Source organism: Cupriavidus sp. GW821-FHT02F09 (assembly GCF_059421605.1).
Genome location: NZ_JBWKVH010000023.1, coordinates 57,672 through 114,744, shown reverse-complemented (window position 1 = coordinate 114,744; position 57,073 = coordinate 57,672). Strand labels below are relative to the sequence as shown.

At 65.9% G+C, this 57,073-nt stretch carries 50 protein-coding genes (2 of these 50 only partly in view); 21 read left to right on the top strand and 29 right to left on the bottom strand.

The window, feature by feature from the left end:
• The 4 genes from AC07XB_RS23750 to gabT form a co-directional block, all read right to left on the bottom strand.
• Positions 1–1,101, bottom strand: partial view of an aldehyde dehydrogenase gene (locus AC07XB_RS23750; protein ID WP_492372274.1) — the 5' portion only. Its footprint begins 399 nt before the window's first position; only the first 1,101 of its 1,500 coding nucleotides appear in the window; it begins with the start codon at positions 1,099–1,101; the stop codon falls past the left edge of the window.
• A gap of 36 nt (positions 1,102–1,137) precedes the next feature.
• Positions 1,138–2,385 (bottom strand): Zn-dependent hydrolase, encoded by a 1,248-nt coding sequence (locus AC07XB_RS23745; RefSeq protein ID WP_492826846.1) that lies wholly within the window; start codon positions 2,383–2,385, stop codon positions 1,138–1,140.
• Between the two features lie 26 nt (positions 2,386–2,411).
• Positions 2,412–4,139, bottom strand: coding sequence for a thiamine pyrophosphate-binding protein (locus tag AC07XB_RS23740; protein WP_492826844.1), 1,728 nt, complete (start codon positions 4,137–4,139; stop codon positions 2,412–2,414).
• A 106-nt stretch (positions 4,140–4,245) separates the two neighbouring features.
• The gene (gene gabT / locus AC07XB_RS23735; RefSeq protein WP_174425308.1) at positions 4,246–5,508 is read right to left on the bottom strand and encodes a 4-aminobutyrate--2-oxoglutarate transaminase; all 1,263 of its coding nucleotides are present in this window, start codon (positions 5,506–5,508) and stop codon (positions 4,246–4,248) included.
• Between the two features lie 488 nt (positions 5,509–5,996).
• Between gabT and AC07XB_RS23730 the strand changes: the two genes are divergently transcribed.
• The 4 genes from AC07XB_RS23730 (at position 5,997) to AC07XB_RS23715 (ending at position 10,049) form a co-directional block, all read left to right on the top strand.
• On the top strand, positions 5,997–6,746 hold the full coding sequence (locus AC07XB_RS23730; protein WP_043354300.1) for a FadR/GntR family transcriptional regulator: 750 nt from the start codon (positions 5,997–5,999) through the stop codon (positions 6,744–6,746).
• A 376-nt stretch (positions 6,747–7,122) separates the two neighbouring features.
• Positions 7,123–8,475, top strand: coding sequence for an MFS transporter (locus tag AC07XB_RS23725; RefSeq protein ID WP_492387158.1), 1,353 nt, complete (start codon positions 7,123–7,125; stop codon positions 8,473–8,475).
• A gap of 9 nt (positions 8,476–8,484) precedes the next feature.
• Positions 8,485–9,141 (top strand): RraA family protein, encoded by a 657-nt coding sequence (locus tag AC07XB_RS23720; protein WP_492826841.1) that lies wholly within the window; start codon positions 8,485–8,487, stop codon positions 9,139–9,141.
• Positions 9,138–10,049, top strand: a complete 912-nt coding sequence (locus tag AC07XB_RS23715) for an HpcH/HpaI aldolase/citrate lyase family protein (RefSeq protein WP_492375144.1) — start codon at positions 9,138–9,140, stop codon at positions 10,047–10,049. The genes AC07XB_RS23720 and AC07XB_RS23715 overlap by 4 nt, the downstream gene beginning before the upstream one ends.
• Before the next feature lie 28 nt (positions 10,050–10,077).
• On the opposite strand, the gene AC07XB_RS23710 is transcribed toward AC07XB_RS23715, so the two are convergent.
• From AC07XB_RS23710 to AC07XB_RS23695, 4 genes are all read right to left on the bottom strand, one after another.
• A complete protein-coding gene (locus AC07XB_RS23710) occupies positions 10,078–11,109 on the bottom strand; it encodes a sensor domain-containing diguanylate cyclase (RefSeq protein WP_492375145.1) in 1,032 nt (343 codons plus the stop codon).
• Between the two features lie 72 nt (positions 11,110–11,181).
• The gene (locus tag AC07XB_RS23705; protein WP_492375146.1) at positions 11,182–11,559 is read right to left on the bottom strand and encodes a hypothetical protein; all 378 of its coding nucleotides are present in this window, start codon (positions 11,557–11,559) and stop codon (positions 11,182–11,184) included.
• A gap of 82 nt (positions 11,560–11,641) precedes the next feature.
• On the bottom strand, positions 11,642–12,010 hold the full coding sequence (locus AC07XB_RS23700; RefSeq protein WP_492826839.1) for a hypothetical protein: 369 nt from the start codon (positions 12,008–12,010) through the stop codon (positions 11,642–11,644).
• Complete coding sequence (locus AC07XB_RS23695) at positions 12,007–13,005, bottom strand: LysR family transcriptional regulator (protein WP_492826837.1); 999 nt, start codon at positions 13,003–13,005, stop codon at positions 12,007–12,009. The genes AC07XB_RS23700 and AC07XB_RS23695 overlap by 4 nt, the downstream gene beginning before the upstream one ends.
• Before the next feature lie 125 nt (positions 13,006–13,130).
• Between AC07XB_RS23695 and AC07XB_RS23690 the strand changes: the two genes are divergently transcribed.
• Both AC07XB_RS23690 and AC07XB_RS23685 read left to right on the top strand, forming a co-directional pair.
• On the top strand, positions 13,131–13,763 hold the full coding sequence (locus tag AC07XB_RS23690; protein ID WP_492813287.1) for an HAD family hydrolase: 633 nt from the start codon (positions 13,131–13,133) through the stop codon (positions 13,761–13,763).
• On the top strand, positions 13,760–15,067 hold the full coding sequence (locus tag AC07XB_RS23685) for an NAD(P)/FAD-dependent oxidoreductase (protein WP_492826835.1): 1,308 nt from the start codon (positions 13,760–13,762) through the stop codon (positions 15,065–15,067). Before AC07XB_RS23690 ends, AC07XB_RS23685 begins: the two co-directional genes overlap by 4 nt.
• Before the next feature lie 167 nt (positions 15,068–15,234).
• On the opposite strand, the gene AC07XB_RS23680 is transcribed toward AC07XB_RS23685, so the two are convergent.
• From AC07XB_RS23680 to AC07XB_RS23620, 13 genes are all read right to left on the bottom strand, one after another.
• Positions 15,235–16,290 (bottom strand): FAD-binding oxidoreductase, encoded by a 1,056-nt coding sequence (locus AC07XB_RS23680; RefSeq protein ID WP_492826833.1) that lies wholly within the window; start codon positions 16,288–16,290, stop codon positions 15,235–15,237.
• Positions 16,274–17,311 carry a 4-hydroxy-2-oxovalerate aldolase gene (dmpG, locus tag AC07XB_RS23675; protein WP_492826831.1) on the bottom strand — a complete coding sequence of 346 codons (1,038 nt, stop codon included), beginning with the start codon at positions 17,309–17,311 and terminating at the stop codon, positions 16,274–16,276. The genes AC07XB_RS23680 and dmpG overlap by 17 nt, the downstream gene beginning before the upstream one ends.
• Positions 17,312–17,346: 35 nt before the next feature.
• On the bottom strand, positions 17,347–18,303 hold the full coding sequence (locus tag AC07XB_RS23670) for an acetaldehyde dehydrogenase (acetylating) (RefSeq protein ID WP_492826829.1): 957 nt from the start codon (positions 18,301–18,303) through the stop codon (positions 17,347–17,349).
• 11 nt (positions 18,304–18,314) lie between these two features.
• Positions 18,315–20,195: a feruloyl-CoA synthase gene (locus tag AC07XB_RS23665; RefSeq protein WP_492826827.1), complete on the bottom strand. Its 1,881-nt coding sequence runs from the start codon at positions 20,193–20,195 to the stop codon at positions 18,315–18,317.
• Between the two features lie 136 nt (positions 20,196–20,331).
• A complete protein-coding gene (locus AC07XB_RS23660; RefSeq protein ID WP_492826825.1) occupies positions 20,332–21,114 on the bottom strand; it encodes a 2-keto-4-pentenoate hydratase in 783 nt (260 codons plus the stop codon).
• A 54-nt stretch (positions 21,115–21,168) separates the two neighbouring features.
• Positions 21,169–22,197, bottom strand: coding sequence for an NAD(P)H-dependent flavin oxidoreductase (locus tag AC07XB_RS23655; RefSeq protein ID WP_492375156.1), 1,029 nt, complete (start codon positions 22,195–22,197; stop codon positions 21,169–21,171).
• A gap of 30 nt (positions 22,198–22,227) precedes the next feature.
• Positions 22,228–23,031, bottom strand: a complete 804-nt coding sequence (gene hcaB, locus AC07XB_RS23650) for a 3-(cis-5,6-dihydroxycyclohexa-1,3-dien-1-yl)propanoate dehydrogenase (protein ID WP_492826823.1) — start codon at positions 23,029–23,031, stop codon at positions 22,228–22,230.
• Positions 23,032–23,033: 2 nt separating this feature from the next.
• A complete protein-coding gene (locus AC07XB_RS23645; protein WP_492375158.1) occupies positions 23,034–23,585 on the bottom strand; it encodes a 3-phenylpropionate/cinnamic acid dioxygenase subunit beta in 552 nt (183 codons plus the stop codon).
• Complete coding sequence (locus AC07XB_RS23640) at positions 23,582–24,982, bottom strand: aromatic ring-hydroxylating dioxygenase subunit alpha (RefSeq protein ID WP_492375159.1); 1,401 nt, start codon at positions 24,980–24,982, stop codon at positions 23,582–23,584. Before AC07XB_RS23640 ends, AC07XB_RS23645 begins: the two co-directional genes overlap by 4 nt.
• Before the next feature lie 19 nt (positions 24,983–25,001).
• Positions 25,002–25,346, bottom strand: coding sequence for a non-heme iron oxygenase ferredoxin subunit (locus tag AC07XB_RS23635; RefSeq protein ID WP_416051952.1), 345 nt, complete (start codon positions 25,344–25,346; stop codon positions 25,002–25,004).
• Between the two features lie 43 nt (positions 25,347–25,389).
• A complete protein-coding gene (locus tag AC07XB_RS23630; protein WP_492375160.1) occupies positions 25,390–26,229 on the bottom strand; it encodes a DODA-type extradiol aromatic ring-opening family dioxygenase in 840 nt (279 codons plus the stop codon).
• 20 nt (positions 26,230–26,249) lie between these two features.
• Positions 26,250–26,546 carry an extradiol ring-cleavage dioxygenase gene (locus tag AC07XB_RS23625; RefSeq protein ID WP_174425342.1) on the bottom strand — a complete coding sequence of 99 codons (297 nt, stop codon included), beginning with the start codon at positions 26,544–26,546 and terminating at the stop codon, positions 26,250–26,252.
• Between the two features lie 4 nt (positions 26,547–26,550).
• Entirely contained in the window at positions 26,551–27,372 is an 822-nt protein-coding gene (locus AC07XB_RS23620; protein ID WP_492813269.1) for an alpha/beta fold hydrolase, read from the bottom strand.
• A gap of 240 nt (positions 27,373–27,612) precedes the next feature.
• Between AC07XB_RS23620 and AC07XB_RS23615 the strand changes: the two genes are divergently transcribed.
• Positions 27,613–28,137, top strand: a complete 525-nt coding sequence (locus AC07XB_RS23615) for a TetR/AcrR family transcriptional regulator (RefSeq protein WP_492375162.1) — start codon at positions 27,613–27,615, stop codon at positions 28,135–28,137.
• A 94-nt stretch (positions 28,138–28,231) separates the two neighbouring features.
• Here the strand turns inward: AC07XB_RS23615 and AC07XB_RS23610 are convergent, their stop codons facing one another.
• Complete coding sequence (locus AC07XB_RS23610) at positions 28,232–28,873, bottom strand: 4-carboxy-4-hydroxy-2-oxoadipate aldolase/oxaloacetate decarboxylase (RefSeq protein WP_492826820.1); 642 nt, start codon at positions 28,871–28,873, stop codon at positions 28,232–28,234.
• Positions 28,874–29,293: 420 nt separating this feature from the next.
• On the opposite strand from AC07XB_RS23610, the gene AC07XB_RS23605 reads away from it, so the two are divergent.
• The 3 genes from AC07XB_RS23605 (at position 29,294) to AC07XB_RS23595 (ending at position 32,038) form a co-directional block, all read left to right on the top strand.
• Positions 29,294–30,007 carry a GntR family transcriptional regulator gene (locus AC07XB_RS23605; protein WP_174425346.1) on the top strand — a complete coding sequence of 238 codons (714 nt, stop codon included), beginning with the start codon at positions 29,294–29,296 and terminating at the stop codon, positions 30,005–30,007.
• A 138-nt stretch (positions 30,008–30,145) separates the two neighbouring features.
• Positions 30,146–31,006, top strand: a complete 861-nt coding sequence (locus tag AC07XB_RS23600) for an NAD(P)-dependent oxidoreductase (RefSeq protein ID WP_492826818.1) — start codon at positions 30,146–30,148, stop codon at positions 31,004–31,006.
• A gap of 51 nt (positions 31,007–31,057) precedes the next feature.
• Positions 31,058–32,038 carry a Bug family tripartite tricarboxylate transporter substrate binding protein gene (locus AC07XB_RS23595; RefSeq protein ID WP_492375166.1) on the top strand — a complete coding sequence of 327 codons (981 nt, stop codon included), beginning with the start codon at positions 31,058–31,060 and terminating at the stop codon, positions 32,036–32,038.
• Between the two features lie 21 nt (positions 32,039–32,059).
• Here AC07XB_RS23595 and AC07XB_RS23590 read toward each other — a convergent pair whose 3' ends face one another.
• Positions 32,060–32,974: a LysR family transcriptional regulator gene (locus AC07XB_RS23590; RefSeq protein WP_492813263.1), complete on the bottom strand. Its 915-nt coding sequence runs from the start codon at positions 32,972–32,974 to the stop codon at positions 32,060–32,062.
• A gap of 201 nt (positions 32,975–33,175) precedes the next feature.
• Here AC07XB_RS23590 and AC07XB_RS23585 point away from each other — a divergent pair, with 201 nt between their 5' ends.
• The gene (locus AC07XB_RS23585) at positions 33,176–34,138 is read left to right on the top strand and encodes a hydroxymethylglutaryl-CoA lyase (protein ID WP_492375168.1); all 963 of its coding nucleotides are present in this window, start codon (positions 33,176–33,178) and stop codon (positions 34,136–34,138) included.
• Positions 34,139–34,319: 181 nt separating this feature from the next.
• On the opposite strand, the gene AC07XB_RS23580 is transcribed toward AC07XB_RS23585, so the two are convergent.
• A complete protein-coding gene (locus AC07XB_RS23580) occupies positions 34,320–34,769 on the bottom strand; it encodes a heavy metal-responsive transcriptional regulator (protein ID WP_492375169.1) in 450 nt (149 codons plus the stop codon).
• A gap of 121 nt (positions 34,770–34,890) precedes the next feature.
• Here AC07XB_RS23580 and AC07XB_RS23575 point away from each other — a divergent pair, with 121 nt between their 5' ends.
• Positions 34,891–35,808 (top strand): MBL fold metallo-hydrolase, encoded by a 918-nt coding sequence (locus AC07XB_RS23575; RefSeq protein ID WP_492375170.1) that lies wholly within the window; start codon positions 34,891–34,893, stop codon positions 35,806–35,808.
• Positions 35,809–35,864: 56 nt separating this feature from the next.
• Here AC07XB_RS23575 and pdxR (AC07XB_RS23570) read toward each other — a convergent pair whose 3' ends face one another.
• Positions 35,865–37,367, bottom strand: coding sequence for a MocR-like pyridoxine biosynthesis transcription factor PdxR (gene pdxR, locus AC07XB_RS23570; RefSeq protein ID WP_492826816.1), 1,503 nt, complete (start codon positions 37,365–37,367; stop codon positions 35,865–35,867).
• Positions 37,368–37,650: 283 nt separating this feature from the next.
• Here pdxR (AC07XB_RS23570) and AC07XB_RS23565 point away from each other — a divergent pair, with 283 nt between their 5' ends.
• On the top strand, positions 37,651–38,523 hold the full coding sequence (locus tag AC07XB_RS23565; protein WP_492375175.1) for a MurR/RpiR family transcriptional regulator: 873 nt from the start codon (positions 37,651–37,653) through the stop codon (positions 38,521–38,523).
• A gap of 29 nt (positions 38,524–38,552) precedes the next feature.
• Positions 38,553–40,418 carry a gamma-glutamyltransferase gene (gene ggt, locus AC07XB_RS23560; protein WP_492826815.1) on the top strand — a complete coding sequence of 622 codons (1,866 nt, stop codon included), beginning with the start codon at positions 38,553–38,555 and terminating at the stop codon, positions 40,416–40,418.
• 319 nt (positions 40,419–40,737) lie between these two features.
• Here the strand turns inward: ggt and AC07XB_RS23555 are convergent, their stop codons facing one another.
• Positions 40,738–41,781, bottom strand: coding sequence for a rod shape-determining protein (locus AC07XB_RS23555; RefSeq protein ID WP_492374543.1), 1,044 nt, complete (start codon positions 41,779–41,781; stop codon positions 40,738–40,740).
• A 495-nt stretch (positions 41,782–42,276) separates the two neighbouring features.
• Positions 42,277–43,779, bottom strand: coding sequence for a MocR-like pyridoxine biosynthesis transcription factor PdxR (gene pdxR / locus AC07XB_RS23550; RefSeq protein WP_492826813.1), 1,503 nt, complete (start codon positions 43,777–43,779; stop codon positions 42,277–42,279).
• A gap of 177 nt (positions 43,780–43,956) precedes the next feature.
• Here pdxR (AC07XB_RS23550) and AC07XB_RS23545 point away from each other — a divergent pair, with 177 nt between their 5' ends.
• The 3 genes from AC07XB_RS23545 (at position 43,957) to AC07XB_RS23535 (ending at position 47,171) form a co-directional block, all read left to right on the top strand.
• On the top strand, positions 43,957–45,231 hold the full coding sequence (locus AC07XB_RS23545; RefSeq protein WP_492826811.1) for a 4-aminobutyrate--2-oxoglutarate transaminase: 1,275 nt from the start codon (positions 43,957–43,959) through the stop codon (positions 45,229–45,231).
• A gap of 11 nt (positions 45,232–45,242) precedes the next feature.
• Complete coding sequence (locus AC07XB_RS23540) at positions 45,243–46,706, top strand: NAD-dependent succinate-semialdehyde dehydrogenase (protein ID WP_492374540.1); 1,464 nt, start codon at positions 45,243–45,245, stop codon at positions 46,704–46,706.
• Between the two features lie 180 nt (positions 46,707–46,886).
• On the top strand, positions 46,887–47,171 hold the full coding sequence (locus AC07XB_RS23535; protein ID WP_492374539.1) for an ElaB/YgaM/YqjD family protein: 285 nt from the start codon (positions 46,887–46,889) through the stop codon (positions 47,169–47,171).
• A 64-nt stretch (positions 47,172–47,235) separates the two neighbouring features.
• Here the strand turns inward: AC07XB_RS23535 and AC07XB_RS23530 are convergent, their stop codons facing one another.
• Positions 47,236–48,201 carry a LysR substrate-binding domain-containing protein gene (locus tag AC07XB_RS23530; protein ID WP_492826809.1) on the bottom strand — a complete coding sequence of 322 codons (966 nt, stop codon included), beginning with the start codon at positions 48,199–48,201 and terminating at the stop codon, positions 47,236–47,238.
• Positions 48,202–48,404: 203 nt separating this feature from the next.
• On the bottom strand, positions 48,405–49,526 hold the full coding sequence (locus tag AC07XB_RS23525; protein WP_492374537.1) for an asparaginase: 1,122 nt from the start codon (positions 49,524–49,526) through the stop codon (positions 48,405–48,407).
• Between the two features lie 351 nt (positions 49,527–49,877).
• Here AC07XB_RS23525 and aspA point away from each other — a divergent pair, with 351 nt between their 5' ends.
• From aspA to aceF, 4 genes are all read left to right on the top strand, one after another.
• Positions 49,878–51,305: an aspartate ammonia-lyase gene (gene aspA / locus AC07XB_RS23520; protein ID WP_492826807.1), complete on the top strand. Its 1,428-nt coding sequence runs from the start codon at positions 49,878–49,880 to the stop codon at positions 51,303–51,305.
• 110 nt (positions 51,306–51,415) lie between these two features.
• On the top strand, positions 51,416–52,726 hold the full coding sequence (locus AC07XB_RS23515; RefSeq protein WP_492374535.1) for a dicarboxylate/amino acid:cation symporter: 1,311 nt from the start codon (positions 51,416–51,418) through the stop codon (positions 52,724–52,726).
• Positions 52,727–52,944: 218 nt separating this feature from the next.
• On the top strand, positions 52,945–55,638 hold the full coding sequence (aceE, locus tag AC07XB_RS23510) for a pyruvate dehydrogenase (acetyl-transferring), homodimeric type (protein WP_492826805.1): 2,694 nt from the start codon (positions 52,945–52,947) through the stop codon (positions 55,636–55,638).
• 20 nt (positions 55,639–55,658) lie between these two features.
• On the top strand, positions 55,659–57,073 hold the 5' portion of the coding sequence (gene aceF / locus AC07XB_RS23505; RefSeq protein WP_493688081.1) for a dihydrolipoyllysine-residue acetyltransferase. It continues 199 nt past the right edge of the window; only the first 1,415 of its 1,614 coding nucleotides appear in the window; its start codon is at positions 55,659–55,661; its stop codon lies off the right edge, out of view.

The following is a 57,073-nucleotide window of genomic DNA, read 5'->3' as shown; positions in this document are numbered from 1 at the left end:
GCGGGCGCCTTCGTCCTCGCCGCTCTTCACATAGGACATCACCCGCTGCAGTTGCGCGCCGTCGACGATGGCGCCCATGGCGGTGGCGGGATCGAGCGGGTCGCCCGGCTGCATGCGCGCCGCGTGTGCTTCCAGCTTCTCCATGAACGCGTCGTAGATGCCGCTTTGCACATAGAGGCGCGAGCCGGCGATGCAGATCTCGCCCTGGTTGCTGAAGATGCCGATGGCGGCGGCCTGCGCGGCGCGGTCCAGGTCGGGGCAGTCGTCAAAGACGATATGCGGAGACTTGCCGCCGCACTCGAGCCAGACGCGCTTGAGGTTGGACTGGCCGGAATACTCCATGAAACGCTTGCCGGTGGCGGTGGAGCCGGTAAAGGCAATGCAGTCCACGTCGGGATGGCGGCCAAGTGCCTGCCCGGCGGCGGCGCCAAGACCTGGCACCACATTGAAGACGCCCGCCGGGATGCCCGCTTCTTCGGCGAGTTCCGCCAGCCGCAGCGCGGTGAGCGGGGACTGTTCCGCGGGCTTGAGCACCACGCTGTTGCCGGCGGCCAGCGCGGGCGCCACCTTCCAGCTGGCCATCAGCAGCGGGTAGTTCCAGGGCACGACCGCCGCCACCACGCCTAGCGGCTCGCGCGTGATGGTGGCCAGCACGTCGGGGCCCGTCGGCGCGATCTCATCATAGATCTTGTCGATGGCTTCGGCGTACCAGGCATAAGTGCGGCCGGCTTCGGGGATGTCGTATTGCAGCGTCTCGGCAATGGGCTTGCCCATGTCGAGCGTTTCCAGCAACGCGAGCTCTTCGCGATGCGTGTCGATCAGGTGCGATAGCCTTAGCAGCGTGGCCTTCCTGGCGCTGCGCGGCATGTCCGACCAGACGCCGGACTGAAACGCCTTGCGCGCCGCGGCTACCGCGCGGTCGACGTCCTGCGCACCGCAGGCCGCGACGCTGGCCAGCGCCTTGCCGGTGGCGGGGTTGATGGTCTCGAAGGTGGCGCCGTCGGCGGCGTCGGCCCAGCGGCCATCGATATAGGCTTGCGAACGGATCGATACCGTTGCAGCCTGCTTGCGCCAATAGGCGAGATCTCTCAAGTCACTCATCGTGGATTCCTGGCATGCATTGGGGTTTCGGCCCGCTTAGGCGTTCGCGTTCGCCTGCGCCACCATGGCGCCGAGCAGCACATTGGCCCCGGCTTCCAGATGCTCCGGCTTGGCGTCTTCGATTTCGTTGTGGCTGATGCCGTCCTTGCACGGCACGAAGATCATCGCGGTGGGCGCCACGCCGGCGATGTAGACCGCGTCATGGCCTGCGCCAGTGACGATGTCCTGATGGCTGTAGCCCCGCGCGGCGGCTTCCTGGCGCACGTGGCGGATCAGCTCGGGCGCGAACGGCGTGGGCGCGAAATACTGCACGTCTTCCACAACCACATCCATGGCCGCGCCGGTGGTGGTGCCATCCGCGACGGCGGCGCAAGCCGCGCGAAAGCGCGCATCCATCCCGGCAAGCCGCACCGGGTCGAGGTGGCGCAGGTCGACCGTGAACGTCACCGCCCCGGGAATGACATTGCGCGACGACGGATGGACCTTGACCACGCCCACCGTGCCGCGCCCGTGCGGCGCGAAGTCGTTGGCGATGCGGATCACTTCCTGCATCAGGAACGTGGCGCCATAGAGCGCGTCCTTGCGCAGCGGCATCGGCGTGGGGCCGGCGTGCGCCTCCATGCCGGTCACGGTGACGTCGTACCAGCGCAGGCCCAGCGATCCGGTCACCACGCCGATCACGTTGTCCTCGGCCTCGAGCACCGGCCCCTGTTCGATATGGGCTTCGAAGTAGGCGCCAACCTTGCGGCCAACTTCCGCGTCGCCGGCATAGCCGATGGCCGCCAGTTCATCCGCCACCCGCTTGCCCGCGACATCGGTGGCCGACAGCGCGGTCTCCAGCGGAAAGACGCCGGCAAACACGCCGGAACCCATCATCACCGGGACAAAGCGCGAGCCTTCTTCATTGGTCCAGATGGCCACTTCGAGCGGAGCCTCGGTGGTGATGCCGTGGTCGTTCAGGGTGCGCATGACTTCCAGGCCGGCCAGCACGCCATAGCAGCCGTCGAACTTGCCGCCGGTGGGCTGCGTGTCGATATGGCTGCCGGTCATGACCGGGGCCAGCGCGTTGTTGCGCCCTGCCCGGCGGGCAAAGATATTGCCGACCTGGTCGACCGTCACGCTCAGTCCGGCTGCGCGCATCCAACCGGTCACCAGGTCGCGCCCCTGCCCATCCAGCGCCGTCAGCGCCAGGCGCGCATTGCCGCCCTTGGGCGTGGCGCCGATCGCGGCGAGGTCCATCAGCGACTGCCACAGGCGCTCGCCGTTGATTGCCAGCATGCTCATGTTCTCTCTCCTTGCCGTCGTGGCCATTACTTCGCGCCCGCTTGCCGGGCGAGTGCGTCCGAGCGGATCTGCGACAAGGTCATGCCCGGCGCGATGCCGTCCGCGTCATAGCGCAGCTCCAGCAAGGCAGGCAGCTGCTGGGTGTTGGCGAACGCAAGGGCACGCGCAAAAGCGGGACCGAACGCTTCATCACTGGCGACAATCTCGCCATACCCGCGATAGGCTCGGATCAGTTCACTGAACTCTGGATTGTCAAAGCCAAGCGCCACGGTGCGGCCCGGGAACTCGCGCTCCTGGTGCGCGCGGATGGTGCCCCAGATACCGTTGTTGAAGACCAGTACGACGATGCCGACCCGGTACTGCATGGCGACGCCGAGTTCCTGCAGGTTCATCTGGAAGCAACCATCGCCCGCATAGCAGATCACGGTGCGACCGGGGTTCTCGAGCTTGGCGGCAATGGCCGCCGGCAGGCCGTAGCCCATCGATCCCACGGTCGGCGCCAGGCTGGTGCCGACGCCCTTGAAGCGGTAGTAGGCATGCGGGTACAAGGCGTAGTTGCCCGCGCCAACGGTAATGCAGGTGTCCTCCGGCACGTTGTCGCGGACGTGGCAGGCGGCCACGTTGAGGTTGAGGGCGCCCGGCGCGGCCTTGGGTTCCTGCTCGGCCAGGTAGACCTGGTGGGCGTCGTGCCCGGCGTTGCGCGCCCCCAGGCAACGCGATGGGGAGAGTTCGCTCACCGCGGCGGCAAACGAAACCACGTCCGCGGCAATCGGCAGCGTGGGATGAAACACGCGGCCAAGCTCATTGGCGTCGGGGTACACATGGACCAGCCTCTGCTTCGGCAGCGGGCTCTCCACCACCGTATAGCCCTCGCTGGTAGCCTCGCCCATGCGCGTGCCCACGGCGATCAGCAGGTCGCTTTCCTGTACGCGCTTGCGCAGCGATTCGGGCATGGCCCAGCCCACGTGCCCGGCAAAGTTCGGATGATGGTTGTCGAAGCACTCCAGGCGGCGCCAGGCCACCCCGACCGGCAGCGCGAAGCGCTCGGCAAACCCTTCCATCTGCCGCGAGGCCTCCGGCGTCCAGCCCGATCCGCCTAGCAGCAGGAACGGGCGCTCCGCCTGCTCGATCAGTTCGGCCAGCGAGGCCATGGCGCCAGGCGTCGGCGCGCTGTGGGCACGCCGGTAGCGTGGCACGTCGGCCACCGTAGCCTTGCCCCACAATGTGTCTTCCGGCAACGCCAGCACGACCGGGCCGGGCCGCCCGCTGGTGGCCACCGCGAAGGCGCGCGCGATGAATTCGGGAATGCGGTCGGTGCGGTCGATCTGCGCCACCCATTTGGTCATCTGGCCAAACATGCGGCGGTAGTCGACCTCCTGGAACGCTTCGCGCTCGTAGAAATCGTTGCCGACCTGGCCAACGAACAGGATCATGGGGGTCGAATCCTGGTAGGCGGTGTGCACGGCGATGCTGGCGTTGGTGGCGCCGGGGCCGCGCGTGACAAAGCAGATGCCGGGCTCGCCGGTCAGCTTGCCTTGCGCCTCCGCCATATAGCCCGCCCCGCTTTCCTGCCGGCAGACGATGGGCTGGATCTTGTCCTGATGGTCGTACAGCGCATCGATGCAAGGCAGGTAGCTTTCTCCCGGCACCAGGAAGACGCGCTTCACGCCCTGGATAATCAGTTGGTCGATGAGGATCTGGCCACCGTTGCGCTCTGCGCGCGCCGGCAATGCTTGCGGCGATTGCTTGTTCATGGTCGTGAATTCCGTTTTTGCGATCGCCGCGCGCTTCAGCTTGGGTGCGGCGATCCTTCGAAGTCTTGAATACGATGTTTGCGAGCCTGAGCTTGCGCGCAGGCGGTTACTGCAGGAGCGCGGCCTCCAGGATGCCCAGCCCTTCGTCCATCACGGCGTCGGGGATGGTCAGCGGGAACAGGAAGCGCACCACGTTGCCGTAGACACCGCAGGAGAGCAGCAGCAGGCCGCGCTCCAGGGCGCGGTCTTGCACTTGCCGCGTGAATTCGGGATTGGGGCGGCCGTCGGCCTTGCGGAACTCCACGGCAATCATGGCGCCCACGCCGCGGACCTCGCCGATCTCCGGCACGCGCGACTTCAGGCCAGCCAGCTTGTCCTGCAGCCGCTGGCCGAGCGCGGCGCCGCGCTCGATCAGCTTCTCGCTCTCCAGCACGTCCAGCACCGCCAGCGCCGAAGCCACCGCCAACGGGTTGCCGGCGTAGGTGCCGCCCAGCCCGCCGGGGGCCGGCGCGTCCATGATCTCGGCCCTGCCGCAAACGGCCGACAAAGGCATGCCGCCGGCCAGGCTCTTGGCCATGGTGGTCAGGTCCGGCGTGACGTCGTAGTGCTCCATGGCAAAGAGCTTGCCGGTGCGGCCGAAGCCGGTCTGCACTTCATCGGCCACCAGCAGGATGCCGTGCTCGTCGCAGATGCCGCGTAGCGCGCGCACGAACTCGGCGGGCGCCACGTTGAAACCACCCTCGCCCTGGACCGGCTCGAAGATGATGGCCGCGACCCGCTTGGGGTCCACATCCGCCTTGAACAACTGGTGCAGCGCGTTGATCGAATCCTGCACGCTCACGCCATGCAACCCGTACGGGTACGGTGCGTGGAACACGTCGCCCGGGAACGGGCCAAACCCCACCTTGTACGGCACGACCTTGCCGGTCAGCGCCATGCCCATCATGGTGCGGCCGTGGAAGCCGCCGGAGAAGGCGATCACGCCCGGGCGGCCAGTCGCGGCACGAGCGATCTTGATGGCGTTCTCCACAGCCTCGGCGCCGGTGGTGAAAAACGCGGTTTTCTTGGCGAACGCGCCCGGCGCGCGGGCGTTGATCTTCTCGGCCAGCTCGATATAGCTGGCATAGGGCACGATCTGGTAGGCGGTGTGCGTGAAGCGCTCCATCTGTGCCTGCATGGCTTGCACCAGGCGCGGATGGCGGTGACCGGTATTGAGCACGGCGATGCCAGCCGCGAAGTCGATGTAGCGGTTGCCTTCGACATCCCACAGTTCCGAGTTCTCGGCGCGCTCGGCATAGAAGTTGCACATCACACCAACGCCACGGGGCGTGGCGGCATCTTTGCGGCGTACCAGGTCTGCGTTCTTCATTGCATGCTCCATTGCATTGGTGTCCTGCTGTCTTGTCTGGATCTGGACGGCCGGCGCCGTGAGGGGCCGGCCGGGAAATCGGGGGAAAGCGCTTCGGGTCAGGCTTCGGGTCAGACCAGTGCGACCCGCCGGATGACGCTAAAGCCGCTTTCTGTGTCGCCGGGCTTGTAACTCAACCGGTGGCCGGACCAATTCTATGGCTTTCGCAGGAAAATTGCCAAATCTTTTGATTTTTTGACAGGGTGGTCAGTCCAATTGAAGGCGATTGCTTCACGTTTTGCCCAGTACACGCGCAGCGATGTGCGGGAAAGATGACCGATAGCACCCGGAGCGCATGCCCGGCTTGCTGCCAATCCGAGGCCATATTGGCCGGACCACTCCCGCTCGCGCCCCGGAAAGCCGGGAGAAACCCACCCTGCCCCTTGAACAGACACCGGGTTTTGCTGTATTGATCAGACCATCAGTCAATTTGCAGCGGCCTTGCCTTCATGTCCTTACTTCAAGCGGTTTCAGCGCAGCGCCTTTACCGGCTGATCGCCGACCAGATTGCCAAGAAAATCAGCGCAGGCGAGTTCGCCCCCGGCGAGCGCCTGCCCGCGGAGCGCGAGCTGGCCGAGCAGCTCAACGTCGCGCGCTCGACGTTGCGCGAAGCGTTGATCGCGCTCGAGATCGGCGGCTATATCGAGGTGCGCGTCGGCAGCGGCGTATTCGTGCTGGAACCCAAGGAGAACGGGCAGGCCGCCACCAACGGCACCGAGCCCGATCCGGCTGCCGAGATCGATGCCCGCCTGGGCGCGGCGCTGGAAGCCAGCCCGTTCGAGCTGATCGAGACGCGCACGCTGTTCGAACCGGAATGCGCGGCGCTGGCAGCCCAGCAAGGCACCCCCGAGCAGATCGCCGCCATCGAAGAGGCGCACCGGAAGATGAACCCCGATCAGTCGCCGGAAGCTGGCGACTTCGCGCATGACCGAGCCTTCCACCAGGCCATCGCCGATGCTTGCGGCAATGCGGCGCTGGCATCGGTGGTCACCCATGTATGGGATCTGTGCGAGGCCAGCCCCTTGTATAAGCGGCTCGACAAGCACTTTGTGGATGCGTCTGCCTGGCGCGCGGCGGTTGGCGAGCACGACCGCATCGTCAGCGCGATTGTGGCGCGGGACCCCATCCGGGCGCGCCACGCCATGTCGTTCCATCTGCTGGCGATTGTGTCGCGCTTGTCCGAGGACATCGCCGAGTAGGCCAGACAGACCCTTTGCCGGGCCCGGGCAATCCGGGTCCGGGCGCACACCGCTGGTGCAAGCCAGGCCCAACCCAGCGCCTCCCGCCGCCCACTTTCGCACCAATTCCACGCGCAGACTTTAGCGAAAAGTGCCATTTAGTCACTTTTGTTGCTGGCACGTGGCTTGCGTTAACGAAGCCGAAGTGGTGAAATTCGCCCCAACAGGCCGGACCACCCGCCCACCAGACCTAGAACAACTACCTATTACGCTTAATTTCTCGGTCATCTACGCTATATTGGCCTGACCACCCGAACAAAAAGATCCAAAGCATCACCCCGCACCGGCCCCCTTACCTCACGCGTGCCCAAGCCTGCCCGCATTACTGGAAAGCCTCATGAACCCCGACCACGCCCCCACCCACCAGCCCGAAGCCGGGCGAGCGCCCCGCAACATGAAGAAGATTGCCGCGGCCAGCGTCATCGGCACCACGGTCGAGTGGTACGACCTGTTTATCTTCGCCACGGCCTCGGCCCTGGTCTTCAACAAGGTCTTCTTCCCGGCCTTTGACCCGCTCACCGGCACGTTGCTCGCCTTTGGCACCTTCGCATCGGCCTATCTGGCCCGCATCCTCGGCGCCGCGCTGTTCGGCCACTTCGGCGACAAGGTCGGCCGCAAGTCCATGCTGCTGATCTCGCTCATCATGATGGGCTCGGCCACCTTTGCCATCGGCCTGCTGCCGGACTACCGCTCGATCGGTATCTGGGCGCCCATCCTGCTGCTCACCTTGCGCGTGATACAGGGCCTGGCCCTGGGCGGCGAGTGGGGCGGCGCGGTGCTGATGGCGGTGGAACACGCCCCGGCCGACAAGCGCGGCCTGTACGGATCGTGGGTGCAGATCGGTGTGCCCGCCGGCACGCTGATCGCCAACCTGGCGTTCCTGCTCTGCAATGCCGTGCTATCGAATGAGGCGCTGTTGTCCTGGGGCTGGCGCATTCCGTTCCTGGCCAGCGTCTTGCTGGTGGGCGTGGGCATGTACATCCGCCTGAACACGTCGGAAACGCCGTCGTTCAGCAAGGTCAAGGCCACCGCCGCGCAGGTGAAGATCCCGCTGGCGGAAGTGCTGACGAAATCGTGGAAGCAGGTCCTGCTGGGCGGCATCGCGACGATGTCGACCGGCACGGCCTTCAACCTGATCGTGGCGTTCGGGCTGACGTACGGCACGCAGACGCTTGGCTTCTCCCGCAACCAGATGCTCACCATCGCGCTGATCTCGTGCGCGCTGTGCATCGTGCTGCTGCCGCTGTTTGGCCTGCTGTCGGACAAGGTGGGCCGCAAGCCGGTGATCATCGGCGGCATCATCGCCGAGGCGCTGCTAGCCTTCCCGCTGTTCTGGCTGCTGGACACCAAGGTATTCTCGTTCGCCCTGCTCGGCTACCTGCTGATGATGAGCGCCTTCGCGGCCAACTACGGCCCGATCGCCACGTTCCTGGCGGAGCTGTTCGGCACCAAGGTGCGTTACTCGGGCCTGTCGATCAGCTACATGCTGTCCGGGCTGCTGGGGAGCGCCGCCACGCCGATCATCACCACCGCGCTGCTGTCCGCCACGGGCCGCGGCTCTTCCGTTGCGTGGTACATGATCGGCTCCGCGCTGATTTCCGCCGCCGCCCTGCTGCTGCTGGCCGAGACGCTCAGCAGGCATGCCCCGGCGGCGGCCACCGGGGTGGACGCCACCACCTCGCTGTCCTGAGTGAGCGCCATGCAAGCCAAACTTGACACGGCACTGCTGCGCCAGCTTGAACGGGTGAGCTTCCCCACGCTCGGGCACTTCCTTGAAGACGGTTTTGCCAGCCACGAGATCCGCGCGCTCGCGCCCAACGTGAAGGTCGTTGGCCGTGCCGTCACGCTGCGCCTGGCCACGCCCAACGCCATTGCCGTGAACCGGGCGCTGGCCAGCCTCGCGCCCGGCGATGTGCTGGTGATCGACGCCTGCGGCGACCATGCGCATGCCCCCGTTGGCGCCGTCACCGGCACCGCAGCCTTGTGCGCCGGCGCCAGGGGCATCATCGTGGACGGCGTGGTGACGGACATCCTGGAGCTGCGCGCCATGGGGATGCCGGTGTTCGCGCGCGGCACCAGCGTCCTGACCACCAAGCGCATCGACGACGGCGGCAGCGCCGTCAATGAGCCGGTGATCTGCGGCGGCGTCACCGTCAACCCGGGAGACATCGTGCTGGCGGATGACAACGGCGTGCTGTTCCTGGCGCCGGATGTCGCCGCCGGCATCATCAACCAGACGCTGGCTTCCGATGAAGCCGAGCCGGCGATCCTGGGCCGCCTGCAGGCGGGTGAGCCGGCCAGTGCCGTGCTGTTCCAGGGCGATGGCCACGCGCCCGCTACGAGAGAAACACCATGAGCAGCCAAGCAACAAGACGGCCGCCTGGACTGCGGCGCAGCTGGCTGTTCGTACCCGGCCTGGACCCCGTCCGCCAGCACGCGGCCCTGGAGAGCGGCCCGGATGTGGTGGTCGCCGACCTGGAGGAATTCACCAGCCCCGCGGACCGTCCCGCGGCGCGCGCGCGGATCGCCGCCCTGATGGGCGAATGCCGGGCACGCGGCATTGTCGGCGCCGTGCGCGTCAACAAGCTGGATGGCGACGGGCTGGATGACCTGCGCGGCGTGCTGCCGGGTGCGCCCGCGGCGATCCTGCTGCCGCACACCGAGTCGGGCGCGCAGATCCTGGCGCTCGACCAGCTGATCACCGGCCTTGAGCGCGAGCTTGGCTTGCCGCAAGGCCACACCGAAATCGTGCCAACGCTGGAATCCGCGCGGGGCATCGTTGCCGCGCCAGCCATCCTGTCGGCCAGCCCGCGCGTCAGTGCCTGCCTGCTGGCGGCGGAAGACCTGAGCGCGGATCTCGATGCGGTGCGCGGCCCGGACGGCGTCGAGCTGCATCATGTGCGCTCGCGCTTCCTGGTGGACTGCATTGCCGCGGGCTGCGTGCCGATCGACTGTCCGTTCAACTACCAGGATGCTACGGCGCTGGCTGAGGACCTCGCCTGGGCCCGGCGGATCGGGCTGAAGGCGAAATGCACGGTGTTCCCGCATCAGGTCGCCGCGATACACGCCGCGCTGACGCCATCGGCGCAGCAGGTCGCGCAGGCGCAAGACAGGGTTGGCAGGTATGAGGCGGTGCGCGACGGCAAGCTCGCACAGGGCCCGCGCATCGATTCGCCGGACTACAACACGGCACGCCGCCTGCTGGCGCGCCATGCCGGGTTCGTGCAATGGGCGCAGGCCGCCGCAGGCACGGCGGCCTGCTAGCGAGTTAGCCAGCCAGCGAGTTGCCCATCTAGATGATGACCACCTTGTTCCTGCCGTCGGCCTTGGCCATATAGAGCGCGCGGTCCGCAAGCGCGAACCCCTCGCGAGACCCGGGCTCGACGGCGCCCTTCTTGCGCGCCAGCGATGCGCCGATGCTCAGCGTCACGCTGCCGAACGGCGAGCCGCGATGCTCTATCTTCAAGCGCTCCACGCTCAGGCGCAGGTCTTCCAGCGCCGTCTCCAGCGCTGGCCGTGGCGCGCCGCACAGAAGCAGCCCGAACTCTTCCCCGCCCAGGCGCCCGGCGATCATGCGATGCGCATCCGCAATCGATTGCAGCACCGATGCGACCTCGCGCAAGCAGGTGTCGCCCGCCGGATGCCCGTAGGCGTCGTTGTATCGCTTGAACCAGTCGACGTCGACCATGACCGCGCCGATTTCTTCTCCGTCGGCCGTTTCATGCCATCTGCGGCGAACGCTCTCCAGCATGGCGCGCCGGTTGAACAGTTGCGTGAGCGGATCGATCGCGGTGGCAGTGCGCAGCTTCAGATCGTTCTCGACCATGGCACGCAGGTGCCTGAAGACCTCGCACTGCGCCAGGGTGATGCGGTGCGGCGCCGAATCCATCGCGCAGAGCGCACCGACGACCGTGCCACAGGGCGCCTTGATCGGGATCGCTGCGTAGAAACGCACGAAGGGGAAGCATCTGACCAGCATGCATTCGCCAAAGCGTGGATCGGCCAGCGCGTCCTCGAGCACGAACAGGTCGCCGTGCCGCGCCACATGGTCGCAAAGCGAATGCTTGCGCGAGATAGGCGAAAGCGGCATGCCCGCCGCGGCCCGATAGTGCTGGTGCTCCTCGTCGAGCAGCGTGACCGCCGTCATGGCGGCACCCGTCGCATTCTTCAGGATCGCGGCGGCATGGCGGAAGCATTCGCGGATCACCTGGTCATCGTGCAGCAGCCAGTCGGTGACGGACGGCTCGGGATGCTGCCCGCCGGCGTCAATCTCGGCCGGCAGCAGCCTGCTGGCGGGGCGGTCGTATTCAGTGGCGGGGCGCAAGGTCTACATTCGAATTCAACGAGTGCCCCTCCTAACGGCGAGCCATCCGCAAACTTGAATGCCTTGCGCCGGTCAGTCCGAGCGCCCCGGCAGCATGATGGGGCCATCCTGATCGGAGCTGCCGTCCATCACCACCAGCGCGTCGCCAGCCCAGAACACCTCCGCCAACGGCACGCCGGACGCCGATGCCTGGCCGATCTGCTTCCCGTCGGCGGTGTACACCCGCACATAGCCGTTCACATAGTAGAGCTTGTCCGAGCCTTGTCCCGGAAAGGCCATGATCGGCACCCAGCTACGCCAGCTGGCCAGCTTGTATTTCTGATAGTAGAAGGCCCCGTTGGGGCTGTACGCCTTGCCGCCATAGGCCACGCCGTAATAACAGTAGAGATACGCGGGGTAAGCCAGGACGGCGATTGCCGCGGCAGCAATTAGAAGAGACTTTTTCTTCATGTATTGTTAAGTGATTGCCCAAACCAAGGGGTTTCCCATTCGCCAGCGGGCCAACGGACCAACTGGCCAACGCGCCGGCGCGTCAACGTGCGGCCTGCCTCACCGGGACAAAGACCTCCCAGCGCTGGGTCCAGCCGCCTGCGGTACGCGGGCAGCGCACCGCTACGCTCTGGCTGGATAGCCCCTGGCTTTTCGGCGCCCATTGCACACCCAAGGCCTTGGCGCAGCGGGGCGCCAGCACCTTGTTGTTCGGCTCGCCCGCTACCCAGCGGGTGCCCGCTTGCTGGTTCTGCGCAGCCACGAACGCCGCCGCAGCCTGCTGTATCTGCGCCAGATCCTGAATGGGAGGCGGATTGTACGGCACCTCCGGCCCGCGGGCCTGCGCCGCCGTGCATGCCAGCCCGAGCGCAAGCGCCACCATGACATGGCGCATCGGCATGCCGGGCCTCATGATCGCTCCCCTTGCGCAGGCGTTGCCTTGCGCTGGCGCCGGGCGCGCGCGTGCAGGCGGCGCAGTATCACGTCAAAGGACTCCAGCTGCCGGTTGATTTCCGCCTGGCCTTGCTCCACCAGGTAGCCACGGAAGGCAACCGCCACTCGCGGCAGGCGCACGCCCGGCAGGTTCAGTACGTACCAGTCGCGCTCGATGGGATTGCCTTGCAGCGGCAACAGCCCGATCAGCCCGGCCTGGAATTCCAGGGTGCAGGCGTGCAGGGAGAGAAATGCAAGCCCCAACCCTGCCGACACCATCCGCTTGATCGCCGCGTTGCTGGACAGCTCGGACCCCAGGGGCAGCCGCAGGCCGGCCTCCCTGAACAGCCGCTCCACGGTATTGCGCGTGCCGGAGCCGCGCTCGCGCACCAGCAGGTTCTCCGCCACCAGGTCCTGCAGCGTGAGATTGCGGCGCGCCATCAAAGGGTGGTCCGGCGCCGCGATGAATGCCATGGGGTGCTTGGCGAACGGCGTCGCCTGCGTGCGGATGTCCGTGGGCGGCCGGCCAATGATGGCAAGGTCGATCTCATGCATGGCCAGCATCCGCACGATCTCCTCGCGATTGCCCACATGGAGCTTGATCTTGACGTCGGGCTGGTCCGCGGTGAATGCCACCAGCATCGAGGGCAGCAGGTACTCCGCCGTCGTGATGGCGCCGACCCGCAGCGTGCCGGCCAGGTTGCCCTTGAGCGCCGCCACCTCCTCGGTGGCTTCGCGCCACAGCCGCAGGATCTGACCGGCGTAGCCCGCCATCACCTCACCGGCGGGCGTGAGCTGCGTGCCCCGGCCCGCGCGCTGCAGCAGCGGCGCCCCGATCGCTTCCTCGAGCAGCTTGAGCTGCAGCGACACCGTTGGCTGCGTGATGTGCAATTCCTCCGCCGCGCGGGAAACACCGCCCAGGCGGGCAATGGCATCGATGGCATTGAGCTGCCGGAAGGTGGTGGTGCGATTCATAGTAGAAAACCTATTGGTCGGTTTTATAAACCAATTTTTCAATATGAAGCGGCTACCTTATAGTGCCCTGACCGGAAACGCAATCGCGTCCGCGTATCGAAACGTAGTGCATAGGGAGACGAAAAATGTCGCTGGAATTGCTGGTGCTTACCCTGGACGATGTACTCATCCGCGCGGACGACCTGCGCCAGTCCGGCTTCGGCGCAGCACCGCGAGAACGCGACGCCCTGCTGCGCTGGCATGAGGATGCTTGCACCGGCGCGCGTGCCGGCCAGTCGATCGAAATCCGTGCCCAGGCCATGCAGCTCATGCGCAGCGCGGAGCTGGGCGGCGCGCGGCTGGCGCTTGCCGCGCCGGTCGCATCGCGTGGGCTGCGCGTGCTGCTCGATGGCGCCATCGGGCCAGACTGGATGGGCCGCTTTACCGTCGTCGCCACGGCGGACGCGCTGCTGCCCCGGGAAACCGAGATCGAGCTTTACCGGCTGATCCTGCGCACCGCCGACGTGCCCGCGCACCGCGCCTTGCTGGTTGGCGCCACGCCGAGCAGCCTGCGCGCCGCGCAAGCCGTCGGCATGCACACAGCCAGTGTTCAGCCGGCGTATGACGATGCGCCGCGCCAGGCAGAGGGATCCGTTGTGCTTTCAGGATCGCCGGATGCGCTCTGGCCGGACTTCCACGCGCTGGAGTGCAGCGTGGACGGCAAGCGGCGGCCGGAGCCGCTTGCCGCAACAAGACCCCAATCACGGAGTTTCCCATGAGCACCATCGTGATCGTCGGCGGCGGCGCCGCCGGGCTGCAGGTCGCCACCCGCCTCGCCAGGCGGCTAGGCAAGCCAGGCCTCGCCGAAATCGTGCTGGTCGACCGCAGCCCCACGCACCTGTGGAAGCCGCTGCTGCATGAAGTGGCCGCGGGCAGGCTCGAGCCCGTGGTTCACCATACGTCCTTCGCGCTGCAGGCCGAGCGCCATCGCTTCCGCTACGTGCAGGGCGACCTGCAGGCGGTGGATCGCATCAACCGCACCATCTCCGTGGCTATCGCCGGCACCGGCCATGGCGAGGGCGCAGAGATCCAGTCCATCGGCTACGACAAGCTGGTGCTTGCCGTTGGCGGCGTCACGCAGTACTTCGGCGTGCCCGGCGCGCGTGAGCACGCCCTGACGCTGGACAGCGTGAGCAGCGCGGAGCAGGTGCGTGACCGCGTGTTCACCGCCTTGCGCCGCAAGACCGCGCAGGCCGCGGCACAGCCGCAAGCGCCCACCGGCACAGTCCGCGTCGCCATCGTCGGCGCGGGCGCCACCGGCGTGCAGCTCGCGGCCCAGTTGCGCCGCACGTCCAGCGTGCTGAACCGTTACGGCATCCACCGGCTCGACCCGGTGAAGGACGTGGACATCTGCCTGATAGAAGCCTCCCCCGGGGTGCTCCCCGGCCTCGGCGCCCGGATCGCGGATCGCACCGGCGAACAGCTCGCGCGGCTGAACATCCGCGTCCAGTGCGGCGCCCGCGTGACGTCCGTCAGCGAGAGCGGCCTGACCATGGCCGGCCAGGCACCCATGCAGGCGGATGTCGTGGTGTGGGCGGCCGGCATAGCCGCGCCGGGCATGCTGGCCAGCTTCGGGCTGCCGGTCAATGCCAAAGGGCAGATCCGCGTGCTGCCCACCCTGCAGAGCGTCGAGGACGAACATATCTACGCGATCGGCGACTGCGCCAGCTGCCGGCCCCAGGACCTCGATGCGGAGCTCCCGACGCGCGCGCAGGTTGCCTATCAGCAAGCGCTGTATCTTGCGCAAGCGTTGCCACGGCGATTGGCGGGCAAGCACACCGAGGGGTTCCGGTATCGCGACTATGGCTCGCTGGTCTGCCTGGCGGGAAGCAACGCCATCGCCAGCCTGGCCGCGCCGGGCAAGGAGAGCGGCTGGCATATCGAAGGCAGGTTTGCCGCCCTGCTCCACCATGCCGTCTACCGCCGGCACGTGCTCGCCATCCACGGCTGGGGACGCGCGCTGGGCATGACGCTGGCCCAGGGGCTGGAGCGTTTGCTGGCGGCGGGCACGCGGCTGCACTGAGGATGGCGCCAGGCGGGGGCGGCCTGGCGCGCCATTGTGTCTCCTCCAGATGCCGTTTGCGCGGAGATTTTCACGATCCTCCTGCGCTGCGGCTAGCTATGTCTTGATATGCCTTGATATGTCTTGATCCAGGCCCGACCGCGCTTTCCCGACGAAAGACGTGGCGTCTATCTTGCCGGCTTGATTGCCGTGATGAACGCGTCGCTATGGAACCGGCCCGCAAGCAGCCCGTTGTCGCGCGTCAGCACGTGGCTGGCTGCATCCACCATCAGCGGATTGCCACAGGCGTACACCTCAAACGCCGAGAGATCCGGGAAGTCGCAAGCGACCGCCTCGTGCACAAAGCCCGTGCGCCCTGTCCATGGGCCATCCGGCTCGGACAGCACGGGAACGAAATGCAAGCGTTCGCTGGAAGCAGCCCAGTGCACCGCGTCGTCCCACGCGTAGAGGTCCTCCTTGCGCCGGCCACCCCAATAAAGCGTGGCACCTCGTCTTGCGAGCGCCTCGTGGTGGCTACGCATGAACGAGGCAATTGGCGCGTAGCCCGTGCCGGATGCCAGCAGGATGACCGGGGCATCGGAATCCTGCAGGATGAACGCCCCGAACGGCCCTTCCAGCCGCAGCACGTCCCTCTGCTTCAGCTTCTCATACACATGCGGCGAGAACCGCCCGCCGGGCATTGCGCGGACATGCCATTCGATCGTGCCCTGCGCATCCGGCGCGTTTGCCATGGAATAGCTGCGCCGCGTGCCGTCGCGCAGGATCACGTCCATATACTGGCCGGGGGAAAACGAGAAATCCGTCCCTCCCTGCACGTGCAACGACACGATGGCCACATCCGGGCTCACCCGGCGCACCTGCGCCACCCGCGCGGGCGCTTGCACCACCCGGCGGCCGGGAATGGCGCAGACTTCCGGCGCTTCGATGATGACATCGGTCACCGGCCGCGCCACGCAGGTCAGGCAGTGCCCCGGCCGCACCCCTTCCGGGATGAAGCCGGCAGGGTAAGCGACCTCCCCGGCGATCACCCGTGCCTCGCATGCATTGCACTCGCCCCGGCGGCAACTGTGTTTCGGGAAGAAGCCTTGCGACACGGCGGTATCCAGCAGCGACGCGCCGGGCGCACACCGCAACTGGACACCCGCCGGCGCGAAGGTCAGTGTCACCCCCGGCTCGGACTGGTCCGCTGGCCGCGCCAGCTGCGCTTCAGTGTCGGGCGCCATCTTGCGCTTCCAGTTGCCGTGCCTTCAGATCCAGGGCGACGTCCACGATCATGTCTTCCTGCCCCCCCACCATGCGGCGCTTGCCGAGTTCAACCAGGATGTCGACTGTTTTCAGGTCATGCTGGGCAGCCGCCGTTTCCGCGTGCCGCAGGAAGCTCGAGTACACGCCCGCGTAGCCCAGGGCGAGCGTCTCGCGGTCGACCCGCACCGGACGGTCCTGCAGTGGGCGCACCAGGTCGTCAGCGGCGTCCATCAGCTTGTAGAGGTCGCAGCCATGCGACCAGCCCTGGCGCTCGGCCGCAGCGATGAACACTTCCAGCGGCGCATTGCCCGCGCCGGCGCCCATCCCGGCCAGGCTGGCGTCGATCCGGTTGCAGCCTTCCTCGACCGCGACGATGGAGTTGGCCACGCCCAGGCTGAGGTTGTGGTGCGCGTGCATGCCGGTGTGCGTGGCGGGATTCAGCACGTCCTTGAAGGCGCGGAAGCGGTCGCGCACGTCGTTCATGGTCAGTGCACCGCCGGAGTCCACCACATAGACGCAGGTGGCGCCGTAGCTTTCCATCAGCTTGGCTTGCTGGGCGAGAGCCTGCGGCGTTGTCATGTGGCTCATCATCAGGAATCCCACGGTATCCATGCCGAGTTCGCGCGCGTACTCGATATGCTGGCGGGAAATGTCCGCTTCGGTGCTATGCGTTGCCACCCGGACCACGCGAGCCCCCGCGTCATAGGCGGCGCGCAGGTCATGCGTGGTGCCGATTCCCGGCAGCAGCAAGGTGGCGATCTTGGCGCGGGTGACAGATTCGGCGGCGGCTGCGATCCACTCCACGTCGCTGTGCGCGCCGAAGCCGTAGTTGAATGAGGAGCCTTGCAGGCCGTCGCCATGCGCGACTTCGATTGAATCGACGTTGGCCTCGTCCAGCGCGCGCGCAATGGCCTTGACCTGCGCAATGCTGTACTGGTGGCGGATGGCGTGCGAGCCGTCCCGCAGGGTCACATCGGAGATATAGAGCTTGGTTTCCATCTTTTGTCCTGGGCTTTGTCCTGGGCTTGGGTTCTTCACGCTACCGCGGCCTCGCGCGCGGCAAGCACGCGCCGCGCGAGCTGCTCGGCGGTGGCCAGCGCTGCCGAAGTCATGATGTCCAGGTTGCCGGCATAGGCGGGCAGATAGTGAGCGGCGCCCTCCACTTCGAGGAAGACCGAGGTCTTCAGCCCGCTCATGCGCCCGACGCCCGGGATGTTCAGCGGCTGGCTTTCGTCGAATCGCTCGAACTGCACCCGTTGCTTGAGCCGGTAGCCGGGCACGTAGGCGTTGACGCGAGCCACCATGGCCGCCACCGCTGCCTCGATGCGCGTGGTGTCTGCCATATCCGACAGCGTGTACACCGTGTCGCGCATCAACAGCGGCGGCTCCGCCGGATTGAGCACGATGATGGCCTTGCCCTTGCGGGCGCCACCTACCACTTCCAGCGCACGGGAGGTGGTTTCCGTGAACTCGTCGATATTGGCGCGCGTTCCCGGTCCGGCCGACTTGCTGGAGATCGAAGCCACGATCTCCGCGTAGTGAACCTGTGCCACCGAGGCAACGGCCGCGACGATGGGAATGGTGGCCTGCCCGCCGCAGGTGACCATGTTGACGTTGCGGCCATCGAGGTTGGCATCGAGGTTGACCACGGGGACGCAATACGGGCCGATGGCGGCCGGCGTCAGGTCGACCACGCGAATGCCCGGCTTGCGTGTGCGCAACAGCTTGTCGTTCTCGATATGGGCGCCGGCCGAGGTGGCATCGAACACAATGTCGATATCGGCGAACGCCGGCATGTCGACCAGGCCAGCCACGCCCGTCGCGCACGTGGCAACCCCAAGCCGGGCGGCGCGCGCAAGACCGTCCGAGGCGGGGTCGATGCCGACCATGACGCCCATTTCGAGGTGTTGGCCATGGCGCAGTATCTTGATCATCAGGTCCGTGCCGATATTGCCGGAGCCGACGATCGCGGCCTTCAGTGTCTGGGTCATGATTGCTTCCGTTAGCCCTGGGAGATGTTGTTTGGATAGATCACGGACTGGCAGTCCGAATACAGGCGGTCCACATCGCTGGCGCGCAGCGTCAGTACCGCGCGCTGGTTGATGTAGCCCTTGTCGGTGATTTCGCCCTGCTCGATCGCCGGCGCAGCGGACAGCAGCACCGCGCGCGCCGGCCGCTGGGAAGACCCGGCACCCCTGCCAAGGTCGGCCAGCACCGCGCCAAGCGCTCGCCGCACGGCCGGCACCAGCCCCAGCGACTTACCGCAAAGCGTGCCGTCCTGGTCGTTGGCAAGCGCACGCAGCTTCGCGCTGGGAAACACCAGCAAGCCGACTTCATCGCGATCGTGCCCGGTGACGACGATATCCAGCGCATAGGGCGACATCGCCGAGACCGCGCGCACGCGCAGCGAGCCGACCGATACCCAGGTGCCCGTCGTCAGCTTGAAGTCTTCGGACACCCGGCCATCGAAGATGACGCCGCTGTTCGGGTCGGCCGGATCGGCGAGCCGGCCCGCATCGCCCATGCAGTAGAAGCCTTGCTCGTCGAACGCGGCGCGCGTCTTCTCCTCGTCGCCGAGATAGCCAGCGAAGATAGACGGCCCGCGCACCCGCAGTTCGTGCTTGCCCTGGCACGGCACGAACTTCAGCTCGACGCCGGGAACAGGCACGCCGATATTGCGCGGGTCCGAGGACGAGAAATGCGCGCTGGTCACCACTGGCGAAGTCTCCGTCGAACCCCACTCCGTCGTGAAGAACAACGATCGATGCCGGGCGCCGCGCGCCACCGCGCGCAGGCGCTCCGCAGTCCTCTGCGGCAGGGCCGCGGCCGCGAAGAACAGCATGTCCAGCCGTTCGAACAGCGCCGTGGCCAGGGCTTCATCCGCCTCCAGGTAGGGCAGCAACGCGTCATAGCCCTTGGGCACATTGAAGAACAGCGTCGGGCGAACCTGGCGGATGCCCTCGATGGTCCGCTCGATCAGGCCCGGCGCGGGGCGGCCGTCGTCGATGTACAGGGCGCCGCCATTGCGCAGCACCAGGTTGAAATTGTGGTTGGCGCCGAAGGTATGGCTCCACGGCAGCCAGTCCAGCACCACGGGATGCGTTTCGTCGACGAACGGCCAGCACTGCGCGATCATCTGCTGGTTGGCGCACAGCATCTCGTGCGTATTCGGCACCAGCTTGGGGGCCCCGGTGGAGCCGGAAGTCAGCAGGATGCGGGCTATGGTGGCGCCCGCGATGCTGCGCAGCGCCTCATCCACGCCGGGCCCGGCACTGGCCGCGCAAAGCGCGGAGAACGGCAACTCGCCGCCGGCCGCGCCCTGCGCATAGACCACGGGGCACGAGAGCCCGGCGCGCCGTATCGCCGCTGCGTACAAGGCGGCGTCCTCCGCATAGACGAGGCCGGGATGCAAGCTGGCGAGGATGGCGTGCAGCTTGGCGTGATCGCTGCTCATCCTGGTATAGGCTGACGACACCACCGCGATGCGCAGTCCCACGTGCATGGCCGCCAGCGACAGCAGTGCCAGGTTCACGCTGTTGTCCGACAGCGCGACCACGGGATCTTCCGGCGCAATATCGAGATCCAGCAACGCCTGGCCGATATTGCGGACCGTGGCATGGGCCTCGCCGTAGCTGACGGTATGCCAGCCCGAACCTCGGCGCTCCGCCAGGAAGACGCGCGCAGGCGCCTTGGCCGCCCATCGTGCGAGCCATTCGCCGATGCAGCGATCGAAATCTGCCAGCGGTACCGAGGAGCGTAAGACAAAGCTGCCATCGGGCAGGTCGGTGCGCAGGATGCTGGGCTCTGCCAGCCGCAGGCCAGCATCTGGTCCGGCGGCGCGGCGGCCGACGGCGGACGCGCGAGTCAATTGGTTTGCGTCCATGCGCCCTCCTCCAGCTTGGCGAGAATGCAGCCCGTAGCGGCCCACGCGGACACCATGATCCCCGCCGCAATTGCGGCAGCGTATTTGATTCCCATTGTTGTCTCCGAATCGCCCGTTCTTGCGACGGGCGTTAGCGTCAATCCACCTGGCAGCGCACCTGCCCCAGCCCTTCGATCTCCAGATGCAGCGCGTCGCCACTGCCGATCTTGAACATGGGCCCAAGCGCGCCAGAGAGCACGACGTCGCCAGCCCGCAGCGGCTCGCCCATCACGGTCATGGTGCGTGCCAGCCACCAGGCGGCATGCAGCGGGTGGCCCAGGCAGGCGGCGCCGTTGCCCTCCGACGCCGGTTCGGCGTTGCGCGTGAAACGCATCGCGCAATCGGCCAGCGCCAGGTCGGTCACGCGCTTCGGATCGGTGCCGAGCACGTAGAGACCGCAGGACGCGTTGTCCGCCACCGTATCGACCAGCGTGATCTTCCAGTCCTGGATGGCGCTGTCGACGATCTCGATGGCGGGCAATGCGAATTCGATGGCACGGAGGAAACGCCCCCAGGTCATTGCCTCGTCATCAAGATCGCGGCCAATGACGAAGGCGACCTCCCCTTCCGCCTTCGGCTGGATCAGTGAGCCCGAGGGAATGGCCGCGCCGGACAGGAACTCCATGTCCGCGAACAACACGCCGAAATCCGGCTGGTCGACGCCGAGTTGCGCCTGCACGGCCTTCGATGTCAGGCCGATCTTCTTGCCGCTGATGACGCGGCCTTCGCGCAGCGCGCGTCCCGTGTTGGCGGCGGCAACGGCATAGGCCGCCTCGAGTCCGTCGATGCCGAAGGTCTCCGAGACCCTGGCGATGGGGCTGCGCTCGCGGCGGGCCTGGTACAGAGCCTCGGCCGCCTGCTGGATGGGGGTATCTTTCATCGTTGTCTACCTCGTGATGCTTGTTGTCTGGTCATTGCCTGCTTGTCCGCCAGCCTAGGCGGCGGCCCGGGCTGCGCGATATCTCGGCAGCAACTGCAGGATCTGCTCAGCTTCTCCCGCCAGGCAGGCGGCATAGCTGTCAGCCAGCGCCGTGACCACGTCCTCGACCGAGCCGACCGCATCGATGGCGCCGACACCATGGCCTGCCGACCACACGTCCCGCCATGCCTTCGGCGCCGAGGCAATGTCGCCGGAGAAATCGATCTTCTTCTCCTCCTTGAGCTTGTCGGGGGTGAATCCCGCCGCCGCAACCGTCGGCTTGAGCCAGTTCGCCATCACGCCCGATACGGCGGTGGACTGCACCAGGTCCTCCATATTGCTGGCCACCAGCATGTCGCGGTAAGCGGGCGCCGCCATGCTCTCCCGCGTTGCGATCAGGCGGGTGCCGACCACCACGAAATCGGCGCCCAGCAACTGCGCGGCCCGTATCTGCGCACCGCTGGATATGGCGCCCGCCAACCCAACCGGGCCGTCCCAGAAGCGGCGCACTTCCGCCAGGAAGGCGAAGGGGTGATAGGTGCCGGTGTGGCCGCCGGCACCGCTGGTGACCAGCACCAGGCCATCGACTCCGGCGTCGATCGCCTTGCGGGCCAGTGCCGGCGAGATGACATCCGCCATCACCAGCCCGCCGTAGCCGTGCACGCGCTCGAGCACGCGCCGGGGGCTGCCCAGCGCCGTGGTCACGATGCCTGGGCGATACCGTTCCACCAGTGCCATTTCCGCCTCGAAGCGGTCATAGCTGCTGTGGACGATCATGTTCAGTGCCCAGGGCACTTGCGGGTGATGGGCGGCCTCGGCTGCGATCTGCGCCAGCGCCGCATCGAGCGCGGCCAGGTTGCGCGCGTTCGGTGCGGCGTAGGTGCCGACGATGCCGGCCTTGAGGCTGGCGGCCACCAGTTCCGGGCCAGAGACCAGGAACATGGGCGCGCCCATGACCGGCAGACGCGCGCGGGCGAAGACGTTGCGCACGGCAGCGTGCGAGGCGCAGGCTGATGTGTTGGGCGATGCGTTGGGGGCGTTCATCTTGTCTCGTTCTTGTCTCATGCTGATCGGCTAGCGCCGCCCTGGCCGCCCGCGGACTTCCCAGCCGCAGTCGCTTTGCAGGATGGCGGCCGTGGTTGCCGGGGAATTGGTGCGCGAGGCCAGCAGCACGTAGTGCCCGGTGTGGTCCTCCGGCTGGGCGATAAAGCCCAGCGGCATTGCGTTGGCCACGGCGTCCGAGAAGCCGGGAATCTCCGACAGTCGGGCCTCCTGCTTGCCAAGGGCCTCCGGGCCCTTCAACGGGGTCACCGTGCCGCCGGGTGCCACGCCGTTCACGCGGATGTCCGGCGCCAGTTCGTAAGCAAGCTGCCGGATCAGGCCCACGCAGGCGTGCTTGGAGGCCACGTAGACCGGGCCTCCGCCGCCGGCATAAAAACTGGCGTTCGACAGCGTGAAGATCATGCTGCCGCGGCTCTCACGCAGTGCGGGCGCGGCGGCATGAGCGGCCAGCAGGTAGCCCAGCACGTTGACGTCGAACACCTCGCGAAAGGTCGCGCTGACCACACCCGGCTCCAGCTTGCGCAGCGTGGCGAAGTGGTCCCATACGCCAGCATTGCCAACCAGGGTGTCGAGCTTGCCGAAGGCCTTGACGGTGGCCTGCACCGCCTGCACGTTGGCGTCTTCCGAGCGCACGTCGCCCACGGTGATCGCCACGCGGTCGCTAAACTCTGCGCGCATGGCGTCGGCGCTCTGCGCATTGCGCACCAGCACGCCGACGCCGGCTGCGCCCTCCGCCAGGAACCTGCGGGTGACCGCCAGGCCAATGCCTGAGTTGGCGCCGGTCACCAATGCCACATCGTTATCGAGCCAGCCCATGGTCAGAAGAAGGTATTGAGGTTCTTGGACATCAGCAGGGACTGCGTGATGACAATCTTGCGCCGGGCGATCCGGAAATCCCCGCCATGAGCGCGCAGCACGTCCTCGCGCCGGCCAAGCAACAGATCGTTGTCCGCCTCTCCCCGGCTGCGGTAGTTGACGAAGACCGAATGCACGATGAACTCGTCATCGGCCGCACCCGCGTACGCTTCGATATTGCTGATGACGTGCACATGGCGGGTCGGCGGATCCTCGGCCCATGCGGAGGGTTGCTTGAAGCGGGCCACGCGGCGTTCCAGGTCGAAGTGGTTGTCGTCGAAATACGCGCCACGCCCCACCCCGTAGGCACCCAGCTTGTCCGCGCGGCGGCGGTTCTCGATGGCCGGCATCCAGTAGTGGATGTCGTCCGTCATCAGCGCCAGCCAGTCGCTCCATGCCTCGCTGTCGAGCAGGCGCGCCTCGCGATAGAGGAACTGCTGCACCCGATGCGCAGTGGCAAGGTCCACCGCCTGCAGCGCCAGGGCCTGCGGCAATTGTTGAGGGAGCGCGCTCATGCGACCTCCTTCAGGCTGTCGTTGACGAACGCGCTCTCAGGCAAGCTTGGCTTGTCGCGCACCGGGACTTCATCCCAGGCGCGCGCCTGCATCAGGTCCAGCCAGCGCTGGTAGAACGCGCGGTGGTTGGCTTCGTTCACCTGGTTGCGATAGACATTGCCAGGCAGCTCGCTGCCCTCCAACCGGGAGTCGAGGCCCAGGCCCATGTACAGGTCTTGCTGGCGCGTGACGAAGCCGGCATTGGTGCGGGTAGAGAACTCGAAATTCTCGCCATCGTCCATCTCGAACACGCCGGAGGGCGAGAACGTCAGCATGGTGCCCTTTAGCCAGCGATCCTTGATGTCCTGCGGCGCGCTCTTGTTGACGATGGTCCAGGTGTGCAGCTCGATCTTGCCCGGGCCGCGCGGATGCCAGACGCGGAAGGTGTTCTGCCCCGGCAGGAAGGAAAGGTTCGGGAAGACGCTGACCGAGGAAATCGAGCCGATCATCTTCGAGCGGAACTCGCCAAGCCGCTCGGCCACCTTGGGCTGGATCCCGTACAGGTATTTCCGGATCTCCTTGTCGCCCAGGGTCGCGGCATTGCCGACGACGTCCAGGTTGAATTCCCAGCCGTGCCCGTTGACATTGACATGGTACGAATCCGGATCCTTGAAGACCTCTGCCACCGGGCCGCCAAGCATGGCGCGCGCGGCGGAGTCATGGGTCCACAGCGCGTGGTAGATATCACCGATGAAGTTCTCGACCGGGACCTTCCAGTTGCAGTTGATCACCGACTTGACGCAGCTGCCGACAAACTCCGTGCCCTCGCCGTCCATGTCCAGCATGACGTCGAGGTAATAGCGGAAGTCGCCCAGGAAGTCCTCCAGCGAGGGCGCATCCGGATCCATGTTGCCGAACACCAGCCCCTTGTAGCTCGCTACCTTGGCAACCGGGTGCAAGCCGTGTTCCGAGCGGTCCATGCCGCTGGCCTCGAACAGCTCCTGCCCCGCCATGCCACGCAAGGCGCCATCGATGCCAAAGCTCCAGCCATGGTAGTTGCAGACAAAGCTGCGCGCGTTGCCCGCGTCGGTGAAGTTCAGCTTGTTGCCGCGATGCGGGCAGGTGTTCAGGAAGGCACGGATGGAAGCGTCCTTTTGCCGCACCACGATCACGTTGTCTTCCGCCATATACGTGGTGACGTAGTCGCCCGCCTTGGGAATCTGCGATTCATGCGCGAGAAAGAGCCAGCTGCGCGCGAAGATCTTTTCCAGTTCCTGCTCGTAGATGCGCTGGTCCCAGTAGACGCGGCGCGACAGCCTGCCAGCGTTCAGGTCCAACAGGCGATCCAGGTCGCGCAGGGGCGCGCTGGCGGGATCCTTGCGCAAGCGTTCGCAGTTGCCGCTGCAGTCGTGTGTCATGTTCACTCTCTCAATGGCTTCAGATAGCCGACGACGCCGCTTCGGACTCTTCGTCGAGATCGGCGTAGATCTGGTCAGCCTCGACGATGACCTTGTAAGTGCGCAGGTCGACGGTGCACGGGAACCCGACGGCCTGTCCGGTCGGGATATGGAACTGGCCGTCGTGGACCGGGCAGGCGATCAGGTCGCCATCGACGATCTCGCCTTCGGACAGGGATGCCGTGGCATGCGTGCAAACATCGCTGGTGGCGAAGTACTCGCCGTCGATGTTGTAGACAGCCAGCGGGCAGCCCGATGTCTCGACCTTGCACACCTGGCCCGGCGCCAGCGCTTCACGCTGGATCAGGAAAACTTTATTGCTCATCGCTGTCATTCCTTCTTGCCCGGCGCAAGCGCCGGATATTGCGTCACTGCAGGTGCAGCTGGACAAATCCCAGGCCGGTCACCCATTCCGGGACGGCTTCGTAGGCGATGGTCTCGCCGCGCGCGCCTTCCAGCGCGCCCATGGCGCAGGCCCAGTTCCGAATCTCCATGCCGCCGTTGCCACCGTTGGCGAGGATGTACTCGTCGCTGAGCGCAGCAAGCGCCTGCAGATCGTTGCGTTCGGCATAAGCCAGGATCTCGCGATCGAAAGCCTCGTTGACCCGCCCCATCTCCGCCGTGCCGACCCAGTGGCTGATGCCGCCGCTGCCGATCACCACAACCCGTTCATCCTCCGGATAAGCGCTGACCGCATCGCGGATCTGGTGGCCGACCTGGATGGCGCGCGCCATCCGGATATAAGGGTCGACGCCGGCGGCGAGGTACACCGGGATGGTGCCCACGGCGTGGCCCGCTTCCCGCATCGGCTGCACCATCAGCTGGTTTGGAATGCCGATGGCGTGGTCCACCGTCAGCGCGCGCGCCACCGCCCAGTCGAACCCGTTCGCGTGGCCTTCGGCAGCGATATGCGCCGCCAGCGCTTCGCTGTTCGGTATCACGCCACGCTTGAGGCCCGGCATGGCGTCGAGCGGGCCATCGACATCGCCCGTGCCGATCAGGTAGCTGGGCAGGCAACCCGTGCCAAACAGCATGTAGTGGTCCGCGCCCACGATCACCACGCTGGTGGGCGCCAGCCCGGCCAGCCGCGCCGCGCAAGTCTTGAAGGCGTTCCACATGCGCTCGCGCACCGCGGGTGCCGGCGCCTCGGGCGCGACGAACATCACCGGGTCATGGGGCACCAGGAAGCCACCTACGATCTTTCCCATCTTTGTTCCTGTTCCTGTTCCTAGCGCTTCAAGGCGGCGCTGTGCAACGTCTCGGCCGAGCCGACCGGGCGCAGCTTCTTCATGTAGGCGCGCATGTCGCGCTCCGGGGACAGTTCCTGCCAGAAGCCCATGGTCAGCATCGGGTTGACACCCGCTTGCTGCAGGCCAAGCACATCGAACTGCATCAACATGGCCCGCTGGGCCTCGCTGAGGGCAAAGCGCCGCAGGTAGGCATCGGCATCGTCGCGAAAGCGCTGCTTGGCCGAGCGATCCACCGTGAGCTGGTGCAGGACCTTTTCGAGGACATTGCGGCTCATGGTCTTATGCGCAGAAGTTGCCGACCAGGCTCAGGAAATCGGCGCGCCGCTCGGTCTGGACCCAGTGCCCGCATTGCCCGAACAGGTGCAGGTCCGCCTGCGGGATCGTGCTTGCCAGCAACTGGCCGCATGCCGGCGGCACCACGCGGTCTTCGCGTCCGTGCAGCACCAGCGTAGGCGCCTCGATCTTGGCGATGGCAGCTGGCGGGAAGCCCTTGACGAGGGTCGGGCCTTGCGCATTCGGCTTGGGCAGCAGCTTGCGCAACGCGTCCTGCGCGCCGGGACGGGCGCTGGCCTCGTAGCGGGACTGCACCATCTCCGGGGTGATGATCGACTGGTCGAAAGGGAACAGGCGCATTGTCTTTTCCATGTTCTCCGGCGACGGCTCGTACTCCCATGCCGAGCGCAGGCCCGGCGTCTGCTCGAACTCCCCTGCCGGCGTGCCCAGCAGCACCAGGCGCTCGACGCGCTTCGGATCGAACACGGCCAGGCCCACGGAGAGCGCGCCGCCAAAGGAGTTGCCGACAAACGAAGCCTTCTCGATATCCAGTGCGTCCATGATGCCGACCAGATGCCGCACCCACAGCTTGATGTCGTACTTCGTGCCTTCCTTGAATTCGGTAAAGCCGAAGCCGGCGATGTCCGGAACGATGACGCGGAAGGTCTTGGCAAGTTCGCCCATTACGCCCTTCCAGTTCGACCAGCCGGACACGCCCGGCCCCGAGCCATGCAGCAGGAACAGCGGCTTGCCCGTGCCCTGGTCAAAGTAGTTGGTTTGGTGTTCCGCGGCGGTCAAGGTCAAGCCGACGCCTTCATGCTGACTCATCTCAATTTCTCCATACACATACGTATGTGTATGGTATGAAGTGAAATGGATCCGGTCAAGCGAGTATTCCGGCGAATTCATCGGTGTTTACCCCCGGAGATGCCGAGAACCTTACCGTACATAACTGCATTGAAGGAGGGAAGTACAATCCTCACCATATTTATTGGAGGCACTATGCCAAAAGGCACGGGGACAAGTTCCGCAGCCCCTCGCAACCAACTTACGCCGGAAGACTGGATCATGGCTGCCCGCAATCTGCTGGTCAGCCGCAGCGTAGACGCAGTGCGCGTCGAAGTGCTGGCCAAGGAACTGGAAGTCACGCGCGGCAGCTTTTACTGGCACTTCAAGGATCGTGAAGACCTGCTGCAGCGCATGCTGACCGCATGGCGCGATGAGGCCACCGAGCAGATCATCTACCGCTTCGAGCGCCGCGGGCTGCCGCCCCGGGAGCTGGTCCGGGATCTGCTCGCGTTGCCGTTCCGGGGTACCGCCGCGCAGGAAGCGGCGTCAACGGAGCTTGCCATCCGCGCGTGGGCCCGCCGGGAAGAGCGGGTACGCCAGGTGCTCGACGAGGTGGATGCCAAGCGCCTGTCCTATATCTCGCAGTGCTTCAGCGCACTCGGGTTCGACATCCCCGAGGCGCGCGCCAGGGCGTTCGCACTATACAGTTATGAATTGTCGGAGTCCCTCCTTTCCCACCAGGGTACCGCGGCGCAGAAGGAAGAGCGCAGGGCCTGCATCGAGCGCCTGCTGCTAGCGCCTTGAATCGCAAAAAGGGGCACAACTGTGCCCCTGTCCGGGACGCTTTGCTGCCCCGGGTTGCTGCCGCATACTTGCCGCCGTGCGGCACTACCTGCCGTCAAACCAGCCCGTAGCGCTGCAACGTATCCCCCAGCCCGAGCAGCTCGACCATCGTCTTGCCCTTCTCCAGCTCTTCGCGGATCTTCGCTTCCTTCAGCTCCCGGTCGGCGCTCCTGGCAATCACGCTGTCTACCTCGTTTGCATCGACCACCACCAGGCCGTCGCGGTCGCCCACGATGATGTCGCCGGGATTCACCAGCACGTCGCCAAGGCTCACCGGCACGTTCACGCGGCCTGGCTGATGCTTGTTGGTGCCTTTGATCGACAGCCCCCGGCAGAAAACCGGGAAGCCCATCTCGATGATGGCGTTGCCGTCGCGTACCGAACCGTTGACCACAAGCCCGGCCAGGCCGAGCTTCTGCGCGGCGAGCGTCAGCAGGTCGCCCCATGGGCCGGCTTCGAGAAAGCCCTTGGCATCGACCACCAGCACGTCGCCCGGCCTGGTCTTGGTCAGCGCGTAGTGAATCATCAGGTTGTCGCTGGGACGCAGGTCCACCGTCACAGCCGGCCCGGCCATGCGCAAGGTGGGGTCCAGCGGCTTGAGGCCAACGTCGACCGCGCCCTTCTGCCCTTGCGCCTCGTGAATCGTGGCCGCGCCGAGCGCCTTCAGGCGCGTGATCTGTTCCGGGGAGATGGTCATGGCTTTCCTTTCGTTTCCTTTGGTGTCTTGAAGTAGAGGGGCTCTTGCGGCCGCCTGCTTGCCCGCTCGCGCCTGCAGCGCGCTTGCGATCTCCGAATAATACAAAAAAAGTACAATAAGATGCAAGGAAAGGATTGGACAAAGAAAATACAGCCAAAAAAAGCAGAATCCGCTCCGCGCGCAGCAAGGATGGATACAAATTGAATACATAAAGCAACAAAAGGTGCGTCAACCGCCTCACCAAAACGACGGCCATTCCTGCCCGCCTCCTCCAAGGGCGTTTTCCGGCACCGACATGCGGTCTGATACGATTGCCGCCGCGCATGGTGTGCACGCTTGCGCGCAAATTGCATCCCCGTCGCGCCGAGGACATCGCGCGCCGCCCGGCATGGGCACGCCCCGGAAAGAACAAAGCCAGCTATGAAAAAAGGAAGCGAACAGACCTACGAGCAGCTGAAAAAGCGCATCGTGGCAGGTCACTACACGGCGGGCACACAGCTGAAGGAAGAACACATCGCCGAGGAAATGGGCGTCAGCAGGACGCCCGTGCGGGCCGCGCTCAAGCGCCTGATCGACGACGGGCTGGCCGTGGCGCAGACCGGCCGCGGCGTGTTTGTCGCGGGCTGGACGCGCTGGGACATCGAGGAGATGTTCAGCCTGCGCTCGCTGCTGGAGCCGTACGCGGCCAGGCTTGCCGCCGAGCGGGCGGATGCGCAGACCATCACCGCGCTCAAGGCTTGCAACGCGCGCATGGCGGCCGTGATCGAAGCCGGCGCCAAAGGGGATGACGCCATCGCGGAAATACAGGCGGCGAACAGCGCCTTTCACCGCCTGCTGCTGGAGGCATCCGGCTCCAACCGCCTGAAGTCCATGCTGGAGACGATGATCGACATGCCGGTCATCGTCCGCTCGTTCTTCCTCTATGAACTCGATGACCTCAGGCGCAGCCTGCATCATCACCAGGACATCGTGCTGGCGATGGAGCTGCACAACGGCGAGCTGGCCGCGCAGCTTATGTCGGTCCACCTCCATATCTCCAACCAGCGCTTCATGAGTCGCCGCCTGGACTCGGCGCCGGCGGGGTTGCAGCACGATGCCGACGCCGGCGACGAAGCCGCCGACAAAACAAATTGAGTACAAATCTGACGTGACCCCGCGAAAAAGTCGCAAGATAGGTCAAGAATTTAGAGGTATACCCGCAGGTTAGTTATTTCAGATTGTTGAGACTGTTTTTTTTATGTACTCTTGGCCGAAATCAGCCAGGAGATAGTCTTGAACATCGCAATCATTGGCCTGGGGGAAGTCGGCCGTTGCTACGCCACCGCCCTGGCAAGCCTGCCGGGCGTGCAGCTCCACCTCTGCGACACCCACCTCTCCCCCGCGGGCAAGGCACTCGCCACCGCCCGGGGCCTTCCCGTCCATGCGGCAATCGGCCCCTGGCTCGCCTCGGCCGACTGGGTCTTGTCCTGCGTATTCGGATCGGCTGCGCTGGCCGTGGCGGGCAACTGCCATGCGCACATGAAAGCAGGCGCAAGCTACGCGGACCTGACGACCGCCAGCCCCGAGGACAAGCGCAAGGCCGCCGCCGCGGCATCCGCTGCCGGGCTTGCGTATGTCGACGTGGCCGTGATGGGCGCCATCTCGCTGTCGCTGCATCGCACCCCGCTGCTGTGCGCCGGCGCATCCGCCGCCGAATTCTGCAAGCTGGTCAACGCGGCCGGCGGCAAGGCCGAAGCCGTGGAAGGCGGCGTGGCCGGTGATGCGATCTCGCTGAAGATCCTGCGCAGCGTCTTCACCAAGGGCATGGAAGCCCTGTCCGTGGAGCTGCTGATGGCCGCCGAGAAGCAAGGCGTGCGCGACAAGCTCTATGGCGTGCTGCGCGACATCGATGAAGCGCCGCTGGCCGGCTTTATCGACATGCTGGTCCGCACCCACACCATCCACGCCAGGCGCCGCACGCACGAGGTGCTGGAAGCGCAAAAGGAACTCGCACGCGCCGGGCTTCCCTCACTGGTCCTGCCCGGTGTCGAAGCGCGCTTCAAGGCCACGGCCGCGGCACTGGATGCGCATCCCATCCAGGACAACCCCACGATCCAGGACGCGCTTGGCTGGCTGCTGTCCAACCAGCCATAGCCAGCCTCCTCGCTTCGCCCAAATCCGCTTTCAAAATAAAAAGGAGACACCATGCACAAACTCGCCCATGCATTGCTGGCGGCAGCCATTGTTTTGCCCGCCATCGCGGCCACGCCCGCGCTGGCCTCGGACACCTATCCCGGCAAGCCGATCCGGATGATCGTGGGCTTCCCGCCCGGGGGCTCGGCCGACATCAACGCGCGCATCGTCGCGCAGGGCCTCGGCAAGCAGCTGTCCACGTCCGTCGTGCCGGACAACAAGCCCGGCGCCGGCGGCAACATCGCGGCAACGGAGGCCAAGCGCGCCACGGCCGATGGCTACACCATCTTCTACAGCACCTCCGCCGTGGTGCTGGCCCCGGCGCTGTACCAGAACGTGCAATTCGATACGTTCGCGGATTTCGTGCCGGTCTCGCTCACCGCCATCGTGCCGCTGGTCCTGGTCACCACGCCAGGCCTGCCGGTGAAGAACGTGCATGAACTGGTGGCCTACGCCAAGGCAAACCCCGGCAAGCTGAACTACGCGTCATCCGGTGCCGGTGCGTTGCTCCATCTCGGCGGCGCGCTCTTTGCCAAGGAAACCGGCATCCAGGTGACCCATGTCGCCTACAAGGGCAGCGCGCCGGCGATCACCGACCTGATCGCGGGCTCGACGCAGTTCATGTTCCTGCCGCTGAGCGACGCCCAGCCGCTGATCAAGGGCGGCAAGCTGAAAGCCCTGGCCATCACCAGCGCCAAGCGCTCGACGCTGCTGCCGGAGATCCCGACGATCAAGGAAGCGAGCGGCATGAGCTCGCTGGAAATGGGCGCGTGGCAGGGCATCCTGGTGCCCAAAGGAACGCCGGAGCCCATCGTCAAGCAACTGCGGGAGGCGACCGACAGGACATTGAAAGATGAGGCGGTGCGCGCCAAGCTGATCGCCCAGGGATCCGACATTCTTGGCGGCACGCCCCAGCAATACACGGCCTACATGAAGAGCGAGGCCACGCGCTGGGGCCAGATCATCAAGGAGTCTGGCGCCAAGGTGGAATAGGCCTGCCCGGCGGGGATCCGGTCAGGGCAGACCAGCCTGCCGCAGATGCTCCCCGAGAAGCCGCGCGGCGGTTGATAAGGGCACGCCCGAGCGCGTTGCCAGCAGAAGCCGCCGGCTGGCCCAAGCGTCCGACAAGCCGACCATATGCAGCCCCAGCGCCTTGGCCTGGGCGCGGCACACGGCTTGCGGCAGGACGCCTACGCCAAGGTCGGCCGCAATCATCTGGCACATCGCGTCGAAGCTGCGGACCTGGATACGAAGCCGAAGCGGCCGCCCGGCCTGCTCCGCCGCGCGCGAGGTCAGTTCCAGCAACGCACTGCCGCGATTGAGCCCGACCATGTCGTACTCCAGGCAGCTCGCAAAATCGACGCGCCGCTTGCGCGCAAGGGGATGGCGGCGCGAGCACAGCAGCACCAGCGTGTCGGTCTGAAAATCGCTGATGTCCAGGCCATCCGTGGGCGTGCCTTCCGAGAACACGCCGATATCCGCCAGGCCGTCCACCAGCGCGCGGGCGATATCGCCGCTGAGTTGTTCCTCGACTTCCACATGAACCCCCGCATGCTGCGCCAGGAAGGTGGCGAGCCTGGCGGGCAGGAACTCCGTCAGGGCGGACATATTGGCCCACAGCCGCACATGGCCCAGCAAGCCGCGTGAATGGTCCTGCAGCTCCGCGCTGAAGCGCTCGAAACCCTGGAACAGGCGCATGGCATGCTGCATGGCCATATGGCCCACGGGCGTGAGCGTCACCCCTTTGGACGTACGCTCCAGCAACTGGAAGCCCGTGGTTTCCTCGAAATCCGACAAGCGCCGGCTGGCCGCCGACAAGGCCAGGTGGCAGGCAGCCGCGCCTTGCGTGATGCTGCCGGTCTGCACGACCGCGCAGAACAAGCGCAGCGTCACGAAATCTACTCGGGCGGGATTGAGGGGCCAGGTCATTGGCGCATTCTAGCGCGGGTCCTTCGCGTTTTGCGAAGCCGGATTGTGGAGATCGCAATTCCGCCGACGGCGCCGCGCCCATAGAGTGGCGGGGACGGCCCGACCCGTGACGGCGGCACCACGGCTTGGCAAACACAACCAGGATCAAGCCGCCGGTGGCTGCCCGGCGCGTCATCCGCAACCCGCAAAAGGAGCGCAAGCATGCATCACGGCCAAGGCATCCGCCTGGAGTTCAATGAAGTGGCGACCCGCGACGGTTTCCAGATGGAGTGCGATTTCATCGAGACGGATGACAAGGTCGCCCTGCTCGATGCGCTGAGCGGGCTGGGCTTCGCCAAGATCGAAGTCACGTCGTTCACGTCGCCCAAGGCCATCCCGGCGCTCAAGGATGCCGAGGCGGTCATGCACCGTATCCGGCGCGCGCCCGGCGTGGTGTACACCGCGCTGGTGCCGAACGTGCGCGGCGCGCAGCGCGCGCTGGAGTCCGCCACCGAGGAGTTCAACCTCGTCATGTCGGTGAGCGCGACCCACAACCTGGCCAACCTGCGCATGACGCAAGAGCAATCGTTGGGCCAGTTGCAGGACGTGATCGCGCTCGGCATGCAACGCGGCGTGCGGGTGAACGTCTCGCTGTCCTGCGTATTCGGCTGCCCGATGGAAGGCGAGATCGCGGCGGAAGCTGTCCTTGGATGGGTCGCCCGCTTTGCCGGGCTGGGCGTGCACGGCATCACGCTGTGCGACACCACCGGCATGGCGTACCCCAACCAGGTGCAGGCCCTGTGCGAGGCCGTGCAGGCACGCTTTCCCAAGCTCGAATTCACCGCCCATTTCCACAACACGCGCGGCATGGGGCTGGTCAATGCGGTGGCTGCCGTGCAAGCCGGCATCCGCCGCTTCGACACGTCGCTTGGCGGCATCGGCGGCTGCCCCTACGCGCCCGGCGCCACCGGCAACGTCGCCACCGAGGACATGGTGCATCTGTTCGACTGCATGGGCTATGACACGGGCATGGACCTGCCCGGCTTGCTCGGCGCTGCCGCCACCCTGCGCCAGCTGCTCCGGCGCGATCTGCCCGCGCAGGTATCGCAGGCCGGCCCGCGCTTGACGCGGCACGCCCCGCCGGCGGATTTCGAGGACATTCGCCGGCGTGCGCTGGCGCGCTGAAGCCACGCCGGATATTGACGTCCCGCCCGGCCTGCAGCACCCGGCAACGCGCGTGCACTTCCTTGCCCTCAACACCACGACCACTACCGCGACCGCTGATGGTGGGTCGTGTGGTCGGAACATGAGAACCATCGAGAAGTTCATCGCGAGAGTCAAGGAGAACGCGCCTTGTCCGACGGTGTCATCGCTTGCCGGGGCGCGGTGAGATTCTCTTCTCCGTATGCAACTTGTCCTTATGGATCACGGGAACTTTAGTCGCGGATGCCATGGTGACCGGAGCCCCCGGAGGACAAGATAAGGAGTTGGCCGTTGCGACCAACTCCTTTCTCAAGGACTGAAGCGCCTTGATATGGGCATCGATTTGTCCGATCTTGGCGCTCAAGCGTTGCTCTATCTCGGCCCGGCCAAACCTGCCGCCAATCAATTGCGGGATGATTTCCCGAATCTCGGCAAGCGAGAACCCGAGCGTTTGCGCGCTACGGATGAATTGAATGTGCCGAACGGCCTGGGTGTCGTATGAACGATAGCCATTGCCCAGCCGAGCGGGCGGCGCCAACAGTCCCACCTTTTCGTAGTGACGCAGGGTATCTGTAGTCGTGCCAACTGCCTTCGCCAACTCGCTGATGTTCACCTGTGGCCCCCGTCAAACGCGACGTCCCTGATTTGTCTTGACCTTGGAGTCTACACCAAGGTTTAAGGTGCGCGTGGGATGCACTCCACAGGATCCCGGAACCATCGACAAAGGTGACGCCATGTTTCGTATGCTTGTTCTTCTACTGCTGTCTGCTATTGCCATGCCCGCTATCGCCGACAATGGCTCGGCACCAGGCAGCCCATCGACTTCGGGCCAACCCAAGGTAGCTTTTGCGATCATCAGAACCGCGGAGCTATCCGTTACCGAGGCCTTGGTCTACTCCGGCGGGAGCTTCACGCGCAAGGTGAGCAGTAACTTCTCCGCGTTCCTGGTGAAACACGGCACTGACACGCTGCTGTTCGACGCAGGGCTGGGCTCGAAGGTGGCCGATCAATATCGGCAAGATATGCCTTGGTGGCAAAGCCTGTTTTTCAAGTACGAGAATCCGGTGGCCCCGGTGATCGACCAGCTATTGCGCGCCGGCATGGAACCCGTTCAAACGATTATCCTGAGCCACAGTCACTGGGATCATGCCAGCGGCATTAGCGACTTCCCGAATGCCACGGTGCTGGTGCATCCCGCGGAGCTGTCGGTGATCAGGCGCCCTTCCGCTGGCGTCGGCGGCAGCTGGCCCTCGCAAGTCAGCGCGCAATCGATCAAATGGAAAAGCTTGGCATTCGAACCGGTGTCATACAAAGGGTTCGCGAACAGCCGGGATCTCTATGGAGACGGCACGGTCGTGCTCGTTCCTCTTCTCGGTCATACCCCCGGTTCGATCGGCATGTTCATCTCTGTCGACTCCGGTGCACAGTACTTCCTGGTGGGCGATGCAGTCTGGAATGCGAAGGCATTGAAGCTTGGCAGCCCGAAGTTCTGGGCAGCACGTTGGTTGGTGGATGGCGACATTGAACAAACCCAGGATGCCGTGGATCAGATTCGCGCGCTGGCGGGCAGGCATCCGGATATTGTCGTGGTTCCGGCGCACGATGGGCCGGTACAGACGTCACTGGGATACTTCCCAGCCTGGGTGGAATGAGGTGACGTTCAGGCCGGCGCCTTCCCCATTCCGGGCAGACTCTCCTGACGCCTGCATCAGGCGCTGCTGACCGACTCGATGGCCAACGCCAGCTTGGCCACCGCAGGCCCGATCTCCTCCTCGCTGACCCCGCCGTAGCCCAGCACCAGGCCGTTGCGCGAGCGCCGGGGATTGGCATAGTAGGACGACAGCGGGCGCGCCACGATCCCGTGGGCAAGCGCGGCGCGCGATACCCGGTGATCGTCCGCGCGGCGCAGCAGGACGGTCAGATGCAGCCCGGTATCGGTGCCGACGATATCGATCTCGCCGTCAAGCCGGCGCTGCAATGCCTGCGTGAGAAGCGCCTGGCGCTCGCCATAGATCTTGCGCATGCGCCGGATATGAGCGGCGTAGTGCCCGTCCGCGATAAACAGCGCCAGCGCGGTCTGGATCTGCAGTTGCCCGCCGCGATACAACTCGGAGTGCGCTACGGCGAAGGCATCCACCAGTGACGGCGGCAGGATCAGGAAGCCGAGCCGCAGGCCGGGGTACAGCACCTTGGAAAAGCTGCCCACGTAGATGGTGTTGCGATGGGGATCGAGGCCCTGCAGCGACGGCTGGGGCGCGCCGTGGTAGCGGAACTCGCTGTCGTAGTCGTCCTCGATGATCCAGGCGCCGTAGCGATGCGCCAGCTCCGTGAGCAAACGTCGGCGTGCCAGGCTCATTACCACGCCGCTGGGGTACTGGTGCGACGGGGTGACGAAGATGAGCTTGGGCGCGGTCTGCGGCGCAACGGGGGGCTGCATGCCCTGCGCGTCGACCGGCACCGCCTCGACCTTCAGGCCTGCGGCGCGAAACACGCTGCGCGCGCCCCAGTAGCCCGGGTCTTCCACCCACACCACATCGCTCGGATCGGCGAGCAAGCGGGCGCACAGATCGATGGCCTGGTGGCTGCCCTGCGTCACCACGATCTGCTCGGGCAAGCAGTCGACGCCGCGTGCGAGCGCCAGGTATTGCGCCAGCGCGCGCTTGAGCGGCGGACAGCCATGCCGCGTGCCATAGCCCAGTTGTTCCTGGCAGGCGGTTTTCCAGACCTGGGTGATCAGGCGCTGCCATGTCGCGCGCGGAAACTGCCTGACATCCGGAATGCCCAGCACGAACGAGCCCACCTGCCGGTCCGATGCGCCGGCGCCATCGAGCAGCTCGCGGGCTCTTGCGGACAGGCGCGATGCCTCGCGCGGCGGCGCGATCTCACTCGCCTGGCTCAAGTCGAACACGCGCTCGCGCAGCGCGGGATCGGGCGGTGCCTTGCCGACGTAGGTGCCACTGCCGCCCTGTGTCAGCGTATAGCCCTCTTCGGTGAGGCGCTCATACGCATACAGGACCGTGTTGCGGGCGATGCTCAGGCCTTTGGCAACCTCGCGGGTCGGCGGCAGGCGCGTACCGGCCGACAACTGGCCAGCAAGGATCGCACCGCGGATGTCGTCGAACAACTGCCGGTTCAAGGGGAGGCCCGATCGGTCGGGTTGCGCCCAGTGACTGCGCCCGAGAAGCCAGTCGATCAGTGGCGTCTCTTTCAAAGTCTTCGCTCCCTCTGCTCGTTGAGCCCCGACTCTTGGCTACTGACATCATGATGCGTTCGGCTCTTTGTAACATACGCTACAAAAAAACCTAAGGGCTGAGCCGGGTGCTTCACTGACAAACAATACACGCCGCGTCCGTCGGGAGAAACCGAGGGTTTCTACGCGGTTTTTGCTGAGCGACCCAAATGATATTCTCCGATTTGTTTCACGTTATGTAATGTTCATTACGTCATACTGCCGCACCGCATAGTGACCGGGCAGTCCCTTTTCGGAGAGCGGCTTGGCCAGGTTATCAATCAGGGAAATGCTGGCAGACCAGGCCGCCGGCTTCACCACGTCAGAGCTGAAGGTAGTGGAAACGCTGCTCGCCAGCTACCCAAGTGCCGCGCTGACCTCCATCTCGAACCTCGCGGGGCAAGCCGGGGTCAGCGATCCGACGGTGTACCGGCTGGTCGTGAAGCTGGGATTCGACGGTTACCCGTCATTTCAGCGAGCACTCCTGGCGGAGGTTGACGAGGCAATGAATTCGCCGCTCTCCCGGCTCGGCGCGCTGGGCGACACAGCACTCGGAGAAGACTTCCAGAAGGGTTCGCTGGCAAGCCTGGCGATGTCGGTCGAGCGCGTGGCGCAGCACGCTTCGCCGGAGGACTTCAACACCGCCGTCGAGTTGCTTGGCAATGCGCGGTCCGCCGTGTTCTGCACCGGCGGACGATCGAGCTTGTTCCTGGCCTCGCGGCTCGCGTCGCACCTGACGCATATCCGGCCCAAGGTCCGTCTCGTCGAGCCTGCCCTGGAGCGGGCGAACGAGGTACTGGTCGACATCGGGCCTAACGATGCGCTGGTCGTTTTCGACTACCGCCGCTATCAGAAAAGCGTCATCGACTTTGCCGCCGCGGCGCATCGCCAGGGCGCCAGAATCATCCTGTTTACCGACGAGTGGAAGTCGCCGATTGCCGGCTTCGCCACAGCCACGCTAAGCAGCTTTGTGCAGACCGGCTCGCCGTTCGATACCAAGGTACCCGCGCTGGCGCAATGCGAGACCTTGATTGCCGCCCTCATTGCCCGCTTCCCGGAGGAGGCAAGGCGCCGGCTCGAAGCCATCGAGGCCGTACGCAGCTCTGCCACCCCCGAGGGGGCAAGCATCGATTTCTAGAATGCCTTTCCTTTCAGGAGAATAATGAAATGACCACTCAGCAGTTTTCATTGATACGCCGGGGCAGCCCGCTGGCGTTGGCGCTCGCCCTGCTAAGCGCATGCTCGACGCAGACCGGGGTGTCCTCGACACCGCCGGCCACAACCGCTCCCACGTCAACTGCCCTGCCCGCGGCACCGGAAGTCTCGTCCGGCTACCGGCCGGGCATGACGACCACTTACGCCGACAAGCACATGGCCGCGGCCGCCAATCCCCTGGCCACCGAAGCCGGCCGCAAGATCCTGCGCGCGGGCGGCACGGCCATCGATGCGGCCGTTGCCATGCAGGCTGTGCTGACGCTGGTTGAGCCGCAGGCCACCGGCATCGGCGGCGGCGCCTTCATCATGTACTGGGACGGCAAGCGCGTGCAGGCTTATGACGGCCGCGAGACCGCGCCCGCCGGCGCCGGCGAGAATCTCTTCATGCGCCCCGACGGCAAACCCATGAGCTTCAGCGAAGGGCAGATCGGCGGGCGCTCGGTGGGCACCCCCGGCGTGCTGCGCGCGCTGGAACTGGCGCACCGCCAGCATGGCAAGCTGCCCTGGGCCAAGCTGTTCGAGCCGGCCATCGCGCTGGCAGAGCAGGGGTTCCCGATTTCGCCGCGCCTTTATACGCAGATCGCCGCCGACAAGTTCCTCCCGGCCTCGCCCGAGATGGCAGCCTACTTCCTGACGCCGGACGGCAAGCCCAGGCCGGTCGGCACCATGCTGAAGAATCCGGCGCTGGCCAAGACGCTGCGCGAGATCGCGCACCGCGGGCCAAACGTGCTCTATACCGGCCCGATTGCCAGCGAGATCGTCAAGCAGGTCAACGGCAGCGCCAACCCGGGCTCGCTCTCGCTGGCTGACCTGAAGGACTACCGCGCCAAGGAGCGCGCGCCCATTTGCAGCGACTACAAGCGCTGGAAGATCTGCGGCATGCCGCCGCCTTCGTCAGGCGGCATCGCGATCGCGCAGATGCTCGGCGCCTTGCAGGCGCTGGAGGCCAGGAACCCGAAATACGCGCTCGCCGCGCTCAAGCCGAAACAGGTCGCAACGCCTGCCGGTGTCGAGCCGGGCATCGACGCCGTGCACGCCATATCCGAGGCCGGGCGCCTGGCCTATGCGGACCGCGGCCTCTATGTGGCGGACTCGGATTTCGTGCCAGTCAATGTGGCGGGGCTGCTGAGCCGTGACTACCTGGCAAGCCGCGCTAGCCTGATCGGCGAGGAAAGCATGGACAAGGCGGAGGCCGGCGTGCCACCCGGAGTCACCGTCGCGCTGGCGCCGGACCGCTCGCCGCCGCGCGTGTCCACCTCGCAGATCGTCGCGGTGGATGACACCGGCGGCGCGATTTCCATGACCACCACCGTCGAGAGCTATTTCGGCTCGCACCTGATGGTGCGCGGCTTCGTGCTGAACAACCAGCTCACCGACTTCTCCTTCGTGCCGAGCGAGAACGGCAAGCCCGTCGCCAACCGCGTGCAGCCCGGCAAGCGCCCGCGCTCGTCGATGGCGCCCACGCTGGTGTTCGAGCGCGACAGCGGCAAGCTGGTCGCAACCGTGGGTTCGCCCGGCGGCTCGCAGATCATCGAGTACGTGTCCAAGACGCTGGTGGGCCTGCTGGACTGGAACATGGACGTGCAGGCGGCCATCAACATGCCCAACTTCGGCAGCCGCAACGGGCCAACGGAACTGGAAGCCGGCCTGGTCAGCCCGGCCCTGGTGCAAGGCCTGAAAGACCGTGGGCATGAGGTCGCGCAGATCGAGATGACCAGCGGCACGCAGGCCATCATGCGCCGCCAGCGCCCCGATGGCACGTGGGCCTGGGCCGGCGGCGCCGACCCGCGCCGCGAGGGAGTGGCATTGGGAGATTGAGCGCGGTTGCGCAATGGTGCGGGTGCTAGTGCTATCGGCACGTTCGAAGCGCCGGGACTGCGTTGCCGTGCTCCCCTCCCCCGCCTGCGGGAGAGCGGTTGGGGGAGAGGGCGGGCGCCCATTACGCCTGCGTGCTGGAAAACACCACGGGCTTCGCTTCTAGTGGCTCCTAGCTAAGCCACCCCTCTCCCCGGCCCTCTCCCCCTGAGGGGCGAGGGAGAGACAGCCGTCGTCATGGCGCGCGGCTTTGGCCCGCTCCGCGGCTTCGGCTGGTGCTTCAGGTTTGTCAGCAGCCTTCTTCGTTGCGACCTGCGAGCCGTTACTCGTAGGAGAAGAAGCTGCCGAGCTTGTCCATGCGTTCGAGCGCCATGCCCGCGCCCCGCACCACGCAGGTCAGCGGGTCATCGGCCACCAGGACCGGCAAGCCGGTTTCCTCGGCCAGCAGGCGATCCAGGTCGCTCAGCAGCGCGCCGCCACCGGTGAGCATCATGCCGCGCTCGGCGATATCGGCGCCAAGTTCCGGCGGGGTCTGCTCCAGCGCGATCTTGACCGCCGACACGATCTGATTGAGTGGTTCGGTCAGCGCTTCCAGGATTTCGTTGGACGACACCGTGAACGCGCGCGGGATGCCTTCGGACAGGTTGCGGCCCTTGACTTCCATTTCGCGGACTTCGGAGCCCGGGAACGCCGAGCCGATGGTCTTCTTGATGGCCTCGGCGGTCTGCTCGCCAATCAACATGCCGTAGTTGCGCCGGATGTAGTTGACGATGGCCTCGTCGAACCTGTCCCCGCCCACGCGGATGGAACCCTTGTAGACCATGCCGCCCAGCGAGATCACGCCGACCTCGGTGGTGCCGCCGCCGACATCCACCACCATCGAGCCGGACGGCTCCGACACCGGCAGCCCCGCGCCGAGCGCGGCCGCCATGGGCTCCTCGATCAGGTAGACCTGGCTGGCGCCGGCGGCCAGCGCAGATTCGCGGATGGCGCGGCGCTCGACCTGGGTCGAGCCGCACGGCACGCAGATGATCATGCGGGGTGACGGCCGCAGCAGCTTGGTGTCGTGCACCATCTTGATGAACTGCTTGAGCATCTGCTCGGTGACCCGGAAGTCGGCGATCACGCCATCTTTCATCGGGCGGATGGCCTCGATGTTTCCAGGCACCTTGCCCAGCATCTGCTTGGCTTCCTTGCCCACCGCCTCGATGGTCTTCCTGGGATTGGGGCCGCCCTGCTGGCGAATCGCGACCACCGAGGGCTCATCGAGGACGATGCCCTTGTCGCGCATGTAGATCAGGGTGTTGGCGGTGCCGAGGTCGATCGCGAGATCGTTGGAGAAGTAGCTACGGAGAAATCCAAACATCAGGAAACTTTCATCTGGTGGTTCGCAAGCATGCGAACCGGCGGGCGCCAGTTCTGGCGACAAGCAGGCTATGAATTGCGGCGCATGCAGGAAGCCTTCATGCGCCGCGCGTCGAGCGGAGCGGCCTTCGGCGGTGGCCGGCGCTCCGTCACTTTGTATGGGCGGCAAAACCCGGTGGTGGCCACATCCGTGCGGCCTGGCGGCGAACCCGGCCACCAGGCAACCAGGCAACCGCTGAACAGGCCACATCGTTGAAACCGCGCCGGGATCACAAAAAAATCCTGACGAGACGCAACCGGAACATCCTTGGCTCGGGGAGTGGCGTGCGCCGTACTTGCGCCACGCCAGCGCGTGAGCCAGATGCTAACCGGAGGCTAACCGGGAACGAATGATACCTTGCGCAAAGGTCTTCCTGCTCAAAAAACGGCGTCCGTCGGCCAGCGGCGCAAGCCGTGACATCAGGGACCGAACCGGGGGCCAGCCTCCTCGTCTCGCTCAGTGCGACAGCAGCCGCACGTCCCGCAAGCAACCCAGCAATACCTCGAACGCCGGCCCTATCTGCTCCTCCGGTACGCACGCATACCCGAGCAACAGCCCCCGCTGCACCGCACCGCCCAGAAAATACCGCGACAGCGGCCGCACCAGGATGCCCCGGCGCCCGGCTTCGTCCGCAATGGCCACATCATCCGCGCTGTCCGGCAGGCAGAGTACCAAGTGCAAGCCGGCATTGCTGCCGTACCGGTGCAGCGCTTCGGGTCCCAGATAACGCTCGATCAATCCTGCCAGGATGGCGCGGCGGCGGCCGTACAGCAGCCGCATGCGGCGGATATGCGCGGCATAGTCGCCCGCCTGCATGAACTCGGCCACGGTGGCTTGCGTCATCAGGTGGCCGGCGCGGTACAGCTCGGAATGCGCGGTCTGGAAGGCGCCGGCCAGCGCGCGCGGCAAGACCATGTAGCCCATGCGCAGCCCGGGGAACAGCGTCTTGCTGAATGTGCCGATATAGATCACCGGCGCGTCCGGTTCCATGCCTTGCAGCGACGGGATTGGCTGGCCGGAGAAGCGGAACTCGCTGTCGTAGTCGTCCTCGACGATCCAGCTGCCCTGGCGCCGGGCGTATTCGAGCAGCGCGCGCCGCCGCGTCAGGCTCATGACGGCGCCGAGCGGATACTGGTGCGATGGCGTGACAAAGATAAAGCGCGGCGGCAGGCCCGCGTCCTTCCCCGCCGGTATCGTCAGCCCCTCCTCATCGACCGGGATCGGCATCATGTGGATGCCGTTCATCTGCAGCAAGCCGCGAATCCCCCAGTAGCTGGGTTCCTCCACCCAGGCGTGCTCGCCGGACATGCCAAGCATCCGGACCAGCAGGTCGATGCCCTGGTGAATGCCTTCAGTGATCAGCACCTGGGCGGCGTCGCATTGCACCGATCGCGCCACCCGCAAGTGCGCCGCCACGGCTTCACGCAAGGCGGGCAAGCCACCGCCATGGCAATAGCTGAGCCGCTCGGGCGGCGGATTGCGCCACAGGCGGGCAGCGATCTGCGCATAGCGCTGGTGCGGGAAACGCGTCACATCCGGCACGCCCGGCATGAAGGCGCCCCACTGCGATGGCGACGCCGAGGCATTGGCCAGCAGTTCCACGCCGCGCGGCGACAAGCCTGGCATGGCCCGGGCCTGCGCGCTGCTGGCATGGCTGGCCTTGGCATTGAGATAGGCCTCCGGCGCGGTGGCCGCCACGAAGGTGCCGCTGCCGGTACGGGCGTGCACATAGCCCTCGGCCAGCAACTGCTCGTACGCAAACATCACGGTATTTCTCGACATGCCCAGCTCGGATGCAAGGTCACGCGATGGCGGCAGACGGGTCTGGGGCCCCAGGCTGCCATCGAGGATGGCGCCGCGGATGCACTCGTAAAGACTGCGGTTCAACGGTTTTGCAAGGGCTGCGGGACCGTCCGGACCCAGGCGCTGAAGCAGCAGGTCGCCACAGATCGATCTCAATTGGCACCATCAGATATGTGAATGCGGTACTGGATTGTAGTGCCAAAGGAAGTTGAAATGCACTGCATCGCTGCGATCGCGATCGATCGACAGCCAGCGACAACCAGCGACCAACCGCGAAAACCGAGTCCGGCCGGCAAGCGCCGCCCAGGCCATATCAAGCACCACGGAGAGCCCATGAAGAACCTCGAACTGAATCAGCGCCGCGCCCTTGCCACCCCCCGCGGTGTCGGCGTGATGTGCGACTTCTATGCAGACCGCGCGGAAAACGCCACGCTCTGGGATGTGGAAGGCCGCCAGTACACCGACTTTGCCTGCGGCATTGCCGTGCTCAATACCGGTCACCGCCATCCGCGCGTGATGCAGGCAGTAATCGCGCAGCTCGAGCGCTTCACGCATACCGCGTACCAGATCGTGCCCTACGAGAGCTACGTGGCGCTGGCCGAGCGCATCAACACCCTGGTGCCGATCGATGGCCTGAAGAAGACCGCCCTGTTCACCACCGGCGCCGAGGCCGTGGAAAACGCGGTCAAGATCGCCCGCGCGCATACCGGGCGCCCTGGCGTCATTGCGTTCTCGGGCGGCTTTCATGGCCGCACCCTGCTTGGCATGGCACTGACCGGCAAGGTGGCGCCTTACAAGGTCGGGTTCGGGCCGTTCCCGTCCGACATCTATCACGCACCGTTCCCGTGCGAGCTGCATGGCGTGAGCACCGAGCAATCCATCCAGGCGCTGGAGTCGCTGTTCAAGACGGATATCGACCCGCAGCGCGTGGCGGCCATCATCATCGAGCCGGTCCAGGGCGAAGGCGGCTTCCACCCGGCGCCGGTGGACTTCATGCAAACGCTGCGCGCACTGTGCGACAAGCACGGCATCCTGCTGATCGCCGATGAGGTGCAGACCGGTTTCGGCCGCACCGGCAAGCTCTTTGCCATGTCGCACTACCCGGTGGCGCCCGACCTTATCACCATGGCCAAGAGCCTGGCGGGCGGCATGCCGCTGTCGGCCGTTTGCGGCCGCGCCAGCATCATGGACGCGCCGCTGCCCGGCGGCCTGGGTGGCACCTACGCCGGCAACCCGCTGGCGGTGGCCGCCGCCCACGCGGTGATCGAGACCATCGAGCAAGAGCGCCTTTGCGAGCGCGCCACCACGCTTGGCGAGCAACTGAAGGCCGCGTTGCAGGAAGCCAGCCAGACCTGCCCGGGCATCGCCGACATCCGCGGGCTTGGCTCCATGGTCGCGGTGGAGTTCCACGACCCGGCCACCGGGCAGCCCAGCGCTGAACTGGCCAAGCGGGTGCAGCTGCGCGCCATGGAGGCCGGGCTGATCCTGCTGACCTGCGGCACGTACGGCAACACCATCCGCTTTCTCTACCCCCTGACCATTCCGCAAGCCCAGTTCGACGCCGCACTGGTGGTGCTGACGAAGGTGCTGGCCGGCATCGCCGCATAAAGGCAGACACCATGGGAGACACCTTGACATTGCAACGACCCGAGCTGCTGCGCAGCGCCTGCCTGATCGATGGCGAATGGACCGGCGCCGCCAGCGGCGCCGTATTGGTGGTGCACAACCCGGCCACCCACGACGTCGTCGGCACCGTCCCGGGCTGCGGCGCCGCCGAAACCCGGCAAGCCGTGGAGGCCGCCGCGCGCGCGCTGCCGGCCTGGCGCGACCTGACCGGCAAGGCCCGCGCCGCGGTACTGCGCCGCTGGGCCGACCTGATGCTGGCGCACCAGGAAGACCTGGCGCAACTGATGACCGCCGAGCAAGGCAAGCCGCTGGCCGAAGCACGTGGCGAAGTCGCCTACGCGGCCTCCTTCCTCGAATGGTTCGGCGAAGAAGCCAAGCGGGTGGACGGCGACGTACTGTCCAGCCCGCGCGCCGGCCAGAAGATGCTGGTGCTGCGCCAGCCGGTGGGTGTGTGCGCGGCGATCACGCCGTGGAACTTCCCCGCCGCCATGATCACGCGCAAGGCCGGCCCGGCGCTGGCCGCGGGCTGCACCATGATCGTGAAGCCCGCCGAACAAACCCCGCTGACCGCGCTGGCGCTGGCCGCGCTGGCCGAAGAAGCCGGCGTGCCCCGTGGCGTGCTGCAGGTCGTCACCGGCGACCCGGTCCAGATCGGCGGCGTTTTGTGCGAGAGCCCGGTGGTGCGCAAGCTGAGTTTCACCGGCTCCACCGCCATCGGCAAACTGCTGATGGCGCAATGCGCCGGCACGGTCAAGAAGCTCTCGCTCGAACTCGGCGGCAATGCGCCGCTGATCGTGTTCGAGGACGCCGATCTCGACCGCGCCGTGGACGGCATCCTGGCTTCGAAATTCCGCAACAGCGGCCAGACCTGCGTCTGCGCCAACCGCATCTATGTGCACGACGCCGTGTACGACGAGATGGCCAGCCGGCTGGTGCGCGCGGTGAGCGCCCTGCGTCCCGGGCACGGCATCGACAGCGGCGTCACGCAAGGGCCGCTGATCGACGCCGACGCCGTCGCCAAGGTGGAAAGCCATATCGCCGATGCGCTCGCCCAAGGCGCACGGGTGCTGGCCGGCGGCAAGCGCCATGCGCTTGGCGGCACCTTCTTCGAGCCCACGGTGGTGGCTGACGTCACCGCTGCCATGCGCGTCGCGCGCGAGGAAACGTTCGGCCCGTTGGCACCGTTGTTCCGCTTCAAGGACGACCAGGAAGTCATCGCCATGGCCAACGACACCGAGTCCGGTCTTGCCGCTTACTTCTTCTCCAAAGACATGGCCCGTGTGTGGCGCGTGGCCGAGGCGCTGGAGTACGGCATGGTCGGCATCAATACGGGGCTGATCTCCAATGAGGTGGCACCGTTCGGCGGCGTCAAGCAATCCGGCCTCGGCCGCGAAGGCTCCAGCTACGGCATCGACGAGTACCTGGAGATGAAATACCTCTGCCTGGATCTCGGCTGATCTACGGGCGCGAGCAGCGCACAGGCCTGCGTGGACCGCCGGGAGGCGGTTCCATCAACTAATCCTGATTGGCTCTTATTTACGCACCGGATGTTCCTTATGCTAGCTAAACCCAATGAGCCGGACCTATTAACGCCATCAGGTCTTTCATTGCGTTAGCCATTCAACGAGGAGAAGGAAATGTCGAATACCGGTAGCGCCCTGCGTGAAGTCGATAGCCTGTTGGTGCCTGCCACCAATGCCACCCATGCCCCCGGCACGCCGGCCGCGGATGCGCCGGGCAAGGTGCAGGAACGCCTGAAGAAGGCAAAGAAGAAAATCGCCGATGTGCAATACGTCGTCGTGGAAAAGAGCCGCCACACGGCGCGCGTTGCGGACGACTATGTGCATGAAAGCCCGTGGACGGCCATCGGCGTGGCTGCCGCTGTCGGCGTGCTGATCGGCTGGCTGATCGACCGACGATAGATCCCCCGGCCAATCGCCAACGTATCCGCCCGGGCCGCCAACCACCGCGGCCCGGGCCCCCGCCTTACAGCATCCCGCAGTCGCTCGATTCAGCGGCCTTGCCCATCAGCATCAATTGCGGGTCCCGCACATGGCTGATAAAGGACCACAGCTCATCGACCAGCGGCTTCGGGCTGGCCGCCGAGCGGTACAGGCGGATATCGAGGCTGGTTGCCCACGAGGCCGGCCCCGCCACCACCAGCTTGCCCTCTTTCATCTCGTCGCTGACGCAGCTCTCCGGCAACCAGCCCACCCCGTGCCCGGCCACGACCATGGCCTTCAGGGCCTCCGACATATGGGTCTCGAAGCAGCGCTGCAGCCCGTAGGGCTCCGGCGCATTGAGCAGGATCATCTCGACCACGTTGCCAAGGAACGCCCCGGATGAATAGGCCATGAAGGGCAAGGGATTGGCGCTCGTGCCCGGCAGCCGGAAGATCGGCTGCCCGTGCTTGTCCGGCGCAGAGAACGGCAGGATCCGCTCGACGCCCAGCATCAGGAACGGGAAGCCGTTCGGGTCAAGCAGGATCGGCAGTTGCTGATGATGGTAGCCCAGCAGGATGTCGCAATCGTCATCCACCAGTTGCTGCACGCCCTCCGGCACGTTCACCGCATGCACGCAGGCGCTCAACGAGCCGAAACGCCCGTGCAGGTACTTGAGCCAGGACGGGAAGAAGGTAAAGACCAGGGTGTGCGCCACCGAGAAGCGGATGACCTTGTCGCTCTCGGCAAGGGGCTGGCGGCTGCTCAGCAGCGCGCGTGCGGCGTAAGCGTCACGCAACAGGTCGGCGGCCAGCCGGCGGAACAGCCAGCCTGCCGTGGTCAGCGTCGCCGGATGCACGCTGCGGTCAACCAGGCTGACGCCAAGCCACTCCTCAAGGGCCATGATGCGCCGGCTGAACGCCGACTGGGTGATATGCCGGTCGGCAGCCGCGCGCGAAAAACTGCGCGTTTCAGCCAAGCACAGGAAGTCTTCAAGCCACTTGGTTTCCATAATGGAATGTACTCAACATCAGGGGGGGACGCGCTGTCTATGGCACATCATACGGCAGCGCGGTGCTGCACAAATCGGTGGAAGCCCGATAGCACCATGCAAATTTTGCGCCACATTATTCCGAAATTGCAACATCCCTCCCCGGCCTCGCGCGGACAAGCGCAAGGCGCCGAGTACTCGACTGGTGCTCGCTCAGTGCTCGCTCAGTACTTCCAGAAGATCTTCTGCAGTTCCTTGGTGTCGTTGGTCTTGGTCAGTGCCAGCGCCATCAGGATGCGGGCCTTCTGCGGCAGCTGGTCGTCGGTCACCAGCCAGTCGTACTTGTCGTCCGGCTGCTCGGCGTTGCGGACCACCACGCCGCTGCCGGTGCGCGAGGCACGCACGATCTGCACGCCCTTGGCGCGGGCGGCCTTGAGCGGCTCGACCATGTAGTCGCCCACGCTGCCATTGCCGGTGGCGGCGTAGACGATCGCCTTGGCGCCGTTCTTCACCGCGGCATCGATGCTGGCCGGATTGACGTTGCCGTAGGCGTACACCACGGCCACTTCAGGCAGCTTGTCGATCTTGTCGATGTCCCATTCGGTTTGCAGGGTATGCGGGCGCGCCGGCAGGCGGTAGTACAGCGTGCGGCCCTCCACCACGTAGCCCAGCGGGCCAAACGGCGAGCGGAAGGTCTCGATCTTGAAGGTGTTGGACTTGGTGACGTCGCGCCCAGTGTGGATCTCGTCGTTCAGCACCGCCAGCGTGCCCTTGCCTCTGGACTCCGGGCTGGACGCCACCAGCACCGCGTCGTACAGGTTAAGCGCGCCGTCCGCGCCCAGCGCCGTGCCCGGACGCATCGATCCCACCACCACGACCGGCTTGTCGCTCTTGAGCGTGAGGTTGAGGAAGTAGGTGGTTTCCTCGATGGTGTCGGTGCCGTGGGTGATCACGATGCCGTCCACGTCCGGCTGCTTGAGCAGTTCCGAGACGCGCTTGCCAAGCTTGAGCAGGCGCTCGTTGTTGAAGCTCTCCGAGCCGATCTGGAAAACCTGCTCGCCCTTGACGTTGGCGATCTTGGAGATCTCCGGCACCGAGGCGATGATCTTGTCCACCGGCACCACGGCCGACTGGTAGGCGGCGGTATTGGTGGCGGCGGCGCCCGCGCCGGCAATGGTGCCACCGGTGCCGATGATCACGATATTGGCCTTGCGGGCTTCGCTGGCCTGTGTCGGCGCGCCGGCGGCAGGGGCGGAGGGAGCAAGCTGGGCATGGGCAACGCCGGTGGTCAGGCTGGCGGCAAGCAGCAAGGCGCTGAGGGTATTAAGACGTGCAAAACGCTTCATGGTGTTCTCCATGCGTTGGATATCAGGCGCTGGGTAAGTGCCCGCCAAATGGGGTGATGACAGGTGATGACAGGTGATGAGCGGGCGATGATACGGCAACCAAAAAGCGCCCGTATCCGTATAAGCCCTGATAGGGCGATGCAAAATTCGCGGCGAAGTATGCGGAAAAATCATCACCCCGCGAGGCCTGCGCCCGCCGCGCTCCAGCCGCTCCTGGCGCCTTGCCGATAGCGCCGGTGCCGCATGAGTATTTCGCGCCGCGCCATGAGAAATTCGCATCATGGTCGCTACCTGCCGGCGGATTACCTAGAGTCAACTCCTCCCTGATGACAATTTGCGAGGAGCAATGCAATGACCGCTGGCACCTTTAGAACCGAACATGACCTCCTGGGCGATCGCGAGGTCCCGGCCGATGCCTACTACGGTGTGCACACCCTGCGCGCGGTAGAGAACTTCCCGATCACCGGCACCCCCATCTCCATCTACCCTGAGCTCATCAGGGCCCTGGCGTACATCAAGCAGGCAGCCGCGCTGGCCAACCACGAACTGGGCCTGCTCGACGAGCCCCGCTGCGACGCCATCGTCGCCGCCTGCGCGGAACTGCTTGGCGGCAAGCTGCACGATCAGTTTGTCGTCGACGTGATCCAGGGCGGCGCCGGCACCTCGACCAACATGAACGCCAACGAGGTCATCGCCAACCGCGCGCTCGAACTGATGGGGCACAACAAGGGCGAGTACCAGTACCTGCACCCGAACGAGCAGGTCAACATTGGCCAGAGCACCAACGACGTCTACCCGTCCGCCCTCAAGATCGCCACCTGGTTCGGCATCCTGGGCCTGGTGGATGCCATGGGCGTGCTGCGGCGCGCCTTCGAGCGCAAGGCCGAAGAGTTCAGGCATGTCCTGAAGATGGGCCGCACCCAGTTGCAGGACGCCGTGCCCATGACGCTGGGCCAGGAGTTCAGCACCTACGCCGTGATGCTCGGCGAGGACGAGGAGCGGCTGCGCGAGGCCGCCCTGCTGATCTGCGAGATCAACATGGGCGCCACCGCCATCGGCACCGGCATCACCGCGCACCCGGACTACGCGCCGCTGATCCTCAAGCGGCTCAAGGAGATCACCGGCATTCCGCTGATGACCGCGCCGAACCTGATCGAGGCCACGCAGGATTGCGGCGCCTTTGTGCAGCTCTCCGGCGTGCTCAAGCGCGTGGCGGTCAAGCTCTCCAAGACCTGCAACGACCTGCGACTGCTGTCCAGCGGCCCGCGCGCCGGGCTGGGCGAGATCAACCTGCCGGCCATGCAGGCAGGGTCCAGCATCATGCCCGGCAAGGTGAATCCCGTCATCCCGGAGGTGGTCAACCAGATCGCGTTCGAGGTCATCGGCAACGACATCACGGTCAGCTTCGCGGCCGAAGCCGGCCAGCTGCAACTCAATGCCTTCGAGCCGATCATCGCGCACAGCCTGTTCAAGAGCGTGAGCCATCTGCGCAACGGCTGCCTGACGCTGGCCGAGCGCTGCGTCAACGGCATCACCGCCAACGAAGAGCGCCTGCGGGCCACGGTCGAGAACTCCATCGGCATCGTGACGGCCCTGAACCCGTACATCGGCTATGCCAACGCCACCGCCGTGGCGCAGGAGGCTCATGCCACCGGCGGCAGCGTGTACGAGATCGTGCTGCAAAAGGGCTTGCTGACCCGGGAGGAACTGGACCAGATCCTGCGCCCGGAAGTGCTGACGCAGCCAACCCCGCTGAGCCTGGCGCCCCGCGCACGCTGATCCGGGGGGCAAGGCGCGTCCGGCGCCAGGCACGGCGCCACCGGCCCCGCCCTGCCCCGATACCGACGGTCAGACCAGGATCTGGCCGCAACCCCTGGAGACAACGCATCATGAAGGCAAACAAGCTCACAACCCGGATCATGATCGCCATGGTCCTGGGCATCGTCACCGGCTACCTCTGCAACCGCTTCGTGCCCGATGCGGCAATGGCCAAGGAGATCGCCGGCTACTTCTCCATCGTCACCGACGTCTTCCTGCGGCTGATCAAGATGATCATCGCGCCGCTGGTGTTCGGCACGCTGGTGGCGGGCATCGCGGGCATGAAAGACGCCAGCGCCGTGGGCCGCATCGGCATCAAGGCGCTCGGCTGGTTCATCACCGCGTCGCTGATATCGCTGCTGCTCGGCATGTTCTTCGTGGACCTGCTGCAGCCCGGGCATGCACTGAACCTGCCACTGCCCGAAATCGGCACGGCCACCAACCTCAAGACCTCCACGCTGAACCTGAAGGACTTCATCACGCACGTCTTCCCCAAGAGCGTGTTCGAGGCGATGGCGCAGAACGAGATCCTGCAGATCCTGGTGTTCTCGCTGTTCTTTGGCTTTGCCATTGCGTCGTTCAAGGGCAAGGTGGGCCATCACCTGGTGGCGTCGATCGAGGAACTGGTGGCGATCATGCTGCGCGTCACCGACTTTGTGATGCGCTTCGCGCCGCTCGGCGTGTTTGCCGCCGTAGCCGCCGCCATCACGGTGCAGGGCATTGGCGTGCTGTTTACCTACGGCAAGTTCATCGGCGGCTTCTACCTGGGCTTGCTGGTGCTGTGGCTGGTGCTGACCGCGGCAGGCTACCTGTTCCTGGGTGGGCGGGTGTTCACGCTGCTCAAGCTGATCCGCGAGCCGACGATCCTGGCGTTCTCCACCGCCAGCAGCGAGGCGGCCTACCCCAAGACCATGGAGCAGATGGAGAAGTTCGGGGTGCCCAACAAGGTGACCGGCTTCGTGCTGCCGCTGGGCTACTCGTTCAACCTCGACGGCTCGATGATGTACCAGGCATTTGCCGCGCTGTTCATCGCCCAGGCCTACAACATCGAGATGAGCCTGACCCAGCAGATCACCATGCTGCTGGTGCTGATGGTCACCAGCAAAGGCATCGCCGGCGTGCCCCGTGCCTCCATCGTGGTAGTTGCGGCAACCCTGCCGATGTTCAACCTGCCGGAAGCTGGCCTGCTGCTGATCCTGGGCATCGACCAGTTCCTCGACATGGGCCGCACCGCCACCAACGTCATCGGCAACAGCATCGCCACGGCCGTCGTTGCCAAATGGGAAGGCGAGCTTGGCGCCACGCAGGACCCCGATACCGTGGCTGCCTTGGAGTCCGAGGACATTGCGCAAGCGCCGTCGCAACAACCCCGGGCCGGCTAGGCGCGGGTATTCCCTGACGGCCTCGCATGAAAACTCATAACGATGACCCCGCCTGAATATGGATTCCCGACCGGGCAGCCGGCCGGCCAGGGCGGGTTTCCTTTCCAATCAATGACTTGCACAACCCGCATGACTGCGTTTGCAGTGGCATGTCTCTTGCTGAACAGATCTGCCACTGCAGCACCCGACACAACCAAAACAGAACACGTGGAGACACTATGAGCGCACGAGAAGCGGGCGATCTCGATCCTATCGAGACCGCGGAATGGCTGGAGTCCTTGCAAGCGGTGACGCAACATCGCGGAGCCGAGCGCGCTAACCAGCTGGTCAATACGCTGGTGGACGAGGCGCGGCGCGATGGCCTCTATGTGCCGCGTTCCCTGACCACGGGCTACCGCAACACCATCGCCCCCAAGGACGAAGCGCAATCGACCGGCGACCGCGCCATCGAGCATCGCCTGCGCTCGATCATCCGCTGGAACGCCATGGCGATCATCCTGCGCGCCAACAAGGAATCGTCGGAGCTGGGTGGCCACATCGCCAGCTTCCAGTCGGCGGCCACGCTCTATGACATCGGCTTTGGCCACTTCTGGCACGCGCCCACCGACACCCACGGCGGCGACCTGCTCTACATCCAGGGCCACAGCGCGCCCGGCATCTATGCCCGCGCCTTTGTCGAAGGGCGGCTCACCGAGCAGCAGTTGCTGGGCTACCGGCAAGAGACCGGGGGCACCGGGCTGTCCTCCTACCCGCACCCCTGGCTGATGCCGGATTTCTGGCAGTTCCCCACCGTATCGATGGGCCTGGGGCCGCTGATGTCGATCTACCAGGCGCGCTTCCTCAAGTACCTGCAAGGCCGTGGCCTGGCGGACACGGCGGCGCGCAAGGTCTGGGCCTTCATGGGCGACGGCGAGATGGACGAGCCCGAATCGCTGGGCGCGATCTCGCTGGCCGGCCGCGAGCGGCTGGACAACCTGATCTTCGTCATCAACTGCAACCTGCAGCGGCTGGACGGCCCGGTGCGGGGCAACGGCAAGATCATCCAGGAGCTCGAATCGGTCTTCCGCGGCGCCGGCTGGAACGTGATCAAGGTGGTCTGGGGCGGCGGCTGGGACAAGCTGCTGGCCAAGGACAAGAGCGGCCTGCTGCTAAAGCGCATGGAGGAATGCGTCGACGGCGAATACCAGGATTTCAAGAGCAAGAGCGGCGCTTATGTGCGCGAGCACTTCTTTGGCAAATACGAGGAACTCAAGGCATTGGTCGCCGACATGAGCGATGACGAGATCTGGGGCCTCACGCGCGGCGGCCACGATCCCGAGAAGGTGTTTGCCGCCTACGCGGCGGCCGTGAAGCACACCGGCGAGCCGACGCTGATCCTGGCCAAGACGGTCAAGGGCTATGGCATGGGCGAATCCGGCGAAGGCCAGATGATCGCCCACCAGGCCAAGAAGATGACGCAGGACGCCCTGCGCGGCTTCCGCGACCGCTTCCAGATTCCGGTCAGCGACGAGCAACTGGCCGACGTGCCCTTTATCAAGCCGGCCGAGGACAGCCCGGAGATGCAGTACCTGCGCGCCCGGCGCGCGGCGCTGGGCGGCTACCTGCCGGCACGCCGCAGCAAGTCGACCTCGCTGGAGATCCCGCCGCTGTCCAACTTCCAGCGCCTGCTGGACAGCACCGGCGAGCGCGAGATCTCCACCACCATGGCCTTCGTGCAGATGCTGGGCACGCTGGTCAGGGACAAGGCCATTGGCAAGCACGTGGTGCCCATCGTGCCTGACGAATCGCGCACCTTCGGCATGGAAGGCATGTTCCGCCAGCTGGGCATATATTCGTCGGTCGGCCAGCTCTACAAGCCGCAGGATGCCGACCAGCTGATGTACTACCGCGAGTCCAAGGACGGCCAGGTGCTGCAGGAAGGGATCAACGAGGGCGGCGCGATGTCCAGCTGGATCGTGGCCGCGACCTCGTACAGCACGAGCAACGTGCCGATGATCCCGTTCTACATCTACTACTCGATGTTCGGGCTGCAGCGGGTGGGCGACCTGGCGTGGCTGGCGGGCGATATCCGCGCGCGCGGCTTCTTGCTGGGCGGCACCGCCGGGCGCACGACGCTCAACGGGGAAGGCTTGCAGCACGAGGACGGCCATAGCCACATCATCGCCGGCACCATCCCGAACTGTGTCTCCTACGACCCCACCTTCGCCTATGAAGTGGTGACCATCGTGCGCGAGGGCATGCGCCGCATGTACGAGCAGCAGGAGGATGTGTACTACTACATCACCCTGATGAACGAGAACTACACGCACCCGGGGCTGGCCGAAGCGGGCGCCGGCGCCAGCACCGAGGAAGGCATTCTCAAGGGCCTGTACCTGCTCAAGGACGGCGGCAAGGCCGGCAAGGGCGGGCTGCGCGTGCAGCTGATGGGCAGCGGCACCATCCTGCGCGAAGTGATTGCGGCGGCCGAGCTGCTGAAGGCGGACTTCAACGTCACCGCCGACATCTGGAGCGCCCCCAGCTACAACGAGCTGCGCCGCGACGGCATGGCCGCGCAGCGCTGGAACCTGCTGCACCCCACCGAGCCGCGCCGCAAGAGCTGGGTCGAGGCGAGCCTGGCAGGCCATGACGGCCCGGTGATCGCCTCCACCGACTATATGCGCAACTACGCCGACCAGGTGCGCGAATACGTGCACGCCGCCGGGCGCCGCTACGTGGTGCTCGGCACCGATGGCTTTGGCCGCAGTGACTACCGCGCCAAGCTGCGCAGCTTCTTCGAGGTGGACCGCTACCACGTGGCCGTGGCCGCGCTCAAGGCGCTGTGCGATGACGGCGCGATCAAGCCCGCGGTGGTGGCCGAGGCCATTGCCAGATATGGGGTGGATAGCGAGCGCGCAGCGCCGTGGACGGTCTGACAGGCGAAGGAATAAAGACAATGAACCAAGCCATTGAAATCAAGGTGCCCGACATCGGGGACTTCAAGGACGTGCCGGTGATCGAGCTATTCGTCAAGGTGGGAGACCTGGTCAAGGCCGAGGACCCGCTCGTCTCGCTGGAGTCGGACAAGGCCACCATGGAAGTGCCCGCGCCGCACGGCGGCGTGGTCAAGCAGATCCACGTCAAGCTGGGCGATGCCGTCAGCGAAGGCAGCGTGCTGATGCAGTTCGAGGGCAATGGGGCCGGCACTGCCGCCGCCGCGCCGGCGCAAGCCACCAAGCCCAGCGTGAGCGCGCCGCCCTCGCCGGTCAGCGCGCCCGCCGGGCTGGCCGAAGTGCGCATTCCCGACATCGGCGACTTCAAGGACATCCCGGTGATCGAGATCTTCGTCAAGGTCGGCGATACCGTGAAGGCGGAGGACGCGCTGCTGTCGCTGGAGTCCGACAAGGCCACCATGGACGTGCCGGCGCCGCTGGGCGGCGTGGTGCGGGAGATCCGCGTCAAGGTGGGCGACACCGTCAGCGAAGGCAGCATCATCATGGCGCTGGCCACCGGCGATGCGCCGGCGGCGACAGCGACGACAGCGGCGACGGCGCCGGGCGCCGCGCCCGCCGTGGCAGCCGCGCTTGCCGCCCCTGCCCCCGCCGCTGCCACCGCCGCATCCGGTGGCGTCGACGAAACCGCTTTTGCCCTTGCCTACGCCAGCCCGGCGGTGCGCAAGCTCGCCCGGGAGACCGGCGTGGACCTGGGCAAGGTGCGCGGCAGCGGCGAGCATGGCCGCATCCTGCGCGCCGACATAGAGGCGTTCGCCCGCCCGGGCGGCGCCGTGGCGCCTGCCGCCAGGCCCGCCGCCGCGCCCGCGGGTGGCGGCGCCGGCCTGGACCTGCTGCCGTGGCCCAAGGTCGACTTCGCCAAGTTCGGCCCGGTCGAGCGCAAGGAACTGAGCCGCATCAAGAAGATCTCGGGCGCCAACCTGCACCGCAACTGGGTGGTGATCCCGCACGTCACCACGCACGACGAAGCCGATATCACCGACCTCGAGCAATTCCGCGTGCAGATGAACAAGGAGCTGGAGAAGAGCGGCGTCAAGATCAGCATGCTGCCCTTCATGATGAAGGCGGCCGTGGCCACGCTCAAGGCATTCCCCGAGTTCAACGCGAGCCTGGACGGCGACACCCTGGTGCTCAAGCAGTACTACCACATCGGCTTTGCGGCCGACACGCCCAACGGCCTGATGGTGCCGGTAATCCGCGACGTCGACAAGAAGAGCATCCCCGATATCGCGCGGGAGATGGGCGAGCTGGCCAAGCTGGCGCGCGAGGGCAAGCTCAAGCCCGACCAGATGTCGGGCGGCACCTTCACCATCAGCTCGCTCGGCGGCATCGGCGGCATCAACTTCACCCCCATCATCAA

Coding starts and splice junctions, on each gene's coding strand:
- AC07XB_RS23745 (WP_492826846.1), bottom strand. CDS start 2,385: ATGAGCATGCTGGCAATCAACGGCGAGCGCCTGTGGCAGTCGCTGATG.
- AC07XB_RS23740 (WP_492826844.1), bottom strand. CDS start 4,139: ATGAACAAGCAATCGCCGCAAGCATTGCCGGCGCGCGCAGAGCGCAAC.
- gabT (WP_174425308.1), bottom strand. CDS start 5,508: ATGAAGAACGCAGACCTGGTACGCCGCAAAGATGCCGCCACGCCCCGT.
- AC07XB_RS23730 (WP_043354300.1), top strand. CDS start 5,997: ATGTCCTTACTTCAAGCGGTTTCAGCGCAGCGCCTTTACCGGCTGATC.
- AC07XB_RS23725 (WP_492387158.1), top strand. CDS start 7,123: ATGAACCCCGACCACGCCCCCACCCACCAGCCCGAAGCCGGGCGAGCG.
- AC07XB_RS23720 (WP_492826841.1), top strand. CDS start 8,485: ATGCAAGCCAAACTTGACACGGCACTGCTGCGCCAGCTTGAACGGGTG.
- AC07XB_RS23715 (WP_492375144.1), top strand. CDS start 9,138: ATGAGCAGCCAAGCAACAAGACGGCCGCCTGGACTGCGGCGCAGCTGG.
- AC07XB_RS23705 (WP_492375146.1), bottom strand. CDS start 11,559: ATGAAGAAAAAGTCTCTTCTAATTGCTGCCGCGGCAATCGCCGTCCTG.
- AC07XB_RS23700 (WP_492826839.1), bottom strand. CDS start 12,010: ATGAGGCCCGGCATGCCGATGCGCCATGTCATGGTGGCGCTTGCGCTC.
- AC07XB_RS23695 (WP_492826837.1), bottom strand. CDS start 13,005: ATGAATCGCACCACCACCTTCCGGCAGCTCAATGCCATCGATGCCATT.
- AC07XB_RS23690 (WP_492813287.1), top strand. CDS start 13,131: ATGTCGCTGGAATTGCTGGTGCTTACCCTGGACGATGTACTCATCCGC.
- AC07XB_RS23685 (WP_492826835.1), top strand. CDS start 13,760: ATGAGCACCATCGTGATCGTCGGCGGCGGCGCCGCCGGGCTGCAGGTC.
- AC07XB_RS23680 (WP_492826833.1), bottom strand. CDS start 16,290: ATGGCGCCCGACACTGAAGCGCAGCTGGCGCGGCCAGCGGACCAGTCC.
- dmpG (WP_492826831.1), bottom strand. CDS start 17,311: ATGGAAACCAAGCTCTATATCTCCGATGTGACCCTGCGGGACGGCTCG.
- AC07XB_RS23670 (WP_492826829.1), bottom strand. CDS start 18,303: ATGACCCAGACACTGAAGGCCGCGATCGTCGGCTCCGGCAATATCGGC.
- AC07XB_RS23665 (WP_492826827.1), bottom strand. CDS start 20,195: ATGGACGCAAACCAATTGACTCGCGCGTCCGCCGTCGGCCGCCGCGCC.
- AC07XB_RS23660 (WP_492826825.1), bottom strand. CDS start 21,114: ATGAAAGATACCCCCATCCAGCAGGCGGCCGAGGCTCTGTACCAGGCC.
- AC07XB_RS23655 (WP_492375156.1), bottom strand. CDS start 22,197: ATGAACGCCCCCAACGCATCGCCCAACACATCAGCCTGCGCCTCGCAC.
- hcaB (WP_492826823.1), bottom strand. CDS start 23,031: ATGGGCTGGCTCGATAACGATGTGGCATTGGTGACCGGCGCCAACTCA.
- AC07XB_RS23645 (WP_492375158.1), bottom strand. CDS start 23,585: ATGAGCGCGCTCCCTCAACAATTGCCGCAGGCCCTGGCGCTGCAGGCG.
- AC07XB_RS23640 (WP_492375159.1), bottom strand. CDS start 24,982: ATGACACACGACTGCAGCGGCAACTGCGAACGCTTGCGCAAGGATCCC.
- AC07XB_RS23635 (WP_416051952.1), bottom strand. CDS start 25,346: ATGAGCAATAAAGTTTTCCTGATCCAGCGTGAAGCGCTGGCGCCGGGC.
- AC07XB_RS23630 (WP_492375160.1), bottom strand. CDS start 26,229: ATGGGAAAGATCGTAGGTGGCTTCCTGGTGCCCCATGACCCGGTGATG.
- AC07XB_RS23625 (WP_174425342.1), bottom strand. CDS start 26,546: ATGAGCCGCAATGTCCTCGAAAAGGTCCTGCACCAGCTCACGGTGGAT.
- AC07XB_RS23620 (WP_492813269.1), bottom strand. CDS start 27,372: ATGAGTCAGCATGAAGGCGTCGGCTTGACCTTGACCGCCGCGGAACAC.
- AC07XB_RS23615 (WP_492375162.1), top strand. CDS start 27,613: ATGGCTGCCCGCAATCTGCTGGTCAGCCGCAGCGTAGACGCAGTGCGC.
- AC07XB_RS23610 (WP_492826820.1), bottom strand. CDS start 28,873: ATGACCATCTCCCCGGAACAGATCACGCGCCTGAAGGCGCTCGGCGCG.
- AC07XB_RS23605 (WP_174425346.1), top strand. CDS start 29,294: ATGAAAAAAGGAAGCGAACAGACCTACGAGCAGCTGAAAAAGCGCATC.
- AC07XB_RS23595 (WP_492375166.1), top strand. CDS start 31,058: ATGCACAAACTCGCCCATGCATTGCTGGCGGCAGCCATTGTTTTGCCC.
- AC07XB_RS23590 (WP_492813263.1), bottom strand. CDS start 32,974: ATGACCTGGCCCCTCAATCCCGCCCGAGTAGATTTCGTGACGCTGCGC.
- AC07XB_RS23585 (WP_492375168.1), top strand. CDS start 33,176: ATGCATCACGGCCAAGGCATCCGCCTGGAGTTCAATGAAGTGGCGACC.
- AC07XB_RS23575 (WP_492375170.1), top strand. CDS start 34,891: ATGTTTCGTATGCTTGTTCTTCTACTGCTGTCTGCTATTGCCATGCCC.
- ggt (WP_492826815.1), top strand. CDS start 38,553: ATGACCACTCAGCAGTTTTCATTGATACGCCGGGGCAGCCCGCTGGCG.
- AC07XB_RS23555 (WP_492374543.1), bottom strand. CDS start 41,781: ATGTTTGGATTTCTCCGTAGCTACTTCTCCAACGATCTCGCGATCGAC.
- AC07XB_RS23545 (WP_492826811.1), top strand. CDS start 43,957: ATGAAGAACCTCGAACTGAATCAGCGCCGCGCCCTTGCCACCCCCCGC.
- AC07XB_RS23540 (WP_492374540.1), top strand. CDS start 45,243: ATGGGAGACACCTTGACATTGCAACGACCCGAGCTGCTGCGCAGCGCC.
- AC07XB_RS23535 (WP_492374539.1), top strand. CDS start 46,887: ATGTCGAATACCGGTAGCGCCCTGCGTGAAGTCGATAGCCTGTTGGTG.
- AC07XB_RS23530 (WP_492826809.1), bottom strand. CDS start 48,201: ATGGAAACCAAGTGGCTTGAAGACTTCCTGTGCTTGGCTGAAACGCGC.
- AC07XB_RS23525 (WP_492374537.1), bottom strand. CDS start 49,526: ATGAAGCGTTTTGCACGTCTTAATACCCTCAGCGCCTTGCTGCTTGCC.
- aspA (WP_492826807.1), top strand. CDS start 49,878: ATGACCGCTGGCACCTTTAGAACCGAACATGACCTCCTGGGCGATCGC.
- AC07XB_RS23515 (WP_492374535.1), top strand. CDS start 51,416: ATGAAGGCAAACAAGCTCACAACCCGGATCATGATCGCCATGGTCCTG.
- aceE (WP_492826805.1), top strand. CDS start 52,945: ATGAGCGCACGAGAAGCGGGCGATCTCGATCCTATCGAGACCGCGGAA.